The following is a 56,907-nucleotide window of genomic DNA, read 5'->3' on the forward strand; positions in this document are numbered from 1 at the left end:
GCGGTCAGCCGCAGGAAGACCGCGGTTCCCGCTTCGCCGATCAGGCGCAGGAAATGCTCGCCGTAGCGGAACGCCAGGTAGAGCAGCACCCCGATCAGGGCCAGCGCCAGCAGCGCCGCTCCCATGCGCGCCGCCGACATCACGAGCTCGACGTCATGCAGGGTGACCCCCACCGTGATGGCGACCGAGATCGACGCCGGGCCACAGCTGATCGGGAACGTCAGCGGATAAAAGGCCTGGCGGTGCGCGTGGTCGAGCGTGTAGGCCTCGGCCAGGGCCGCGCGGCTGTCCTGCGTTTGGGGTGTGGCGCCGAGCAGCCGCCATGCGACCGAAGCCAGTATCAGGCCGCCGCCGATACGCACGATCGGCAGCGAAATGCCGAAGAAGTCGAGCACGTAGGAACCGATGAGCATCGATCCCGTCATCAGCCAGAACATGTTGCGCGCGATGCGGCTGGCGAGCAGGATGCGTGTGGCGGGCGACGCGCCTTCGGTCATGCTCAGGAAGATCGGCGCGGTGGCGGCTGGATTAAGGATGGGCAGCATCGTCACCAGGACGAACAGGAAGCTCCTGGCAGCGGCGAGCATGAGATCGACTGTCATGGGATACGGATGACGTCTGCCGCGCGCGCGGCGCCGTCATGCACGCAAACGGCGCCACCCGGCAGAACGGATGGGAAAGACCTCAATCTACAGGAAGTGGCGCCATGGCGAACACACTGCTGCGCGGGATGGCATCCATGCGCGCAAGGACGGAGCGATGCGTCTTGCTTCCATGCCCCCATCCGGCTGGACGAAGGCACGTCCGGAGCCGCTCCGATCCTGCGTCAGGTCATCGACAGGGACGAGGAAGCCGGCGGCGTTCCTGTTGACGAAAATGATCCGGGGAGGCCAGCACCCTGAGTGCGACAGACCTCGGCACGCCGCCTTCTTCCAGGAACTGCAGGGCTGGGTGCAGCCCTTGCTCCGAGCATAATCGGATCCCCGCATCGACCTGGCGCGCGGTTTCCGTATCAGTACGAATGTCGTTTTTACTTTGCGATACCATGCGTCCCTCCGTTGCACAAAACTTACCAGATGCAACAGCCAACTTAAAGTAATTTATCAAGTATGTTGCGTAAATACTTGAACATCATAAAATACTTGAAAAAATGGAACTTGCATGGCAGGCGAGGGAATCGACTCTGTCAGCTGGAGCGCCCCGACGGCAACACGTGCCGGAACGTCGGTTCGATGTTCATCGCATGCAGGTGGCGCACGATGTCTTCCAGGCTGGCGTCCTTCAGCAGCAGACCGTCCGGCGTGGCGCTGGGCGACGCAGGGTGCGCCGGCGCCAGGCTGCCTTCGGATGCCGCCGCACCGGCCCCGCGCGACTGCAGGCGTTCCAGCGCCGCGCCGAAACGCGCCGCATCGATGCTCTCCAGGCCTTCCAGGAACGCAGCCTGGGCCGCTTGCGGCGGCGCGATCTCCAGCCCGGGTTCGCCGATAAAGGAGGCGCCCATGCCGGGATTGATGAAAGGGGTCCAGCGCCCGCTGTCGCGGTTCAGGCAAGGTGGCAGCTCGACCGGCGCGCCCAGGCTGGGCTCGACTTCCGGAAAATAAGCCTGGCGCAGCAGTTCGACGAACTGGCCAGCCTCCAGCGAAGGCAGCGGGGTGGCCAGCGACAGCCACAGACAGAAGCCTTCCTGGCTGGCGATGCTCACGGCCGGCGCCGGCAGGTCGAGTTCTTCCTGCAGGGCGTTCGCCACCTCGCACAGCAGGGCCCAGTGGCGGCCTTCGTCGGCCTTCGGAATCCGGTGGAAGGGAATCGCGATCGTGCGGGTCAGGCCGTCGACGGTGGTGATGTCGGGCGGCAGGGTCTGCTGGCCGAGGATATGGGCTTGCAGCGCCTCTTCGGTGACGACGCCTTGCGGCAGGTAGAGCCGCATCAGTTCCTGGATAAGCTTGAGCATGGGTTCCTTTCAGTCTGTAACTTTGCGGCGCAGCGCCTTGACCTGGCTGCTGCGCGTCTTGCCGTCGAGGCGGCGCAGTTGCGAGCCGCGCGTCGGCCGGGTCGGGCGGCGCACGGTCGGCACCTCGGCCGCGGCGTCGACCAGCGCCTGCAGGCGCCGCAGCGCGTCTTCCTTGTTCTGCTCCAGGCTGCGCGATTGCTGGGCTTTGAGCACCAGCACGCCGTCTTGCGAGAGGCGGCTGTCGTGCAGCGCCAGCAGGCGCAGTTTGACGGCTTCGGGCAGCGAAGAGGCCCGGATATCGAAGCGCGCATGGACGGCGCAGGACACCTTGTTGACGTTCTGGCCGCCTGGGCCCTGGGCACGGATGGCGCTGAATTCGACCTCGCCGGGATCGATCAAGGGGGTCATGTGGGGTGGCGGTTCGGGACGGTCATGGCTCGCATGATAACGGCTGGCCGGGTCCGGGCGCCACTATCCAGGGTGAATAGGCTGTCGAAGAAATAAGACGACCGTACTTTTTTGCGCTATAGTTGCCGGAGCAGTTCAAGCGCAGTGCGACCAACAAAGTGGGACTACTACAAAAGGAAGAGACATGAGTGCAGACTACGTCGTTCACGGCAGCGTTGCCGTCATTACCCTGAACAATCCGCCGGTCAATGGCCTGGGCTTCGAGACGCGCACGGCTGCCGTTGCCGCCCTGCGCCGCGCCGAAAGCGACGCCGCCGTGAAGGCGGTCGTGATCACCGGCGCCGGCAAGGTGTTTTCGGGCGGGGCGGACATCCGCGAATTCAATTCGCCGAAAGCGCTGGCCGAACCGAACCTGCACACCCTGATCGCCACCGCCGAGAACCTGGAAAAGCCCGTTGTCGCCGCGATCCACGGCGTCTGCATGGGCGGCGGCCTCGAACTGTCGCTCGGCTGTCATTACCGCGTGGCGCTGCCGGGCGCCCAGGTCGGCCTGCCGGAAGTGAAGATCGGCCTGGTGCCGGGCGCCGGCGGCACCCAGCGCCTGCCGCGCGTGGTCGGCCTGGAGCTGGGCCTGAACATGATCGTCTCGGGTAACCCGGTGCTGTCGGAAAAGCTGGCGGAAACGAAGCTGTTCGACCGCGTGTTCGATGCCGGCGCCGACCTGGTCGCGGCCAGCGTCGACTTCGCGAACAGCATCGCGGATGTGCGTCCGCTGCCGAAGGTGCGCGACCTGAAGATCGACTATCCGAATGCCGAGGCCTTCTTGCAGTTCTCGCGCAATACCGTGAAAGCCATGGCCGGCCCGTTCCCGGCGCCGCTCGAATGCGTGGAGTGCGTGGCGGCGGCGGTGACGAAGAAGATCGAGGACGGCCTGGCATTCGAGCGCGAGCGCTTCTTCGCCCTGGCCCAGACCGACGAATCGAAGGCGCTGCGCCATGCCTTCTTTGCCGAACGCGCCGCCAGCAAGGTGCCGGACGTGCCAGGCGATACGCCGACCCGCGAGATTGCGCGCGCCGCCGTGATCGGCGCCGGTACCATGGGCGGCGGCATCGCCATGAACTTCGCGAACGCCGGTATCCCGGTCACCATCCTGGAAACGAAGCAGGAAGCGCTGGACAAGGGCCTGGCGACCATCCGCAAGAACTACGAGAACACGGTCAAGAAGGGCAAGCTGGCGCCGGAGAAGGCCAAGCAGCGCGTCGGGTTGATCACCGGCACGCTGGCCTACGAGGACATCGCCGGGGCCGATATCGTGGTGGAGGCCGTGTTCGAGGACATGGAGGTCAAGGCCCAGGTCTTCCGCAAGCTCGACGAAGTCATGAAGCCGGGTGCGATCCTGGCCTCGAACACCTCGACGCTGGACCTCGACAAGATTGCCGCGTTCACGAAGCGTCCGCAGGACGTGATCGGCCTGCACTTCTTCAGCCCGGCCAACGTGATGAAGCTGCTGGAAATCGTGCGCGGCGCGCAGACCGGCAAGGACGTGCTGGCCACCGCGCTGGCGCTGTCGAAAAAGATCCGCAAGACCGGCGTGGTGTCGGGCGTGTGCGACGGCTTCATCGGCAACCGCATGGTCGAGCAGTACCTGCGCCAGGCCTTCTTCCTGCTGGAAGAAGGTGCGCTGCCGGAGCAGGTGGACAAGGCGATCGAGAAGTTCGGCTTCGCGATGGGGCCGTTCCGCATGAGCGACCTGGCCGGCAACGACATCGGCTGGTACATCCGCAAGCGCCGCTATGCCGAGTCGCCGGAACTGGTGTATTCGCCGATCCCGGACCGCCTGTGCGAGGCGGGACGCTTCGGCCAGAAGACCGGCGCCGGCTGGTACGACTACCAGGCGGGCGACCGCAAGCCGCATCCTTCGCCGCTGGTGAACGACATGATCACGAACTATGCGCAGGAAGCCGGTATCGAGCGGCGCGCGATTTCCGACGCCGAGATCGTGCAGCGCCTGGTGTTTGCGCTGGCGAACGAAGGCGCGCGCATCCTGGAAGAAGGCATTGCCCTGCGCGCCTCCGATATCGACATGGTCTACCTCACCGGCTACGGCTTCCCGCTGCACCGCGGCGGACCGATGCTGTATGCGGACACGGTGGGCCTGACCAACGTGCTGGACACGATCCGCAAGTTTGCACGCGGACGCCACGGCGAAGCGTGGCAGCCGGCGCCGCTGCTGGAGCGCCTGGCAAGCGAAGGCAAGGGTTTTAACGGCTGAGCCTGATTTAGTCGCTTGCACTGCCTGGTACGCAACTGAGCCGACAAACGCCGCTGGATTTCAGCGGCGTTTTTTTGTCGGGCGAATAAATAAACAAATCCGTTTACTTATAGCTGGCTCAGGCATACGATGTTGGTATTGCAACGTCTATTCAATTCCATGAAGACCGTGCTCCTGATCGCCAGCGCCTGTCTGCTGGGTTTACTGTCCACCACCGGCGCCTCGCTGCCTTACCCGATCCTGCCGCCGCTGTTTGCCGGCGGCAGCGCCAATGCGCTGACGAATTTCCTGGGCTTGCCGCCGAAACTGTTGTTCGGCATCGCGCTGATGATCAATCCGCTCGGCCTGCTGATCGGCAGCGCCATGCTGGGGCCGGTGTCGGACCGCTTCGGCCGGCGCCGCCTGCTGTTGATCACGGCGATCGGCGCCGCCATCGGCCACGGGCTCACCGCGATGGCGCTGCTGGCCCAATCCTACCCGCTGTTCCTGCTGGCGCGCTTCGTCACCGGCCTTCTGGAAGGAAATGGCTCGATTCTGCGCGCGATGCTGGCCGAACGCCTGAGCGGTGGGCTGCGCAACCATGCGCTGTCGTGGCTGAACGGTGCCTTCAACCTCGGCTGGTTGGTGGGGCCATTGCTGGCCGGGCTCACGGTCGGCGCCGGGATCACGCTGCCGTTCTACATCGCCGCCGCTGCGTTGTTGCTGGGCGCGGGCCTGGCGGCGCTGGCGCTGGAACGCGAACCGGTCGGCCAGGAACATGCGGCGCAGGCCGGGAGCTGGTGGACGGTGGCGCGCGAGCGGCATGCGCTGACCCTGCTGCGTCATGCCCCGCTGCGCACCCTGTTTACGGTGCACTTTGCCTATGCTTGCGGCGTGGCGGCCTTTTACGAGTTCTTTCCCTTGTGGCTGGTGGACGTCGGGCGCTACGACACGCGCCAGATCGCTTTCGTGAACATGGGCATGTGCGCGCTGATGACCTGTGCCGCCCTGTTCGCGGGGCGCGCCAGTGCGCTCGAGCCGCGCCGGCGCGCGAGCGGCCAGGCGGCGCTGGCGGCAGCGGCGATCCTGGCGGTGGGATTTGGCAGCCTGTGGGTCGGGCTGGCGGGCATTGTCCTGTTCGGCTTGCCGCATGCGTATTACAACGCCACGCTGCAGGGCTGGTCGGCCGACCAGTTTGCCGCGCACGGGCAAGGTGCCGTGATGGGCCTGCTATCCACCACATTCTGCCTGGCAAATATCGTGATGGCGCTGGCGGGTGGCGTGCTGGCCCTGGTCGACACACGGCTGGTGCTGATCGTCGGCGGTTTGCTGGCGGCGTGGGCCGCGCTGGCGCTGCGCCAATGGAGCGGGCGTCGCCTTGAATTGACCGTGGAGACGAAATGAATACCTTCGACCAGGTGTTGATGATGTTGAAGACGCGCGGCGCGCAGACGGCGCAGGCGCTGGCCGGACTGCTCGGGATGACGGCGATGGGCGTGCGGCGCCAGCTCGAGCTTGGCGTCGACAAGGGGCTGGTGACCTATCACGACAGTCCGGGCAAGGTCGGGCGGCCGGTGCGGCGCTGGCAGCTGAGCGATGCGGGGCATGCGCGTTTTCCCGACCGGCATGCCGAGGTGACGTTGGACTTGATCGACGGTGTGCGGACCCTGTTTGGGGAAAGCGGGCTGGAGAAGCTGATCGTGGCGCGGGAAGCGGCTAGCGAGCAGGTTTACCGGGCGCAGGTCGACCCGGGTGGGACCCTGGACCAGCAGGTGGCGGCGCTGGCGGCGGCGCGCTCGCTCGAGGGTTACATGGCGGAGGTCGAGCCGCGCGTGGATGGGAGTGTGCTGCTGCTGGAGAACCACTGCCCGATCTGCGCGGCGGCCCAGGCGTGCCAGCAGTTTTGCCGCTCGGAGCTGGAGGTGTTCCGGCGCGTGCTGGGGCCAAGCGTGTCGGTGGTGCGGATCGAGCATCAGTTGGAGGGGGCGAGGCGGTGTGCTTACCTGGTCAGCCAGGTGGGGTGATACGAAATCTCTGGCATTGATGTTGGCCGTGTCCTGAGCGGGAGCTGGCGGGCGACACGTTACGGCCGCGGGCCACTCGGTGGCGTGCGTACCGCGTGGGCACGGGGTGCCCACCGTACGGGCGACGTCGGAGACTGCCGGTGGGCAGGGTGGCCTGGACGCGGTTAGGCGAAAAAAATGCCGCTGTTTCCAGCGGCATTTTGCTTTTGACGGAGCGGATAGAACTCAGTCGGCGGCGTAGATGTTGTTGTCCTTGGTCTCGCGAACGAACAGGGCACCGATCACGACGGTGATTAGGGCGATGATGATCGGGTACCAGAGCCCGTAGTAGATGTTGCCGTTGGCGGCCACCAGGGCGAACGAGATCGTGGGCAGCAGGCCGCCGAACCAGCCGTTACCGATGTGGTAAGGCAGGGACATCGAGCTGTAGCGGATGCGGGTCGGGAACATTTCAACCAGCATGGCGGCGATCGGGCCGTAGACCATGGTCACGTACAGCACCAGGATGAACAGCAGCAGCACGACCATCGGCTTGTTGATCTGGTTCGGATCGGCCTTGTCCGGATAGCCGGCCGTTTTCAGGGCGCCGGTGATTTCCTTTTTAAAGGCGTCTTCGCGGGCCTTGCTGTCGGTATCGAAGTTCAGGCCGTCGGCGGTCATGTTGGCGTTAAAGGACTGGAAGACCTTGTCGCCGACCTTGATGGTGGCCACGGTGCCGGCCGGCGCGTCGACGGTCGTGTAGTTGACCGAGGCGTTGGTCAGCACGCGGGTGGCGATGTCGCAGGAAGCCGGGAATTTGCGGGTGCCGCTCGGGTCGACCTGGAAGTTGCACGATGCCGGGTCGGCGACGACGACGACCGGCGCCGAGTTGATGGCTTGTTCCAGGGCCGGGTTGCCGTAGTGGGTGATGGCCTTGAAGATCGGGAAGTAGGTGGCCGCGGCGATGACGCAGCCGCCGAGGATGATCCACTTGCGGCCGATCTTGTCCGACAGCGCGCCGAAGACCAGGAAGAACGGGGTGGCCAGCAGCAGCGCGATGGCGATCAGGATATTCGCGGTCGGGCCGTCGATCTTCAGGGTTTGCGTCAGGAAGAACAGGGCGTAGAACTGGCCGGTGTACCAGACCACGGCCTGGCCCATCGTCAGGCCGACCAGGGCCAGGATGACGATCTTCGCGTTTTTCCATTGCAGGAAGGCTTCCGACAGCGGACGCTTCGAGGTCTTGCCCTCGGCCTTCATCTTGGCGAATGCCGGCGACTCGTTCATCGACATACGGATCCAGACCGAGATGCCCAGCAGCAGGACGGAGAGCAGGAAGGGAATGCGCCAGCCCCAGGCCAGGAATTCTTCTTCGCCGACGGCGGTACGGGTGCCGAGGATGACCAGCAGCGACAGGAACAGGCCCATGGTCGCGGTGGTCTGGATCCAGGCGGTAAAGGCGCCGCGCTTGCCTTCAGGCGCGTGCTCGGCCACGTAGGTGGCCGCGCCGCCGTATTCGCCGCCGAGTGCCAGGCCTTGCAGGATGCGCAGGGTGACCAGGATGATTGGCGCCGCGATGCCGATCGAGGCGTGGCCCGGCAGCAGGCCGACGAGGAAGGTCGAGCCGCCCATGATGAGGATGGTGACCAGGAAGGTGTACTTGCGGCCGATCATGTCGCCGAGGCGGCCGAACACGAGCGCGCCGAAAGGACGCACGATGAAGCCGGCGGCAAAGGTGAGCAGGGCGAAGATGAAGGAGGTGGTCGGGTCGCCGAGGAAGAACTGCTTGCCGATGATGGCGGCAAGCGAACCGTAGAGGTAGAAGTCGTACCATTCGAAAACGGTGCCAAGCGAAGACGCAAAGATCACCTTGCGTTCTTCCTTGGTCATTCCCTGGGAGGAAGGCACTGCCTTGCCGCCAGCGGTCATGCCGGGTGTGATAGCCATGTTGTTGTCTCCGTGTAGTAATAAAGTCTGCGACTAGCCGATACTTGGTCAGCTGAACGGAGTGTGGACCGCCAAACTTACGTCATGCTTGCTCCAAACTTACTGCAAACTTACTAAGGTTTGACGGGGCCGCTTGACCTTGCCACGGCCATGCCGCCTCGGCCGGCGCGGCCCCGGCTTCCCACTATCCCGTACTGAACATTCGACCGCGTTTCGCCCCGCGAAATCCCGGCTGCATATGATGAGGCGCAAGCCTTGATATTTGCGAACGACCGTACTTATCTGTGCTATTCTGGTTTGATCGAATACCAACAACCAGGGAGACCAGAATGCAAGACGCCGTCATCGTTTCGACCGCCCGCACCGGCTTGGCCAAGTCGTGGAAAGGGGCTTTCAACATGACCCATGGGGCCAGCCTCGGCGGCCACGTGCTGGCCGCCGCCATCGCGCGCGCCGGCATCGAGGCCGGCGAGGTCGAGGACGTGATCATGGGCTGCGCCAATCCCGAAGGCGCCACCGGCGGCAACATCGCACGCCAGATCGCGCTGCGCGCCGGCTGCCCGGTGACGGTGCCGGGCATGACCGTCAACCGCTTCTGCTCCTCGGGCCTGCAGACGATTGCGCTGGCGGCCCAGCGCGTGCTGGCCGGCGAAGGCGAGATTTTCGCGGCCGGCGGCGTCGAGTCGATCTCCTGCGTGCAGCAGGAAATGAATACCCACATGCAGCGCGACCCCGCGCTGCGCGCGCAGAAACCGGAAATCTACTGGTCGATGCTGCAGACCGCCGAGATGGTGGCCAAGCGCTACGGCATTGCGAAGGAGCGCCAGGACGTCTATGGCGTGCAGAGCCAGCTGCGCGCGGCCGCCGCCCAGCGCGAAGGCCGCTTCGACGCGGAGATCGTGCCGATGACGACCGTGATGGGCGTGGCCGACAAGGCTTCGGGCCGCCTGCTCACGCGCGAAGTGACGATCGGCGCCGACGAAGGCATCCGCGCCGATACCACGCTCGAGGGCGTGGCGAAGATCCGCACCGCGCTGCCGGGTGGCGTGGTCACCGCGGGCAATGCCAGCCAGTTCTCCGACGGCGCCTCGGTCTCGATCGTGATGAGCCGGCGCATGGCCGAAGCGAAGGGGCTGGCGCCGCTCGGCGTGTTCCGCGGCTTTGCGGTGGCCGGCTGCGAGCCGGACGAGATGGGCATCGGCCCGGTGTATGCGGTGCCGAAGCTGCTGCAAAAGGCGGGCCTGACGGTGGACGACATCGGCCTGTGGGAACTGAACGAGGCCTTTGCCGTGCAGGTGCTGTATTGCGCCGATACGCTCGGCATTCCGATGGAGCGCCTGAACGTGAACGGCGGCGCGATTGCGGTCGGCCACCCGTACGGCGTGTCCGGCGCGCGCCTGGTCGGCCATGCGCTGATCGAGGGCAAGCGGCGCGGCGTGAAGTACGTCGTGGTGACGATGTGCATCGGCGGTGGCCAGGGCGCGGCGGGGCTGTTCGAGGTGCTGTGACACGTAAAACCTTGCAAACTCAACACAAAGATTCGAGAAAGATATGATTCGACACATCGTGATGTGGAAGCTCAAGGCGCAGGCCGAGGGCGCCGACCGGCTGAGCAATGCCCGGGAAATGAAACGCCGCCTGGACGAGTGCGCGGCCATCGTGCCGGGCATCCTGCAATTCGAGGTGGCGCTGGCCCAGCCGGGGCTGGAAGCCACCTATGACGTGATCCTGAACTCGGCCTTCGAGAGCCGCGACGCCCTCGACGCTTACGCCAACCACCCCACGCACAAGGCGCTGATGCCTTTCTTCAAGGCGGTGCGCGACGAGCGCCAGTGCATGGATTACGAAGTCTGAACGCAACAAACCGCAACAAACCGCAACAAACCAATAACAACGGAGACAGCATGCGCACTACCCAGGAACTCTTTTCACTGCAAGGCAAAACCGCCCTCGTGACCGGCGGCTCGCGCGGGCTCGGCCTGCAAATGGCCGAAGCGCTCGGCGAGCAGGGCGCGCGCCTGGTCATTTCCTCGCGCAAGCAGGAAGAACTCGACATCGCCGTGGCGCACCTGACGTCGAAAGGCATCGAGGTCTCGGCAATCGCGGCCGACCTCTCGCACGAGGCAAACGTGCAGCCCTTTGTCGAGGAAGCGCTGCGCCGCCTCGGCCAGATCGACATTTTGATCAACAACGCCGGCGCCAGCTGGGGCGCCCCGGCCGAAGAGCACCCGCTCGACGCCTGGGACAAGGTCATGAACCTGAACGTGCGCAGCATCTTCCTGGTGAGCCAGGCGGTGGGCAAGCTGTCGATGATCCCGCGTGGCTACGGCCGCATCGTGAACATTTCCTCGATTGCCGGGCTGGCCGGGAATCCGCCGGGCACCATGAGCACGATCGCCTACAACACCTCGAAAGGTGCGATCGTGAACTTCACGCGCGCGCTGGCCGGCGAATGGGGCCGCCACGGCATTACCGTGAACTCGATCGCGCCGGGCTTCTTCCCGTCTAAAATGACCAAGGGCGTGCTGGCGACCATCGGCGCCGACGTGCTGGCCAAGGATGCGCCGCTGGCGCGCCTGGGCGACGACGAGGACTTGAAGGGTGCGGTGGTGCTGTTCGCCTCCGACGCCGGCAAGCACATCACAGGCCAGATCCTGGCGGTCGACGGCGGCGTGTCCGCGGTCTGAAGGGGAATTACATGAAGAATTTCAGCGGAAAAGTCGCCGTCATCACCGGCGCGGGCAGTGGCCTGGGACGCGAGTTCGCCGACACGGCGGCCAGCCTCGGGATGAAGCTGGTGCTGGCCGACATCCAGGCCGACGCCCTGGAAAAGACGACCGACGCCTTGCTGGCCCAGGGTGTCGAGGTGCTGGCGATGGTGTGCGACGTCAGCAAGGCGGCCCACATCGAGGAGCTGGCGGATGCGGCAGTGGCGCGCTTCCACGGCATCCACCTGGTGTTCAACAACGCCGGCGTCGGTTCGGGCGGGCTGGTCTGGGAAAACAGCGCCGAGGACTGGGAATGGGTGCTGGGCGTGAACCTGTGGGGCGTGATCCATGGCGTGCGCGTGTTCACCCGTGCGATGCTGGAATGCGCGAAGAAGGACCCGTCGTTCGAGGGGCATATCGTGAACACGGCCTCGATGGCCGGGCTGCTGAATGCACCGGCGATGGGCGTCTATAACGTGTCGAAGCATGCCGTGGTGTCGCTGTCGGAGACGCTGTACCACGACCTGCAACTGGTGAACGCGCCGATCGGCGCCTCGGTGCTGTGCCCGTACTTCGTGCCGACCGGGATCAGCCATTCGCACCGCAACCGTCCGGAAGAGCTGAAAGCCGAGGGCGGGCCGACCAACAGCCAGATCGCGGCCCAGGCGCTGACGGTCAAGGCGGTGGAGTCGGGCAAGGTCTCGGCGCGGGATGTGTCGCGCATGACCTTCGATGCGATCCGCGACGGGCAGTTCTACATCTTCTCGCATCCGCACGCGCTCGGTGGAGTGACCGAGCGCATGGAGGCGATCGTGGGGGCGAAGAACCCGCCCGATCCGTACGCGGCCACGCCGCACGTGCGCGAGATCCTGCGCGGGAAGCTGTAGTAGGGTGGACGGGTTCCCCGTCCACGCGTTCAACTACACCGTGCATCGCAAACAGGCATTCGTTCAGCGCCACCAAGCGTCACGATACGCCTCCGTTCGTTGGACGCGTGGACGGCAAGCCGTCCACCCTACGGGCTGCCCAAGCACGAACCCGCATCCGTGTGTTTACGGCCGCACTATGCGCTCGTGCAGCTCCGCCGGCGCGCCGTCGTACAGCTTCACCACCGTCGAGGTGCGCGTGCCGTACCCGGCCGTCTCGATGCACACCGCCGACAGCACCCGCTCCAAATCGAGCGACACGCCGGTTTCCGGCAAACGCATGTCCGGCGCGCGCGTGGTGTCGGCCAGCATCTCGAAATAGGCATCTTCCGGCGCGCCCTGGCACAGCAGGCTGGCGAACTGCGCCTTGGTGCGCGTAACCTTCGGCCACGGCGCATCCAGCAGGCTGTTCGAGATGCCGTAGATGCGGCCCTCTTCGAGCGGCTGGCCGTTGCGCGCATCGTCGCCGGCGCGGTTCGAGTACCAGTACAGGGATTTCGCATCGCCCAGCACCAGGTTGTAGCCGTTATAGATGTCGCCGCGCTCGCGAATCACGTCCAGGTAGTCGGCCGCCGACAGCGAACCCTTCAGGAAGTCGGCCACCAGCGCCCCGCGCGAGGGCGCGTCCGGCCGCACCTCGTGCGGCGCGCGGATGTTGGTCAGGGCGGCGAACTTCGGGCCGTCCGGCCCTTCGCGCGTGATGCCCATCCAGCTGCCGCCGTGTTCCAGGTCGCGCCCGGCGATCACGTTCGGGTTCTCCGGCCAGGGCGCGGCCGGGGCGGCCGGACGGTCATAGAATTCGTCGCGGTTGGCGGCGGCGATGACGGGCACGCCCGGGATGACACGCCAGGCAAAGACGATCAGGCACATGTGAACTCCACGAAAACCTCGGCCCGGCGCGGACCGTCGATCAAACCGGCGATGCCGGCCTCGCGTGCATACGATTCCAGCAGGGCGGAGAAATTGGCGTCGACGCCGGGAAACACTTCCATCCAGGTCTGTACGCCGTCCTTGCTCTCCGGACGGCGCTTCAGTTGGCCGGAAATGCCGGTGTCGGCGGCCAGGCGCGCCAGCAGCGCGCGCACGGGCGGCTCGAGCCGGGCGGCGTTCGCCTGTGGCACCTTGTAATACACGTACAGGTCGACCATGCTAGACGTCGAGCGCATCGAGCGCGTACGGCAGCGACTGGAAGCGCAGGGCCGGGCCGGCGGCCGAGCCGTGGCGCACGTCTTCGTCCAGCGCGGCCAGCTTCATTTCCACCAGCAAGTCGGCGCCGCCGCGGCCGTTCGGCGCGGCGTTGACCACCATGCCGCAGGGCTGGTCCGGGTCGGCGGTCGCAAACACTTCGTCGCCGGCACGCGCGGCGGCGTTCTCGACCGTGGCAAGGGCCGTACGGCGCTTCAGCTTGCCGAGATACTGGCTGCGCGCGACGATTTCCTGGCCCGGGTAGCAGCCCTTCTTGAAGTTCACGCCGCCCAGCAATTCCAGGTTGATCATCTGCGGCACGAACTGTTCCTGGGTCGGCTGCGTCACCTGCGGCACGCCGGCATGGATGGCGGCCAGCTGCCAGGCTGCGTTGCCGCCGAGCGCGAGCTCACCCGCCAGCGCAGGGAAGGCCGCCTGGGCGCTGGCGGACGACGTCACCCACAGGTAGCGTGGCGCACCGAAGGCGTCGGCCAGGCGGATCACGGTGCCGTGCGCGCCAGTGACTTTGCCGTAGGGCGCGGCCGGCAGCTCGCTCACCTGGGCCCGCAGCGCCGTTTCGCCCTTCGCGCCGCCGATGCCGAGCACGGCCGCGAAGGGATCTTCGGCGGTCGCATCGCGCAGCTTGGCCTTGGCGCGCAGCACGAACATGCTCAGGCGCTTTTGCAGCGGCGCCTGGATGGCGCGCGGCAGCTGCAGGTAGACCGCCTCCGCATCACGCCAGTACAGGAAAGTCGCCTGCAAGCGGCCCTTCGGCGTGCAATACCCGGCCAGGCGCGCTTCGCCCGTGCCGAGGTGCTCGACGTCATTGGTGAGCTGGTTGTGCAGGAAGCCGGCCGCATCCTCGCCGGCCACGGCGATCAGGCCGAGGTCGGTCACGGGTGCGACGAAGCCAGCCGCTAGTTCGTCTGCGGTGAGGGTGCGGCCGAAGTCTTCGGCCTGGGTCGCTTCATCGATATGGAAGCGGGCGCCGTGCGACGCCAGATAGTCTGTCCAGTTGCTCATAAATGCAATATGCTGTGCGATTAGGCTATATCATTACGGCCTCATTATAGAGTTGTCGAGCAAATCGCGCCGGAGACGGCGAAAAACCGGAACCTCGCAAACCTGCTATGCGACGGTTTTCGAGGCGCCGTAACACCCAAAAACAGAATGGCACTGATAAAAAAACTCATCTTCACCGGCGCGATCGTGTCAGTCGCGGCGGCCGGCGGATTCGCCTGGTGGTCGGGCCACCCGCTGACCACGGCCGAGCCGCCGATCGAATTCACCATCACCCCAGGCAGCGGCGTGAACGCGGCTGCCCAGCAGATGGCCAAGGCCGGCGTGCCCGTGAACCCCTTCCTGTTCCAGCTGCTGGCGCGCTCTTCCGGCGACAGCGCGCGCATCAAGGCCGGCAGCTACGAGCTGAAACCGAACACCACGCCGCGCCGCCTGCTCACGCAGCTGGTGCGCGGCGAATTCGCCCAGGAAGCCGTGACCATCATCGAAGGCTGGACCTTCCGCCAGATGCGCGAGGCGATCGCCGCCACCAAGACCCTGCGCCACGAAACGGCGCAGATGTCGGATACCGAGCTGATGGCGAAGATCAGCCCGGAATTCAAGCAGCCCGAGGGCCTGTTCTTCCCCGACACCTATCTGTTCGCCAAGGGATCGAGCGATTTGCAGATCTACCGCCAGGCGCACCAGATGCTGGTGAACCGCCTGAACGCGGCCTGGGAAAAGCGCGACCCGAACCTGCCCTACAAGAATCCCTACGAGGCGCTGATCATGGCCTCGATCGTGGAAAAGGAAACCGGCCAGAAGAGCGAGCGCGCCATGATCGCCGGCGTGTTCGTGAACCGCCTGCGTACCGGCATGATGCTGCAGACCGACCCCAGCGTGATCTACGGCATGGGCTCGCGCTACGAGGGCAAGATCGCCAAGAAGGATCTGCTGACCGACACCCCGTTCAATACCTACACCCGCTACGGCCTGCCGCCGACGCCGATCTCGCTGCCGGGCGTGCAGTCGCTGGCCGCGGCCATGGCGCCGGCCAAGACCGACGCCCTGTATTTCGTCTCGCGCAACGACGGCACCAGCCAGTTCTCGGACAACCTGAACGACCATAACCGCGCCGTGAACCAGTACCAGCGGGGAGTGTCGCGGCCATGAGCAGCATCCAGAATCCCATGCGCGGCAAGTTCATCACCTTCGAGGGCATCGACGGCGCCGGCAAGTCCACCCACATCGGCTTCGTCACCGAACTGATCAAGTCGCGCGGCAAGCGGGTCGTTGCTTCGCGCGAACCGGGCGGCACGCCGCTCGGCGAAAAGCTGCGCGACCTGCTGCTGCACGACACCATGCACCTGGAAACCGAGGCGCTGCTGATGTTCGCCAGCCGCCGCGAGCATATCGCGCAGGTGATCGAACCCGGCCTGGCCTCGGGCGCCTGGGTGCTGTCGGACCGCTTCAGCGACGCCAGCTTCGCCTACCAGAGCGGCGGGCGCGGCCTCGACCGCGCCAAGATGGAAGCGCTGGAAGCCTGGGTCCATCCGCAGCTGCAGCCCGACCTGACCCTGCTGTTCGACGTGCCCCTGGAAGTGGCGCGCGAACGGCTGGACGCCACCCGCACCCTGGACAAGTTCGAGCAGGAGCAGGGCGCCTTCTTTGCCCGCTGCCGCGCCGAATACCTGCGCCGCGCGGCGCAGTTCCCGGACCGTTTCATCGTCGTCGATTCGACCCGCAGCATCGAGGCCACGCAGCAGACTCTCCGCGAGGCCCTGGAGAAATTCTTGTGATCTACCCCTGGCAGCAAACCGCCTGGACCCGCCTGCAGCAGATGCGCGAGCGCCTGCCGCACGCCATCCTGTTCCACGGCCCGGCCGGCATTGGCAAGGCCGACTTCATCGAGACCTTTGCGCAAGCCCTGTTGTGCGAAAACGTGCAGCCCGACGGCCACGCCTGCGGCGCCTGCGCGTCCTGCGGCTGGTTCGTGCAGCACAACCATCCCGACTACCGGCGCGTGCGGCCGGAAGCGCTGGAAGACGACCCCGCGCCGGAAGGCGAAGAAGGGGCCAGTACGGATGGCGAGAAGAAATCGAAGTCGACCAAGGCGCCCTCGAAAGAAATCAAGATCGAGCAGATCCGCAACCTGGCGGACTTCATGAACATCTCGACCCACAGGCAAGGCTTGCGGGTGGTGGTGCTGTATCCGGCCGAGGCGCTGAACATGCCGGCCTCGAACGCCTTGCTGAAGACACTGGAAGAGCCGCCGCCGGGCACCGTGTTCCTGCTGGCCTCGAACGGGCTTGACCGCCTGCTGCCGACGATCCTGTCGCGCTGCCGCAAGTTCGCGCTGCCGATGCCGGACCACGCCGCGGCCCTGGCCTGGCTGAAGGAGGGGGGCGTGCCGGATGCCGACAGCTGGCTGCGCGAGGAAGGCGGCGCCCCGCTGGCGGCGCGCAACCAGGCCGAGACCGGCAGCCGCGAGGAACTCGAGGCCCTGCTGCACTTCCTGGCGCGGCCGTCGGCCGAGAGCGCGCTGCGCAGTGCCGAGAAACTCAGCAAGACGCCGCTGGCGGCGCTGGTGGCCTGGCAGCAGCGCTGGCTGTACGATTTGCTGTCGATGAAATTGTCTGGCGTGGTGCGTTACTATCCGCGCTACCAGAAGGAACTTGCCGCCCTGGCCGGCAACGTGCACACTGGGAATGTATTGCGTGCGGTGAAGTCCGCAAACGAACGGCGCGCGGTGGCGGATCACCCGTTGTCGGCTAAACTATTCGTCGAAGACATGCTGCTCGATTACACATCCTGCTGCAGCCCCGTTTGAGAGGAACGCAATGAGCAGCAACCTTAGCGGAAACACGAGCGGCAACACCACCGACCCGAATGCTGCGCTGCTGCCGCGGCCGGCGGTGCTGTCGCTGTCGATCAAGGAAAAGGCGGCCCTGTATGCCGCCTACATGCCCTTCCTGAAGAACGGCGGCCTGTTCGTGCCGACCAACAAGCCCTACAAGATCGGCGACGAGATCTACCTCATCCTGTCGCTGATGGAAGATGCGGCCAAGTACCCGATCGCCGGGAAAGTGGCCTGGATTACCCCGGCCGGCGCCAACAACAGCAAGGCGCAGGGCGTCGGCGTGCATTTCCCGGCCGACGAAACCGGCCAGCGCGCCAAGGCCCGCATCGAAGACATCCTCGGCGCCGCCTTGCGCTCGTCGCGCGCCACCCATACCCTGTAACTTTCTTTTTTCCTTCATGCCGTCCTACGTTCACCGCCTCGCCCGCCGCGACGACTTGCCCGTCATCGTCGACATCTACAATTCCACCATCGCTTCGCGCGAAGTCACCGCCGACACCGAACCCGTGTCGGTCGAATCGCGCGTGGGCTGGTTCAACGACCACACGCCGGAACGCCGCCCGCTGTGGACCATCCACGCCGCCGACGATGGTGCGGAAAATGCTGCGGCAAACCCGGAAGTCATCGGCTGGATGTCTTACTCGAATTTCTATGGCCGCCCGGCCTATTCGGGTACGGCCGAGCTGTCGATCTACATTGCCGAAGCCTGGCGCGGCAAGGGGCTGGGCAAGTATTGCCTGGAGCAGGCGATCGCCTTTGCGCCGCAGATCAAGGTGCATACGCTGCTCGGCTTCATCTTCGGCCACAACGCGCCGAGCCTGGCGCTGTTCCGCAAGTTCGGCTTCGATACCTGGGCCAATTTCCCGCGGGTAGCCAACCTGGATGGTGTCGAGCGCGACCTGATCATCCTGGGCAAGCGCGTGGTCGAGTAAACCTCTGCCTGAAGGCTAGGCGCCCGGCTGCGTGGCACAGTCAGGCGCCTGCCTTTACAATGGCGACATGTACATCGATTCCCACTGCCACATCAATTTCCCCGAGCTGGCCGCCCGGATGCCCGAGATCCTGGCCAAGATGGCCGAGAACAAGGTCACGCACGCCATGTGCGTGTCGGTCAATTTGCCGGAATTCCCCTCGGTGCTCGCCCTGGCCGAGCAATATCCCCACATTTTCGCCTCGGTCGGCGTCCATCCCGACTACGAGGACACGCCCGAACCGAGCGTGCAGCAACTGGTCGAGCTGGCGGACCACCCGAAGATCATCGCCATCGGCGAGACCGGCCTCGACTATTACCGCCTGGAGGGCGACCTCGAATGGCAGCGCGAACGCTTCCGCACGCATATCCGGGCATCGCGCGAAACGCGTAAGCCGCTGATCATCCATACCCGCTCGGCCAGTGCCGATACCATCCGCATCCTGCAGGAAGAGGGCGCGGCGGTGGCGGCGGGTGGCGTGGCCGGGGTGATGCACTGCTTTACCGAGTCGCTGGAAGTGGCCGAGGCGGCCATCGAGATGGGCTTCTATATTTCCTTCTCCGGCATCGTGACCTTCAAGAGCGCGAAGGACCTGCAGGAAGTGGCGCGCACGATTCCGCTGGAACGCATCCTGATCGAAACCGATTCGCCCTACCTGGCGCCGGTGCCCTACCGCGGCAAGGTGAACGAGCCGGGCTACGTGCCGCACGTGGCCGAGTTCATCGCCAACCTGAAAGGCGTGCCGCTGCGCGAAGTGGCGGACCGCACCTCCGAGAACTTCTTCAACCTGTTCCAGCACGCCAGGGCCTGACATGACCCCAAAGCGCCGCACCATCCTTCGCAGTATCCTGTTCGCGATGTGTGCCGGCGCCGGCCTGGTCCACGCCGCGCCTGTGGCCACATCGCCGCCCGACGGGCGCCAGCTGACCGCCTTCTTCCGCGCCGTCCAGCTCGACGACGACCGGACCGTCAAGGCGATGATCGGTTCGGTCGTCAACGCCAACCAGCTCAATCCCCTCGGCGGCGAGCCGGGCCTGGTGCTGGCGGTGCGCGAAGATGCGATGCGCGTGCTGGAAGTGTTTCTCGCCCACCCCGGCACGCAGCTGGACGCGGCGGCCGTGAACGGCAACACGGCCCTGATGATGGCGGCCTTCAAGCGCAACCGCGCGGCCGTCGAAGCCTTGCTGGCCAAGGGCGCCAGGGTGAACCAGCCCGGCTGGACGGCGCTGCATTATGCGGCGGCCGCGGGGGACAACGAGATCGTCGGCATCCTGCTGCAACGCGGCGCCAGGATCGATGCGGTGTCGCCGCTGAAGACCGGCGCCTACACGCCGCTGATGATGGCGGCGCGCGAAGGCAAGGACGATACCGCCCTGCTGTTGATGAAGCATGGCGCCAACCCGGCGCTGAAGAACAGCGAAGGCCTGACACCCGAGCAACTGGCCGAACGCGCCGGCAAGCCGCGGGTGGCCAGGGCGATCCGCCAGGGTCCGCGCTGACCGGTGCTTGCCGGGCGCCCCGCGTGGCGCGACGTGCTTATCCGGAATTAAAGGGTGATTTCGCATCAGCTCCTGCCTTTGCCGCGCACCCGGCGCAGGCATACTGTTCGTATTCCATCGACCCATGCGGCAGCCTGCGCCGTCGCCGACAACAAGGATCCCATGCTGAACGAACGCGAAATCGAGAGCTGCTACCTCGGCCAATTTATTCCTGTCCACTACCATCACAACATGCTGATGGATGGGAACCGCATGGACGCGTTCCGTGATGCGATCGCGCATGCCGTCCGACCCGGCATGAAGGTACTGGAACTGGGCGGCGGCACCGGCGTGCTGTCGTTTTTCGCGGCCCAGCAGGCCGAGAAGGTGTATTGCGTCGAGTTCAACCCTGACCTGGTGCGCGAGGCGCGCCGCTTCCTGGCGCAGAACCCGAATGGCCACAAGGTCGAGGTGATCCACGCCGACGCCTTTGACTACCTGCCGCCGGAACCGGTAGACGTCGTGATCTGCGAAATGATCCACGTTGCCATGCTGCGCGAAAAGCAGGTCGACGTGATCGAAGCCTTCAAGGCGCGCTACCTCGAACGCTTCGGCGGCCCGCTGCCAATTTTCATGCCCGAAGCGGTGGTAATGGCAGTGCAGCCGCTGCAGCAGGAGTACAGCTTCCACGGCTATTACGCGCCGATCGTGCAGTTCCAGGAAACCACGGCCGTTTATCCGGGCACGGTCGGGCTGGCCCAGCCGGCCGTGTACAGCGTGCTCGACTTTGCCGGGCCGGTCGACAAGCTGATCGCCTGGCAAGGCAGCTTCATCGTCGAGCAGGACGGCAGCCTGAATGCGTTGCGCTTCGTCACCAAGAACGTCCTGTCGATTGTGCAGGAAAGCGGCAGCACCATCGACTGGCTGAACCATTACATGACGCTGCCGTTGGCGCGTGCGCTCGACGTGGTGGCCGGCGACGTGGTGCAGGTGTCCTTCCAGTACCGTGCCGGCGCCTCGATTCCGTCGCTGCAGGCTGCGCTGCGCGTCACGCTGGCAGTCGATGCCGATGCCGATGTCGGTGCGAACGAGGAGGCGCGGGCCGCCGCACCGCGGCTTGTCGCCGCGTTCGCCTGAGCGTCCGGCTCCTGCGCGCCTGATCTACCCACCCGTTCGTCGGCGCCGGCGGCAGTTCGACCCCGCCGCGGCGCCGTTCGTCCCGGGGCCGCTTGATGCGGCCGGGGCGCCTGCCTACACTGCGGTTTCCTCAACTGACCGGGTGCGCAATGATGGGCTTCCTGCTGTGGCTGCTTTTACTCTTCCTGTGCTGGCCGCTGGCCTTGCTGGCGCTGCTGGCCTATCCCCTGGTCTGGCTGCTGCTCCTGCCTTTCCGCCTGCTCGGGATCGGCGTCGAGGCCGTGTTCGCGTTGCTGCGCGCGATCGTCTTATTGCCGGCACGCATCTTGGGCTTGTCGCCAGGGCGCTGATTGCGCCCTGTCCGGCAGAGTGTGGGGCAATTAACAGACGCACGCGGCGTGCTTCGTTACTGTGGAGTCGTCCGCTTTCATCCGAAAGCGAGCTTTAACGTAAGGAAACGATTATGCGCCTGGACATCTACCGCAGAGCCGAAAGCGACGGCAAGTTCTCCTACTTGGCCGTGCCGGAAACCCGCAACATCCCTGAAGAAGCCACCAATACCGATTGGGAAGTGGAGGCCCGCGCCTTCGAAGTCGACGACAACGCCGAGCAACTGCCGGACTACGATATCGACAACCTGAATGGCCAGCTCTCCGAAAAGGGCTATGCCATGACGGCGCTGCATTGATGTAGCGCGCGGCGCGTGCCGCGGCTGTATCGGTTCGCTTCGGCGAACTGGCGGCGGCTTCAGCGCGTGCTTCGTCATGAACGCGACAGTCCGCTGTCGATTTCGCCGGGCGCCGGACGGCCGCCTGGCGGATATGCTATTCTTGCGCCCTGTTTAATTCGATGCTGACCGTGTGGTCAGTTCTGGGAGTGCATGATGAAGTGGGTGGTCGTCGGTTTCTATTTTCTTTCGATTCTCCACATTCATTTCCGCGGCAAGGTGCGCCTGCCGTTCGGACGCCAGCTGTTCGACCATTCGTCGTTCATGGCCCCGATTAACATCTTCATGCACCTGTTCTCGAAGGTGCCGAGCACGCCCTACATCCCGGTGCGCGAATTCCCCGATCTGGCGCCGCTGCAGCAGAACTGGCAGGTCATCCGCGCCGAAGCCGAGAACATGCTGGCGCTGAAGAAGATCAAGGCCGCCGAGCAGAACGACGACGCGGGTTTCAATTCCTTCTTCAAGACCGGCTGGAAGCGCTTCTACCTGAAGTGGTACGACGCCAGCCACCCATCGGCCGAGCGCCTGTGCCCGCAGACCTATGCGCTGCTGCAATCGATTCCTTCGGTGAAAGCCGCGATGTTCGCCGAGCTGCCGCCCGGCGCCAAGCTGAACCCGCACCGCGACCCCTTCGCCGGCTCGATGCGCTACCACCTGGGCCTGGCCACGCCGAACGACGACCGCTGCTTCATCGACGTCGACGGCCAGCGCCACAGCTGGCGCGACGGCGAAGGCGTGATCTTCGACGAAACCTTCATCCACTGGGCCATCAACGGCAGCGACAGCGACCGCGTGATCTTGTTCTGCGACGTCGAGCGCCCGATGCGCTACCGCTGGATGCAGGCCATCAACCGCTGGCTCGGCCGCACCATGATGACGGCCGCCAGCTCGCCGAACGAAACCGGCGACCAGACCGGCCTGGTCAGCAAATTGTTCCGCATCTCGCACGTGATGGGTCAGTACCGCCGCCGTTACAAAGCCTGGAACAAGACCGCGTACAAGATCACCAAGGTGGCGCTGATCGTCGGCGTGGCTGCGTTGATCTACTGGATCTGATCCGGGCTACTGGCTGCTCCCCGTGCTGAAGGCGCCGCATTCGTTGCGGCGCTTTTTTTCATCGCTTTCTTGCCGATTTCCTGGGGCGTCTGCGCGAGTGCGGCAGCGATATACCAGCACCGGTTTTTTAGCAGTAACCGGCAATTGATCGAAACATGTCCACACTTATCCGAGATGGATAAGTTTCTTCCCTCATTACCATCCATAACAGCACTTTTATTCTGGTCTACTGTACAGCTGAGTGACAGGCGCAGTCATCGGAACCAGAAACTGATCGACGGTGTCAAACGTGGGACAAAGGAGGCGTGATGATCCTTGCCCATCATATTCGGCTCGACCCCAACAAGGTTCAGGCAACGTATTTGGCGCGTGCAGCTGGGACCGCGCGGTTCGCCTACAACTGGGCACTGGCCGAATGGGGACGGCAATTCGAAGCGTGCAAATTCGACCCAGCCTTGCCCGAGCCAAACGAAGCAGCGCTGCGGCGCCAGCTCAATGCCATCAAGCGCACGCAGTTCCCATGGATGCTGGAAGTGACGAAGAATGCGCCACAGATGGCGATCATGCAGTTGGGCCGCGCTTTTCAGAATTTCTTCGAGAAACGCGCACGCTATCCGAGATTCCGGCACAAGGGCATCAACGACCGGTTCACATTGAGTAACGACCTGATCAAGGTTAATGGGTGTCGCATTCGTATTCCAAAACTCGGATGGCTGAAGATGCGCGAGGCCCCGCGCTACACCGGACGAATTGTCGCTGCGACCGTTTCACGCGCGGCCGACCACTGGTATGCAAGCATCAGCATTGACACTCCCGACGCACAGCTGCCGCCAGCCGAAAACCAAGGCGCGGTAGGCATCGATTTTGGAGTGACGCACCTGGCCACTTTGTCGACCGGAGAGAAAGTTGTTGGGGTAAGAGCGCTGCAAACACTACTGGATCGCCTACGTCGTCTGTCACGCGCTTTGTCACGCAAAGTAAAAGGCTCGTGCAACCGCAAGAAGGCAAGAGCCAAACTGGCTCGCCTGCATGCCAGGATCGCTAACGCGCGCGCGAACGGCTTGCACCAGCTTAGCGCAAGTATCACCCGGCGCTTTCACACCATTGGCATCGAGGATCTGCACGTCAAGGGCATGCTCGGCAACCGGTGCCTGTCGCGTGCGATTGCCGACATGGGCTTTGCCGAACTGCGCCGCCAGCTCTTGTACAAAGCGCAGCGGCGCGGTGGCCAGTTGATCGTCACCGATCGCTGGTACCCCAGCAGCAAGATCTGTTCGTGCTGTGGTTGCAAGCTAGATGCACTCAGCCTCGACGTACGCCAGTGGACCTGTCCTGGATGCGCAACACTGCATGACCGCGACGTCAATGCGGCAGTCAACCTAAGAAACATGGCGGTGAGTTCCACCGTGTCGGCCTGTGGAGGGGAAGGCGCTGGCCCTGTGCTGCATGCGCTGAGTGAAACCGGCCCCAGTGAAGCAGGAATCCAACAGAGAAGTTGATTACGGTTAGCTTTGCGTAAGTTTGGAAGAACGGATCGCACTGTGCACCAGCACCTTCTGCGTCTCGCTGCCGAGCAGCATGCCGGTGATGCCGTGGCGGCCGTGCGAGGCCATCACGATCAGGTCGCAGCCGCGCTCGCGCGCCGCCTGCAGGATCGCTTCGTAGGGCTGGTTCGAGCGCGCGATGAGGCTGGCGCAGGGCACGCCGGCGCTGCGCGCGGCGTTCTCGACCACGGCCAGGTTCTTCGCGCCGCGCGCCTCGCTCGTGGCCAGGTATTCGTCCTCGGTGGTGGCGAGCATCTCGGCGTCGGCGGTAAAGGTGCGGAAGTCGGGCAGGGCGGTGAAGCCCACCACCTGGGCCCCGACGTCTTTTGCGAAGCTGACGCCGGCCAGCACGGCGCGTTCCGACAGCGCGGAGCCATCGGTGGGCAACAGGATCTGCTTGAAAATGGTCGCTCCTCGGGTAGGCGCGCCGGGCGCGCGGACGGCCCCAGTCTGCCGTCCGGCCAAGCGCGGCGTTTGATGCCGCTCAATCGCGCGCCGGCGATGTCCGAGCCCCTCACTCCGACGGATCGGGCGTCACGCGCGTGAGCTTGTAGTCGGCGGCCGAGCGTTCCAGGGCCAGGCCCAGCACGTCCTTCAGTTCGTCGGGCTGGGTGCCGCTGTCGAGCTGGCGCCGGGCAAAGGTGTTGCGCAGGGTGCGCCCGCCGGCGCGCGACAGGTCCATGCCGGCGCGCTCGAAGGTGGCGCGCATCTGCACGTACACCGTCTTGCGCGTCAGCCTGGCGCCGCCCACGTTGGCCGGGAAGACGAACTCGCCGGGAATCTTCATCGCCGCGCGCTCCTGCAGCCAGGGCAGCAATTCCTCGACGCCTTCGCGCGGCAGGGTGACCGCATGTTCGTGGCTGGTGTCGTGCTTTTCGTCGGGCGTAATGGTCAGCACGATCGATCCGTCGAGGCCGGGCTGGCTGCCCAGCTCGCCCACCAGCAGGCCTACCGCTTCCGATACGCGCAGCCCGGCCAGTGCGATCACCACCTGCATGGCGCGGTCGCGCCGGCGCTTCCAGCCGTCGAAGGGCGTGTTGCGCCGCTTGCGCGGGGCATCGGCGGGGAGGGCGGCAAAGAAGCGCTGCAATTGGTCGTCGGACAGGGTGCGGCCGGCCTCGTCCTTCGTCATGTGGGCGCGGTCGATGCCGAGGATGGCCTGCTGGGCCGGGTTCGGGTCCACGGCCAGGTGCTCGTAGCAGCGCTCCAGCAGGCGCAGGTAGCGATAGGCGATCTTGCTGTTCAGGACACGCTTGCCCTTGACGCTACGGTCGATGAAGCGGTGCAGGTCGGCGTGGGTGAGGGTGGAGAAGACAAGACCCTGTTCCATGCACCAGCTCGCGAAGTTCTGGAACATGAAAATATAGATCCTGGCCGACTCGGCGGACAGCACCCGCAGCGTGCCGTCGGCGCGCTGGCGCCGGCCGGTCTCGGCAAAGGCGGTGCTGGCGATGAACGCCTTGAAGGCCTTGATGGGATCGGCATCCCAGGAAACGATGGTGTGCATCATGCGCTCACATCAAAAGAACATGCCACACCCTACCATAAAAACGTAACTAACCAACTAAGGCCAAACCAAAAAACAAAGAAATCGATGTAACGGACTACGGACACAACACATCCCGAAAACAAGCGACCAGGATGAAGGGCGCCCGGTAGCCGGCCCGGCCCACCCGGGAGCGGGGCGGCCGGCGGCGGATGGGCAATCAACGATAATAGGTGCAGATGCGCTGGCCGCCCACCTCGTGCACGGCGATATCGAGCTGGTACAAGGGACTCAAGACCTCGGGCCGGATAATCTCCTGCGGCGTGCCATAGTGGGCCAGGCGGCCGTCGCGCATGGCAATGATGCGGTCGGTGTAGCAGGACGCGAAATTAATGTCGTGCAGGACCAGCACCACGGTCTTGCCGAGGTCGTCCGCGGCGCGGCGCAGGATGCCCATCATGTCCACCGCATGGCGCATGTCGAGGTTGTTCAGCGGCTCGTCCAGCAGCACATAGTCGGTGTCCTGGCACAGCACCATTGCCACGAAGGCGCGCTGGCGTTGGCCGCCCGACAGTTCGTCGAGGAAGCGCTCGGCCAGTTCGCCCAGGTTCAGCCAGCCGATGGCGCGCTCGACGTGCTCCTTGTCGGCCAGCGTCAGGCGCCCGCCCGAGTGCGGGAAGCGTCCAAAGGCAACCAGGTCGCGCACCGTCAGTCGCAGCGGCAGGTGATTGTCCTGGCGCAGGATCGCCAGGCGCTTCGCCAAGGCCTTGGTGTCGCCGTGCATGACGTCGATGCCGTCGACCAGCACGCTACCGCTGCTGGGGGGCAGTAGCCGGCTCACCATTGACAGCACCGTCGACTTGCCGGCGCCGTTGGGGCCGATGATGGCGGTCAGGCCGCCGGCGGGAATCTCGAGCGACACGCCGTCGACCACGACCGTGTGGCCATAGCGTTTGCCGAGTCCGGATATCTTGATCATGTTTGCTTTCTGCGGGTAATGAGGAGCAGGAACAGGAGCCCGCCCGCGAATTCGATGACGATGCTGATGGTCGCGTTCAACTTCAGTATCCGTTCGAGCAGGGCCTGCCCGCCGACCAGGAAAATGACCGCCCAGAGCACGGCGGCCGGCACCAGCCAGCGGTGCCGGTCGCTGCCCATCGTTACATACGCCAGGTTGCTCACCAGCAGGCCAAAGAACAGCACCGGCCCGACCAGGGCGGTGGACACGGCCACCATCACGGAGACTGCGACCAGCGTCGCCATCACCGTGCGCCGGTAAGGCACGCCCAGGTTGACGGCGACGTCGCGCCCCAGCGCCAGCACGTCGTAGGAACGGCGCAGGCGCCAGGCAATCGCCGACGCCAGCCCGATCGCCAGCGCGCACGCCCACAGCAAACCGGTCTCAACTGCACTGAACGAGGCGAACATGCGGTCCTGCAGGTAGGCGAACTCGTTTGGATCGATGAGGCGCACCACGAGGCTGGAGAGGCTGCGGAATAGCAGCCCGAACACGATCCCCATCAGGAGCATCAGGTGCAGGCTGTGCGCCGCGCCGTTGAACACGCCCCAGAACAGCAGGCAGGCGAAGCCGGTCATGGCGGCCACCTCGACCAGGAACTGCACCGTCTGCCGCTCTTCGCCCTGGGCGGGGTTGATCCCCATGCCGAGCACCATCAAGGCCTGGATCAGGATGTAGAGGGCATCGAAACCCATCACCGAGGGCGTCAGGATGCGGTTGTGGGTAATGGCCTGGAACAGCACGGTCGAGACGGCGATCGCGAACGCCACCAGCAGCATGGCCGCGAGCTTGGCGCCGCGGAAAGGCAGCACGAAGCCCCAGTTGCCGTTCGCACCGGCCAGCATGTAGGTGGCGATCGCAGCGGCGGCCAGCGTCGCCAGGATGCCCATGCGCATGCGTGGAGAGACGTCATGCCGCACGGCGCCCCCGCAATAGCAAGACCAGGAACAGCACGCTGCCCACGATGCCGACCACGGTACCGATCGGAATCTCGTACGGATAAGCGACCAGCCGGCCGGCGATGTCGCAGGCCAGCACGAACACGCCGCCCAGCAGCGCCACCCAGGGCACCGAGCGCCGCATGTTGTCGCCGAACAGCAGGCTGACGACGTTCGGCACGATCAGCCCAAGGAAGGGGATGCTGCCGGCCGTGACCACGACCACCGAGGCGATTGCCGACACGATTAAGAGGCCCGCCAGGGTAAGTTTCCGGTAGTCCAGGCCCAGGTTGGTGGTGAACTGCTGCCCCATGCCGGCCACCGTGAAGCGGTCGGCGGCAAGGTACGCCGCCCCGGCCAGGCCGAAGCCGATCCACAGCAATTCATAGCGCCCGCGCAGCACGCCGGAAAAATCGCCGACGGTCCAGGCGTGCAGGGTTTGCAGCATGTCGTGACGGACGGCGAAGAAGGTGGTGACGGCCTGCACCACGCCGCCCAGGATCAGGCCGACGAGCGGCACCAGGTAGGGCGAGCGCAAGGGAATGCGGCGCAGCAGGCCGAGAAAAGCGAGCGTGCCCGCCATGGCGAAGGCGGTGGCAACCAGCATCTTGCCCAGCACCGGCGTGTCCGGCGCCAGCAGCATGACGACCAGGATGCCAAGCGTGGCCGATTCGATCGTGCCCGCGGTCGAGGGTTCGACGAAGCGGTTGCGCACCAGCATCTGCATGATCAGCCCGGCGACCGCCAGCGCCATCCCGGCCAGCAGCAGGGCGACGGTGCGCGGCAGGCGGCTGACGGCGAACAGTTGCCAGGCCTGGGTATCGGTGCCGGCCAACAGGCCGGCGAAGCTGAAGTCGCCTGCGCCGATGCTGATGCTGAGCAGGGAGAGGATCAGGGCGACGGCCAGCACCAGCGCCAGCCAGCCATGCGAGGCCGGGCGCCGGACCGCTGCCGTCGCGGCGCCGCCAGATGCCGGCGCCGGTTCGGCAAGATGGCTCATCGTTTGGCGTCGAGGGCCTGCGCCAGCTGGTCGATGTTCTGTTGGATCGCGGTCAAGCCCGCGCCGCCCAGGGTGTACCAGTTGCCGCCATCGAGGTAGACCACCCGCTTGTTCTGCCAGGCCTTGGTCTGGCGCACCAGTTCGTTGTCGAGCAGGCGCTGTGCGGAGGCGCCCTGGCGGCCAATGGCGCCGTCGCGGTCGATGACGAACAGCCAGTCCGGGTTGGTTTTCTGGATGAACTCGAACGAGACCGCCTGGCCGTGGTTCGAGGTCTGCAGCGTGGCCACCGCCGGCTTGAAGCCGAAGGCATCATGCAGGACACCGAAGCGCGAGCCCGGGCCATAGGCGCTCATCTTGCCGCCCGTCGTCAGCACGATCAGTGCGCTGCCGGCAGTGGAGGCCCTGGCTTTCAGACCGGCGATCGAGGCGTGCAGCTTGTCGAGCTGCACCTTGGCCTGCGCCTGCTTGCCGAATAGGCCAGCCAGCAGGTTGGTGTTGCGCTCGACGCTCTTGATCAGGTCGGTACGATCGACCGTCATGTCGATGGTCGGGGCGATCTTTGCCAGATCCTTGTACTTGGCCTGGGAACGGCCGCCGACCACGATCAGGTCCGGCGCGGCGGCATGGATCGCCTCGAAGTCGGGTTCGAACAGGGTGCCGACCCGGGCGTACTTCTTGTCGCTGAAGCGGGCCAGGTGCTTCGGCATTGGCGACTCCGGTACGCCGGTCACGTCGATGCCGAGGGCGGCCATGGTGTCGAGGCTGGTCAGGTCGAGGACGACGACCTTCTTTGGATTGGGAACGACGGCGGTGGTGCCGCTGGCGTGCTTGATGTCAACTTTGGATTGGGCCAGGGCCGGGAGTGCGGACAGGACGAGCAGGGCGCCGGCGGCGGCGAGGGCGCAGCGGCGGCGTGCGGTGTTGACTGGGTTCGAGAGCAGGTACATGTGGTGGCGTAAGCGAGAGTGGTAAATCAGAATCATTATCATCTGCAGGCCGCGGAAAAGTTTGTCAACTTGTGGCAGAGCTTGTGCCGGGTGAAAGCGTAACTAACTAACTCGATACCGAAACAATGATAAAACTGAACCGTCTCGGGCCAGAAACGAAATACGAATCAAGAGACAAGTCTCCAACAACGAGGGTCCGGGCGAGTTCACCTGTACAGCCACACTTGGTGTACGCTGAGGCTGTCCCGATACACTGTTTTGGCATGGCTGGTGGCCCTTCCTAGGGCGCCTGCAGCTCATGATATGCGTCAAACTCGGGTGGTTGCTCGTCAGTAGACTGCATGTTTTAACTCAAGCCGTGCCGACCACTCATGCGCGTCGATCCATCTTCCGATCCACCAGACGCGTCCGTATCGGTCGCCGAAGTCGTCGCAGAGGCCTGGCATGCCAACTTCACCCTGGATCTCGACAGGGAAGAGGCGGCTTTCCTGGCGGGTCTGCACGCGTATTTGCTCGATGCCGTGGAGCCGAGCCTCGACGGTGAAACCTTGCGCCGTATCTTCGCGCCGGTATATGAACTTGCCCAGGTCGACAGCGAAACCGAAGCCCAGCGCGCAACGAACATGATCGCGCGCTTGAAAGCGCAGGGCATCTTGTTGCGCACCGATGGCGCCGGCTTGGCCAGCGAAGGCGAATTTTCGCTTTCTCCGCTGGGATTGGCACTGGCCAGGTCCATGGAAAAAGATCGGGAACTGACGAAACGAAACCTGTCCTTCATGCTGATGAACATCAGGACGGTCTTGGGCGAGATCTTGCGCGGTGCTGCCAGTGCGGATGCCGAAGAGGACTGGGAAAGCAGGGTCATCTGGCCACTACGCGACATCGTTGCCGAAATGATCCGCCTGGTCGATCAACGGCAGCGTGGGCTCGACCTTGCGCACAAAGCCTTGCGCAAGGAGATCACCGAACTGGTGGACAGCGAATGGGCGGAAGCCATCGACCGCTGCGTTGCCATGATCGACCGTGTGCACCGGACGCTGCGCGAGCTGAACGAAATACTGAGCGAACATGTCCAGCACCTTGAAACCCAGCTTTTCGAGCTCGCGGCATATAGCGGCAAGCACGCTGATCTACCCAGGCTGCTCGACCGCACGCGCAACCAGCTCGGACGGCTCGCACTCTGGGGACACCAGCGCTACGAGGACTGGAGTGGTTACTACCGGAATGCGCAGATCTACATCCGTGACGTTGTCCGCACCGACCCGGACAACCTGCTGCGGAGCCGATTGAGCGAGCAGATCCGCCGATTCCAGAACCGGCCCTTCGGATTGTTGGCCGTGGCGCCGGAACCGTTCCTGCACTTGCGCGATGTGACACGGCCTTCCGCTTCCGTGGTGATCACGGTGCCGGACGAGGTGCTCGCGAACCGGACACTTACCGAGCGCGTGCAGCCGTGCCCCGACGAGATCGAACTCGCGGTTGCGGCCCTCGTGGAGCGCCTCCGGCACGACGGCCGAATCGACATCGTGGCCGCGGTACGCGATATCGCCCCTGACTTCACCGAAAACGCGTATTTCCAGCTGCTGATGCGCGTCACGCCCGAACTGCTCAGGTTCGGAATGACGACCCGTGACATGCTCGAGCAGGCATGGGTCAAGCTGTCGGAGCATCTCCATGCCCAGACCTTGGACCTGCACCTTCGCCTGGTTGCAGCCCAGGCCGATAACGATGCGCTGGAATTGCCGTTCACGCCATCCTTGCCGGTCCATGATGAAGGACACCAACCATGATCTATCAGTCCCTGGAACAAGTCATTTCCGATCCGCTATTTCCACGTGCCGACTTGCAGCTGCGCGCCGGCAAGCACATCGGGGCGGATTACGATGCCGCCCTGTTCGATTTCCTGACGGCCGCCAAGCCGCACCTCGACAGCTTCTACGGGCGCTACGAAGTGTCGCTGCTGACCCGCGAGGAAGCGTACTTCTATCTCGTGCCGGACCGGTTGGCGATACCGCCGCCGCTTGGGCAACGCAGGCTCTCGGCCATGGACATGCTGGTCGGCCAGGCACTCGCACTGATGCGCCTCGATCCGAAGTGGCTCGAGAATAATCTGTGCATACCCGAGAAGGCCGTGCTCACGCTGCTCGAGCAGCTGTTGGGCGAGGAGGGTTTGCTGCGTTTTATCCCCCGTCCACGGCGGCGCGGCAAGGACGTCGATCAGGATGCGCGCAAACTGCGCGAGACTTTCGCCACGTCGCTGCGATCGCTGGAGCGCCAGGGCTTCATCAGGCGCGAGGGGCGCGCCGACGCAACCGTGATCAGGCCGCTACGCGCCGTGATGCGCTTTGCCGACCCGGTCCGCACGTCGGCGGATCTCGAGGCAGCCCTGCAAAGCCTGATCGCACAAGGACAGATCGCGGATGGCACGGATGATCCGGATGCCGACGGCCGGGAGGAACCCAGATGAATCTGCGTCGTGCGTTTGCCAAGCGCCTGGTCCTGGCAAACTGGAAGGGTATCGTTTTCCATTCGTTCGATCTGGACCGGCACGTTACCGGGCTCGAGGGGCAGAATGGGGCCGGCAAGACCACGGTCATGGCGGCCTACGTCACCGCGATCCTGCCGAATCAGCGGCTGCTCTCCTTCAAGAACATCAATGGCGGTCCGTCCACGCGCGGCGATGGCGGCCTGTGGGGACGCATCGGCGAATTCGGTACCTGCTATACCCTGATCGAATGGGTTACGCCGCGCGGAAAAAACCTGTGGGCCGGTGTTGCGATGACGCGCGCAGGCATGCCCTCGGTCGACAGCAAACCTTTCATCATCCACGATCTGCCGCCGGATGCCAGTCCCCATGATGTTCTGCTGCTGCGTGAGCCATCCGGCGTGATCGTGCCGCCCCTGGCGCGCCTGCGCGAGCAGCTTGCGATGCATGGCGCGAGGATGGTCGTGCACAAGTCGCTTGCCGATTACATGCGGGTCTTGTTCGATCACGGTATCACACCGATGCCGATGACAACTCACGAGGAACAGGAACGCTTCTACCGGGTGCTTGCCACGTCGATGGAGGGCTCCGCACTGGCCACACTCATCAAGACCGGCTTGCGCGACTATCTGCTGTCGCCCGACACCTCGCTGGAGCGGCGTATCACGCTCATGCGTGAAAGCCTGGATCAGTGCCGGCAGACGCGGCGCGAGCTGGAGCACGCAAGGGAGGCTCACCATGAGATCGGCGAACTATTCGATGCGGCATGGAAAATGGCGTCGTATGCGTACTTCGGCGCGCGCGGCCGCTATGAACAGGAGACACGAAACTGGAAGGAACAGGTCGACCGCAGCAGGGAGAGCCAGCGCCAATATGTCAGTCTGCAGGCGAGCACCGCCCACTTGCAGCGGCGCGTGGACGAGTTGAAGCAGGAGCTGGCAGTGTCCCGGGAGGCGATGGAAGCGAGACGTGCCGACGTTCAGAAGGCATTGCACGCGCGCTCGCTGAGCCAGGATCTCGGTCGCGCCCGCGAGGAGCAAGCAAGCCGTCAGGCGCAAGTCGACCGGGCCGTGTCGCGCCGCGATCGGGCCGAGGCGGAAGAAAAGGAGGCCGCGCAGGCGCTGCGGCATGCCCAGGATGAATATGCACGCATTGCCGGAGAACTGGCCGATGTACAGGCGGCCGTGGAAGGATTGATTCGACGCGTAACCGAGTTGCGTATCGCCCGTGCTCACCTGGCCGACGCGCGCAAGGCGATGCGTCCGGCCAAGCTCGATCCGGCAAATGCATCGTCGACGAAACGGGACATCGACTGGCAGTATGCAGAGGAAACCCAGCGCCAGACACGATTGCAGGCAGAGCTCGACGCGCTGGACGATCACGCGACGCGCTTCGCCTCGTTGCTTGCCAAGTTGCAGACCATTGCAGTTGTCGAAGAGGGCCAGGACGGGAAGCAGGCCGGCGCCTACGACAGGGCACTGGCACTTGAAGCGAAACTGCGCGATGACACGCGCCTTGCTGGTCAGGTCGCCGCTTTCCAGACTGCACTGGTGCACGCGCGTGACCTGGCGGCGCAACAATGGGAAATACGGAAAACCGGGGCGGACCTGGGGATTGCCAGCAGTGCGGCGCTGGCCGAACAGCTGGTGGCCGTGTCCGGGCAAATCGAAAGGATCGAGAGCGACCGGGCAAACCTGGCAGCACAACTCTCCGAACGGCAAAACGCGCTCGTCGCATCCAGGAGCCGGATTGCGCAGCTCGAAGAGGAGGCGCGCCGTTACGTCGATGCACGCAACTGGCACGAGCAGTTGGCCGCCCTATGTGCCAACTGGGCCAAGTCGGCAACGGCCGAGAGCCTGGCAAACGCAATCGACGCGGGACGACGTGAATTGTCGAATACCGACGCGTGCCGGCGTCTTCTCGAAACCAGACTGCATGAGGCGGCGGAGCGTATCCAGAACTTGGCGCATTGCGCTGGCCTGTTCGATGCGCGGCTCGGTACCGTCGCCGAACATGTCGATGGACTCCTGTTGGCTGCCCGGTTCGATTCGCTGGCGGTGGAAGACGCTCCTGCAGTACAGGCACGCCTGGGAATGTGGACCGAAGCGATCGTGGTGGCGGCACCCCGGCACGCGGCACGCGAAGCCGCCGAGCTGAGTGACCGTCCGGATAACCTGCTGTTCGTATCGGAGGCGGCAGTTCACGGAGAACGGGATGAGGAAAGCCTGGAGGACAGCGAGCTCGTTGCCGAGCGCTTCCGCGACGAAGAAGCGGTTCGCCTGACCCGGCGGCCGCGCCACCCCGTGTTGGGGCGCCACGCGCGTGAGCGCGAGATGGGGCGTCTCGAAGACGAGCGCAATGCCATGGAAAGCGAACTCAGCGAATTGCGGGAGACATCGCGGCGCCTGAAAGAAGGCGTTCGGCTGGCGGAGAAGGTGCTGTCCTATGGCAGCGCCGCCTGGGCAAGCGATCCTCGCCCGGCCCTGCATGCCGAGCATGCTGCCGTGCGGGCGCTGAACCAGACGATCGAGAGCGCACAAACCCAACTGGTCGAACTGCGCGAGACAGGCGCTACGATCACCCGGCGGCAGCAAGTCCTGATGCGCTTGCAGTCGCGGCATGCCTTGCTCGATGCTCCCGACCATGCCGAAGAAGCAGGGCGGATCGAGGCGCAGCTTGGGGCAGCACGCGCTGCGCAAGCCTGGATCGGCCGGCATGGGGACACGGTACACGAAATCCTCGCTGGGCTGCCGATTCTCGCGCATCCCGTGCAGCCTGGGCAGCGCGATCAGCTGGAAGCGTCGCTCGAGCGTCACCGGGGGTTGCGCGAGCGGCTCGCACATCAGCGTGAGGCGCTCGAACGCCTGCTGGGCGTGCTCACGCATCTGGACCGGGAAGAGGACGAACGGCACTATAACGAAAAAACCAGTGTGATCGAGGCGCTCCAGCGAAAAATCGAGCCCGTACGACAAGGCGTCACGGATGCCGACGAAAAGCTGCAGGTCCGGCGTGCCGAATTCGATGGCGCGCGGCGGGCGGAGTCGGATGCGTCGGCCGTCCTGCTGCAAGTCGTCGAGAAATGCCGGGAGCTCATCAGCAGGCTCGACCTCACTGGCCTGCAAGGAACGGACGAGGAGGTCGCTGCCGCCGTGCAAGCACATGACCTCGCCAGCGCCAACTCGCAGCGCCTGGATGTCGAGCATGAAAGGTCGAACAATCTGCTCATCGAACAGCGCAACAGGCTGGAAGACCGGGCCGGGCAGATCAAGGTCGAACAACAGCGCGCATCGGAGCGGCTGGCATCCGTCCGCTACGAGCGTCGGGCGCAGCGCGAACTCGACCGGGTCGTGATCCAGCTGGGATTACGCGGCCGCATCGAATCCGATCTCAACCGGCAGCAACATTTCCCGACAGGTAGCCAGATCAACGCTTTCCAGTCGTCTCAGAACCAGCAAGCCTTGTTGTTCGAGCGCCTGAAACCCTGGCCGAATGTGCTTCTGGACCTGAAGCGCATCGAGGGCTTCGATGATATGCCCGGTGAACGGCGCGCCGTCCAGACCTTGCGGGCGTGGGAACGTGTGCGCCGGCATATCGAGCAGCGTATTCCACGCCATCTGGCCAGCGCCGACGATCCGCAAGTGGCGTTGGCCCAGATGCTGGAGAAGATGAGCGAGCTGGAGCGCACCCTGGCCTCGCAAGAGGACGAGATGCGGACACGTTCGTCCGGGCTTACCGACGGCATTGCCGCTCGCCAGCGCTCCGCCCGGTCGTTGATCATTCGTTTGAACCGGGAGCTGGAGAAGGTCAGTTTCGGCTCCATCAGGGGGCTGCAGATTGCGATCAGCTATCCGGAAGACATGGTTGACATGCTGGCTTGCCTGAAGCGCGATAACAGCATTTCGCTTTTCGATTCGGGCCTGCCGCTCGAGGACACGCTGGCAGCGTTGTATAAACGTGAGACTGGCGGATCGATCCAGGGAGCACGCCTGTTTGACTACCGCAATTATCTGCAGCTGAGGCTGGAAGTCAGGCGCATCAACGGCAAGTGGGAAGCCACCAGCGAGGTGTCGACAGGCGAAGCGATTGGTACCGGAGCCGCGGTGCTTGTCATGATCCTACGTACATGGAACGAGGAGGCCAGCCGGATTTCGGGATCGGGCGGCTTTGCCATGCAGCAGATCCTTCTCGATGAAGCCAATCGCCTGGATGAGCAAGCACTCGATACGTTGACGGAATTTTGCCAACGGATGGATGTCCAGGCCCTGGTGGCGGCCCCCGGACTGGACAAACCGCGCCGCTCGACCGTCTTCCAGTTGAGCCGGAGCCTGCGCGGTAGCGACGAGTTTGTCACCATCCGCGGGACAAGGATCAGTGCGTGAACTGGGACAGCGACGAACTGCGGGCGGCGGCGTTACGGCTCCTGCTGCTGGGAACGATAAGATCGACCAGGGTTGCCGAGCCACTGCTTGTGGAGGCCGAAGAACTTGGCTTGGTCGTACCTGCCAGGCGCCTGAACGAGTTTCGCCTGCCACCTCACTGCAAGGAGAAGTTCCGTCGGTACTTGAAGGTGCGTTGGCCAGAACTGGACGATGCCGAGTCGGCGTTTTGCTCCTCTCCGGATACGATTTCGGCCACCGCGCTAAGAACGATGCGGCGCATGTCGCTCGAACTCCCTGTCGGCATCGAACGTCTCAATCGCAAAACCTGGTCCGCCTGGGCCGGCGCCCACTCCAAGTCGGGCTATCGCACGCCGCCGGAAGGCGTACTGCTGACAACAGACGAAGCGCTGAGACTGCGGGCGAACGCAGGACTCGAATTTTCAGGGGAGGGCGGAGAACGGTTTGCAGCCAATGCATGCCAAGCCTTGTTTGGGGAAACAATCCTGCCTGAACGCGGTCTGGCGCGTAACTGGCGCCTTGGCGGGGAGCTGCCAAAGCTGATCCTGACAGTGGAAAACATCGGCGCATACGTCGATCTTTCCGTGCCGTCCTGGTTACTCCTGATCCATGCGCCGGGCCGGAACACCTTGTTGGCAACGCGCTTCATCGATCGCTTGCCGAGCAATATTCCCTGGTTTCATTTCGGGGACGTCGACCCGGCTGGACTCGACATTGGGCTTTCGATCCGCGGGCAAGAGCCGGGGCGCAGGCCAACGCCCTGGATCCCGCGTGCCACGAGTGTACTCCTGGCTACGCATTCATTGCCTCTCGACTTGCCATGGCCGACACGGCGTTTTCCACCCGATCTGTTGAACAATCCTGTGCTGAAATGGTTAATCGATCACCAGCGCTGGTTGGAACACGAGGCAGCTGTGCTGTTGCCCGGCTTCAGAGATGAGTTGTACCTGCTCGGAGAATCCTTCATGTGATGTCACAGAGCAAATCAATCGCGGCCGCGAATCCAGATCATGTCGGAAGGTCGCATGATGGTGCGAACGTGGCCAAAGAGAGCACGATGCCAGTGACGGCTTGCTCTACTGGATTCCAAACGATTCATCAAGCGCGCAAGCAAATTCTTGTCTAAGTCTTTTCAAGAAAATGCAGAGGACGGCCAAGCGAGTATCAGCAAGCTCGTGTTCGCCTTAAGTGCGCATAATCTATATTATGTTAAATGCTCTATCTGAGGCGCAGCATCGAAGCGCAAGAATTACCTCCCTGCCGACGTTCGGCGAAGTAAAAGTGGTCACTTAAGCGAAGTAAATTTGAAACTCGCCGAATGAGAGACAGTAAATTTGAGACACCGGGTCCAATTCTCCCTATGAGAAACGACATGGGGGTCCCGAAAAATCGTGCAAAACCCAGTGTTAAATCCCCAGGTTCGAAAAGATACACTAAAACGTGGCGGTCAGTCGCCGACGTCACCCGCACTGCTGGCTTGAGGATCGCTGCCAGCGCGCCAAGGTATTAGCCAGGCGCGCTGGCAACGTGGACACGAGGACGATCGAGGCTGACGGCGCTCCGCAAGCGACGTTGGGCCCGGACGCTGCAATGTCCAGTGGTTGGCGGCTAAAGGTGTGGATCGTGCGGCTCAGCGTTTTGTCGCTCGAGCATGGGATGTTGGCGCATGAGGTTTCCGCCTCGCAGCGCCGGCAATTTGGATACTAGGAGGAGCGAAACCGACATCGGGTCGTAAACGACGTCAGATTCAGACATGGCGCAATAGTAAGTCGTTAGCGTCTAGGACAGTTCAGGCCGTCCTGCACTCGATGTGAGGGACACTCGGGATACGCAAACTTGCGTCTTCTAAGCTGCGGCCATGAGTTAGCAGTGAATTGCGGCGGCAGTTCTCCGTAAAATCGCGGGTCGCGGTGGGGCCTTCCACGCGTGAAAACGTAGTGGCTCACTTGGCCAGTTGCTCTCGCTTGTACAGGACGAGTGCCTCTATTGGATCTTCCGACTTCGGGATTTCCAGGGCTCGAGCGGCAAGTATCGAATTCATTGCCCTTCGTACCGTCCGGGAGTGGCAATGCCCCGACCACGCCTTGCTCGCTGTAAGGATCCCAACATCTTCGCCAGATTCGAGGTGTCCGCGCACCGTTCGCATGTCACGCGCGTCGATCTGGACAATCAGTTTTTGACCGATCGCTTCAGGCTTGCGCCCAAGCGACTCATTAGTATATTTGACCCGATCGATGCATACGTAAGGTCGCATGCCTTTCGCAGCATCGCCTCGAACTATCTTCTGCTCGACAACGACTTCAAGCTCCGAATTTGACTCAGCGGGCACACCTAACGGTCTCTCTAGCATGATTTCCTCCGGACCAAAGGAGTGTGATTGGGTCGGCTGCGATGCTATCGGTTGTATGGTCAAGGCGAGCGCTATACGCGATGCGCAATGTTTTGCGAGTGATTCTGATGACCTGCTTGGTGAGTGAGTAAATCCAAAAGCAGTCAAGTGGCCAAAATATCATTACCCAGCAGGGGCTACTGCTCCGACGCCGAATAAAGTTTGGAAAATGCCGAACTCGACAATATAAAACCTAATGTCGAGTTCGCAGGGCGTCGATTTTTGAGCCCCGACTTAAAAATTGCCGCCTCTAGCAAAGTGCCTCTGCGCGACAGGAGGCGCGTGTCAAATTTCGCAGCCCCTGTCCTTCAACCCAACCGGACTGCAGCACAGCCCTTTCCCAAAATTCTCGATCCATGGACATGTTTTCGCCATCCCGAGTAGAGCCTTCTATCAGGGCATATTCGATTGTCCGGGCAAAATACAACATTGGTACCTCTGTCGTCGTGTCCATACCAGTCGCGCGGTCAGCGTCGACGAACACCTGCCAGAGGTCACCTGCGTGTGCCGCCAGGCGCAAGCCGTTCAGATAAGCTCTGGGTAGGGAAAACCGGGTATAAGACCAGCCGCTATCACTCGGAAAGCAGTCGTTATCGAAAGTCTTGAGGCAGTGTTCGAGTTCGGTTGCCGACCGTATGCCGTGTAGCTCGAACTCTTCCTTTGGTACGCTTGGAACGAACGCGGGGGAGTCGCTGGCGTATGGAACCCACTTTTGGTTCAGGATTCGTACTCGCGGGTGACCAAGCAGTACCGTGAGTAGCCGAATCCCCGATCCCTTGAGCTGGTCTTGCAGCCGGCGCAAACTGTTTTCCGCAGGCGGATCCAGCAACTGTGAGTCATCTATCCAGAGAACCACGGAGCGCTGCCCCGTCCTCAGCACAAGCTCCATGACGTGTTTTTCAAGGAAGGAGCGGTCTCGTCCATGTGCGCCGAGGACAGAGCCAGCCGGCATTTCAACAAATCCGACTTCTGGGAATTGCGTTGAGAGATGTATGTTCAGGAACCGGATGCCCTGGGTCTTGCCAGTGCCTGCTGGTGCGAATATGACCGCTTGTTGTACGCCTGCGTTAATCCACGAGGCGACACGGCGAGCTAATTCCTCCAACTGTATCGTAGAACAGTTGTAAGTGCGACGAACGACAGGATGACTATCAAAATCGACCGGACGAATTGTCGAGCCCGCTCCAGGTTCTGACGAGTATGGCTGGGCAGCGCCGCAGCCGTTGTTACCCTTCGAAATAGCCATAGCCTTCCCTCTCAGAAGATTAAATGAAGCGGATTCCTGTGCTGCTTGACCTTAACCATATAATAACGCTGACTCAGAGCTAAATGGCCAGTTTTGTGACGCAAAATCCGTCGATTTTAGGACGGCCCACAGGCCTGGCCTTCTGAAAAGCAGGCGAACAAGGCGGCTTGCAGTTCCATACCTTCTGTCGTCCTCCCCCGTGATCACTCAGCGGGCTTTGTCTTAGAGCGGCGTGCGGTGAGAGTCTTGCCGCGTTGACCTTGTTTCGCCACGCGCGTCTGCATGGGTGCGCGACGGTGGAGCTGTTCTCGAAGCACCTCCACGCGGGCCCGCTCGGCTACGATCTGGCCTGTTAAGTCTGACGTCATGGCTTGCAACTGCGCTGCCTTGTCTCGGGCGATGCCTCTCTCTTCGAAGGCGTTTTTCAACTCTTCTTCGAGGGCAGCAAAGTCTCTTGCCTGTTTTGCCGCCTCGATCTGCATATGCGTCAACTCCGACTGAAGTCTTTGCAGCGATGCTGCGGATACGGTCCGCTCTGACTCGAGAGCCTTTTCTAGTTTGGACACGGCGGTACGTTCTCGATCGATTTCGACCAGGGCACGTTGTTCTGACGCCCTGTAGCGCTCCTCGGCCTGGGTAATCCGTGCCGTGACTCTCTCGATCTCGGCGGCATGTTCGGTTCGGATGACCTCGAGCCGCCGGTCCGCCTCTGAGGCGGCTTGGCGAGCATCAGTAAGCTTGGCGTTCATCTCGGCAGCTGTCGCTGCGCTAACGGCCGCTTGTTCACGCAAAGTCGCGTTTTCGCGAGAGGCAGCCTCTAGCTTGTCGACTAGTACCTGCAGATCTCGATTCGCATTCTCGAGCAGGTCCTGAACCGTTCGTTTTTCCTGGAGTGCCGCATCACGTTCTTGGCCTGCAGTTAGCCGAAACTCTTCGAGAGACCTGTTCGCCGCGGCCTGAGCCGAGTTCCAGAGCTTCGATACGAGATCGCCGGCAGCCTGTGCCAGATTGTCAGGCAGGTCGGGTTGGCCGACCTTCACCTTGCCAGACCGGCGTAGGTCGGCCCAGAAAGCGCGCAACGCCTCGGTCGGGGCCGACATGCTGCCTTTACGGACTAGCTGATACAGCTTATTTGCGGTTGGCGTGATGCCATACCGAAAAAACATGACGACGCACACCTCTCTATAGAGGTCGAGTGTCCGGGGATACTCTGCCCGCAGCTTTTCGACATCCACTTGTAATGCAGCATCCAGATCGTTGTGCTCAAGCATGGCAGCCTCCTTCGTAGTGAATATTACTACGTAATACGTACGGAATATGACGCCCCACTCCGGAAATATGACATTATTCTTATAATGTCAAATAGCGTCGTGTTGCCATACCTTTCACTTCGTCTTTGGATGGAGTAAAGTGATTGCTTCTTGTCAACCGACGTCGCCATGCACATCGTCACCCTCAAGATCAAGAATTTCCGCGGGATTCGCGAGGGCTTCATCTTTTTCCGCAAGCACTCGATGCTCGTCGGTGGAAGCAACTTCGGCAAGAGCACGATCATCGAGGCCTTGACCTTGCTGTTCGGACGGGACCGGCTAGTGCGCGAGCTGACCGAACATGACTTCTACGGGTCGGACCCTCAGCCACAAGACCGCATCGAGCTCGTCGCGACCATCACGGGATATCCTGGCGATGATCCCGAGCAAAATATCGATTGGTTCAGGGATGGCCGCGCGATACCGAAGTGGTTCGACGAAAACACCGGGCTCGTACACCCGGTACGAACCGATCCCGCGTGGCGGCTGTGCTGCCAAATTGGGTGCCAGGCATACTTCGACCGCGATACGCTTTCGGTTGACATCGCTCGATATTTCCACGATCACGATCATCAAATCGATCCATTCGCCGAGGATGCGCCTGTCACCGTGCCCAACAGGCTTATTCAGCAGCTGGGACTGTTCGTGGTGCGGTCGAACCGAGCATGGGACAAGACATTGTCCTGGGGCAGCGAGTTATTTAGGCGCGCGGTCGATGTTGCCGCCGCCCAGCCTGCGGATGCGATCCTGGCCGAGCGCGACCGGCTGCGCGTACCTGGCCACCCTATCGAATCCGATGCGCGTATCGCTCCCCTGCTCCAGCGCGTCAATGCCGAGCTCGCACGTTGCATTCCAGGTGCGCCAGAGGTTCAGCTGCGCATTACCGGCACCGACAGCCGTTCCGTACTCGATGCCGTTTCCGCGCATTTCACGACAAGAGGCGTTGCCATACCAGCAGGCCGCCATGGCGCGGGGCTTGTGTCACTGCAGGGTATTCTTCTGTTGCTTGAGCTTGGGCGGACTCGAGCCGAACAGGGCGAGGGATTTGCTATGGCGCTCGAGCATCCTGAACTGCACTTGTCACCGGCAACCCAACTGCAGCTGGTGCACCGAATACAGGGACTCTCCACGCAGACGTTCATCACTACCCATTCGCCTACGGTCGCCGCGTTGGCCGATCCGACCGAGGTGCTGGTGCTGCAGAATCAGGACGGCCTCTTGAGCGTCAGCCCATTCCTGGCAGCCCCCCTCGCCGGCGACGCCCCTAACTGGAAGCGCAAGTTTTACCAGCAAAATCGCGCCGAGGTACTGTCGGCGATGATGCACCCCGCCCTCTTGATTCCGGAGGGGAAAGCAGACTACCACCTATTGCGTACGATCCTGCGCCCGCTTCTGCTCACAGAGGGATGGGTTGCGGACATGGACCGACCGTTCGGCCTTGAGGTCGGTATCTTGCCAACCGAGGATGCAAAGGTGGTGGAAACCTATCAGATCCTGTACCCGGTGCATCCGCGCGCATGTTGCCTGGTCGACGGTGACCAGGACGGATTGCGTTATATCGCCGGGCTGCAGGCGCTACCCTCGCCTCCGCCGTCGGTCATTCGTTGGAACGACGGCGCAATGGTCGAAGATGCAGTCGGATGGATTCTTTCTGCCGACGAGGCGGGATGTGTTCCGCTGCTGGCCGACATCGGCGGAAACGTGCCGGCCAGCGTAGCCGATGTCGTGGCGCGGCTCAAGGTGCGCAAGATGGATATCGTCGCTTATGAGATGGTCGCTGACGCCATCGTCAATATTCCGGCCTGCCGGAACCGCGCGGTCGAATTGTTCAACGCTATAGCCTGCGCTTGCGCCGATATCGAGACAGGCCGCTTCGTACGCGACGCCGGCGGCACCTGGGTGTTCCGGCCATGAGCATTCACGCTTTTACCGGCGCTGCTGGCTGCGGGAAAACCCATCAGCTGATGGCCCGGTTGAAGGAGCACCTTCACGAGCACCCGCTAAGCGATGGGCAGAAGGTTCTGGCCCTGACCTTCATGCACGGATCGCGGCGCCGCCTTGACGAGCGGCTGGCGTCCGCTGCGATACCGGGTCGCGCATACGAATCCGCGACGATCGACAGCTTCGCCTGGCGTATCGCGCACCGTTGGCAGTCACTGCTGGGCGCACTCGGCATCCGCGCTCCCGCCGTCGGCGACTACGCCGGCATCTGCGCCGCTGCAGCAGTCCTGTTGGGGCAAGACGGCGTTGCCGGCTGGGTCGCCAGGTCCTTTCCGGTCATTCTTCTCGACGAGGCCCAGGACCTGAACCAGGATCGGCTCGCTATCCTGGGCGCACTCGCTCCCCACGTCTGCATGTTCGTCGCCGCCGACGAGTTCCAGTGCCTCGACGAGGCTTTGCGACCGAGCCCCGCCGCTGCCTGGCTTGCGCAGGCAGACCAGAAAATCGAGCTTAAGCTGCCTCGACGCACGACCGTTCCGGCCCTGCTTGCAGCAGCGGCGGCGCTGCGCGCGGGAGCGGCTCCGCTCTCGGCAGGCGTGTTTGCGATCAAATCCGCATTCAATACGGCGCTGGCCGGGACCTTTCTCGCCAACGAGCTCGGCTGGTATGCACGCCACAAGAGCGTCGCTGTGATCACGCCTTCGGGCGGGCAGTTCGCTACCGCGGTCGTCGATTGGGTCGCCGAACGCACTACGAAGCAGAACAATGGCCCCTATACGATTCCCTGGGAACGTTCGGAAGACAAAATGCAGACCGAGTACCTGGAGCAGCTTAAGCTCGACCGGGACCTGTCGGCGATCGAGGCGAAGGCCATGATCGGCAATGCCGGCGACGGCCGCATCCTCAGCGACGTGGCCGACTACCTGGACCGGCAGCGCCGCGCAAAGGGACGCCACCTGTTCGCGGCGCAGGAACTGGAATTCGTGATCCGCCAGTCGTTCGCCAACCGGCGCCGGTTCGCCTTTGACAACGCACGGGGCTTTCGGGCAATGACTGTTCACGGCGCGAAAAACAGGGAGTTCGACAATGTCATTGTACTGTGGCCCGCCGCAGTCAAGGGGGATGCGGAACACAAACGACGGCTCCTCTACAACGCGACGACCCGCGCAAAGTCGCGCTGCCTAGTCCTCGTGCAGTCAAAGGACTCGCTCGCCAAGCCGCCGTTCGTCGCCGTGCAATAGAAGGATTTCTAAAGATGTTGGAAAGTTACACCTGGAGGCTCACGCAGGCGACACTCTTGCTGCACACGATTTACGAGGACAAGGAGCGCCTCGACTTGGTCCTCGAGCTGCAGCGGTTCCTGATCCGCCGCATTACTGCGGCGGAAGGCAGGGTACGGCGGCTGAAGGCACTGGGTGCCGCTCGAAAGAAGCGGCTGTCTGCAGTTCCACGCCCGACGAGAGACCAGGCGAAGTCGATCAAGGACGATATCGCGCGGGGCGAGCGGGCCGTCGCCGAGCAGCGTCACTTGATGTTCCTCTGGCGTTGCTTCGGCGATGGCATCGCGTTCACGTACCAAGACAAATACAGCCTGAAGCACCTGTACTACGACGCGCAATATCAGGTCAAGGAAGATGCCGGCTTCCTCACCGTAAATGGGCGCCTGAAGCCGGGCTTTCGGCAGGAGTACAAGTATCTGAAAATGGGGATCCGCATGAACGTCCCCGTCGTAATGGCTGACTTGACGAATATCGTGCGTCACGGCGACCTGTGCGCACTCGCCGGCCCAGATCCCCTACCCCTCGAAATCAAGTCTTCGACCAACCAGAATGCCCGTACCATTCGACAGGCCGAGAACCTTCGTGCGATCACCGACTTCTACGCCAACGACGGCGCGGCAGTATTCAGGGGCATACCAAGCGTCGAGCGGGTTGCTCTGCTGAACTCTGAAGTCAGGTTCCAGGAGGTGGCCAATGCCTGCATTGCCGAGGCCTTACAAACCGGGCTTGCCATCGCGTCTCCCGAACCAGGTCTTCACTACATCGCAAGCCGAAAGACGGAGCGATTCGCCGAACTGTCGCACGTGTTCACGCCAACGACGCTGGCCGTCCGGCTCGTACCCGACGAAACCTGGCTGCATTACTATCCCTTCACGCTTTCGCTGACTTCTTTGCATTTACTTCGCTTTTTGCGGGAGGAGATTTTTATTCTGGTGCTGATCGATCTCGCTCAGCTCAAGACGCTGTTCGCACAACAAGGCATTCACGCAACCATGCTGCTTGACGGGATGTCCGCGATCCAGATTTGCCACGACCCAGCTGGCCTCATGAAAGGAGTGTTTCGGATTTCCGAAAGCCTGTTCGGTCGCATTGCGCTCGAGTTCCAGTCCCTGGCATGGTTTGCCGTCGAGTTCAGCTCCCCTCTGAAGCAAACACCTAGGTCCGTCTCAGCAGAAGAACTAGCTGCGATGACCGTTACCTTCTCCGACATTCCTCAAGAATGGTACAACGTGCGTGACTGCTACGACAGCGCGCCACCGAGCTAAGCTCCAGCAATCTTGGTAACACCCCACTGGTTAATCCAAGTAGGCGCACCGATGCGAGCGCTTCAATCCCTCCCCCCCGGCCGCCCTGCCATCAAGTCCGAACCGTGTCGACCCGCGTGAATAGGTGCCACCTCACCCATCGGCGCACGCGCCACGTATTGGCCTCGAACGGCAGATGGACGTAGTAGCCGCCGACCACGAGCACCAGGAACATCCCCACGAAGATGAGGTAATGGGACAGGATGTGGGGCGAGAGCTGGCTGGTACCGAGCAGCGACGGCATCAGGTACACCATCACGAAAATCAGCGGCACGTGCAGCACATACAAGGTAAAGGAGAAACTGGAAAAGAATCGCCCGGTGCGGTCCAGCCGATCCAGCATGGGCGAAGGTAGGCGCTTGAATTGCGTGCTGGACAGGAACAGCGCGAAGAGCAAGCTAAACACCAGAAACTGGGGATAGCTTTCCGTAGATATCTCGTTCTTGCCCTTGAGGCGGATGAGGACGGCGGTGCCGACGATGATGATTAGCAATGCCCAGCGCAGGACTGGCCCCACCTCGATCTTCACACGCGAAAAGGCGGTGCCGATCAGCCAGATCGAGAAGTACAGGACGATGGCAGGCGTGATTAGCTGGATGATGGCACCGATGGCCAGCAGCGCCCCGATCCGCCACGCGATCGACCTGCCGCGCAACACTAGCACGAGCAACGGGAACAGTATGTAGTACCAGGTCTCGTTGGCCAGGCTCCACAAGGGGAAGTTCCCGCCGAACGAGGGGACGAGGATGGTCTGCAGCCCGAACATGTTGCCGATGAAGGCGGTCACCGAATACGGATCGTCTGCCGAAAATGAGACACGGGCCGGATCGATCGCTCCGATCACGGCGCCGGCAAGCAGCGCGACCAGGAAGGTCGGCACAAGCACCAACCACAGGCGCGAGAGCCGATCGACCGTGTAATGCTGCAACGCGCGATCCAAGTTCATCTTGTTGAGGAAACTTCCGCCGACGAGCCAGCCACTGAGGACGAAGAACACCATCACGGCTAGGTAGGCGAAACCCGAGCTGAACGCCAGCCCCTGGAACAGCAAGGACGGATTCGTCACGTCGCCGAAGGCAGGAAACGTCGCGGCACGCAGGTGCGCCCAGGCCACCACCAGCGCCGCCAATCCCCTGAACAGTGAGATCAACACCGAGTGCCAGTTGTCTTCCTGCAGATTTGTCTTCTTCAAGATCGTGATTTTCGGCATGGTCGCCGCTCCTTAGTAAACAGGTTCGGAGTGACGATATAACCCAACCGATGTTGATATTCTGCGCCGTCCCAAGCTGCAGGCCTTTGGCAGAGCCAAGCACCCAAAAACGCGATGCCGCGATGCATGTCCTTGTACTGCGGCACTAAACGCCTATCTTCCCTCCTCCTCCGCGATTCCTGTTACTTCGCTGTTCCACGCAGACGAAGCGCGTTGGTGATAACGGAAACCGAACTCAGGCTCATCGCCAGCGCCGCAATCATCGGCGACAGTAGGCGGCCGGTAAACGGATACAGCAATCCAGCAGCCAGGGGAATCCCGAGCGCGTTATAGACAAATGCGAAGGCCAGGTTCTGCCGCATGTTGCGTACCGTCTGTAGCGACAGCAGGCGCGCCCGCGCGATGCCGCGCAGGTCGCCCTTCACCAGCGTGACGTGCGCGGAGTTGATGGCGACGTCGGTGCCCGTCCCCATCGCGATGCCGACATTGGCCTTGGCCAGCGCCGGGGCGTCGTTGATGCCGTCGCCGGCCATCGCGACCGTCTTGCCCTGCCGCTGCAGGCGTTCCACCAATGCCAGCTTGTCCTGCGGCTTGACCTCGCCATAGACTTCCGCGATGCCGAGCCTTGTGCCCACCGATTTCGCGGTAGTAAGGCCGTCGCCGGTCGCCATCACGACCGTGATCCCGGCCTCCTTCAATGTAGCCAGCGCTTCCGGGGTAGTCTGCTTGACCGGATCGGATACGGCGACAAGTCCAAGGAGCTGGCGGTCCGCCGCCAGGTACATGACGCTTGCGCCTTCGAGACGCAAGCTTTCCGCCTGGTCTGCGAGCGGTTGCCATGCGACCTTTTCGATATCCATGAGCGCGGTGTTGCCCAAGGCGATATGCTTACCTTCGACCACTCCGCGCACGCCGATGCCGCTGGAGGACTCGAAGGTCTCCGGCTTTGCCAGAGCCAGTCCGCGGTTGCGCGCCTCGGTGACGATCGCGTGGGCCAGCGGGTGTTCGCTGCCCTGGTCGATGCTGGCGGCAATCCGCAGAACTTCCTGCTCGTTCACGCCCGGGGCTGCGGCAGCGGAGTGAAACGCGGGCTTGCCTTCGGTGAGCGTGCCGGTCTTGTCGACGATCAGCGTATCGACTTTGCGCAGGCCCTCGATGGCGGCCGCATCACGGAACAGGATGCCCTGCGTGGCCCCACGGCCAGTCGCTGCCATGATCGACATTGGCGTCGCCAACCCGAGTGCGCATGGACAGGCGATGATCAGCACGGAGACCGCGTTGACGAAGCCGTATACCCAGCTCGGTTCCGGCCCGAAAAAACCCCAGCCAAGCAGCGTCAGCACGGCGATGGCCACCACGATCGTCACGAAGTAGCCGGCAACCACGTCCGCCAGGCGCTGCATTGGCGCACGTGAGCGCTGTGCCTGCGCCACCATCTGGACGATTTGCGACAGCATCGTCTGCGCCCCCACCTTTTCCGAGCGGATGACCAGGCTACCGCTGGTATTGATGGTGGCGCCGATCGCCTTGTCGCCTGGTCGCTTGGTAACGGGCAGCGGCTCGCCGGTCAGCATGGATTCATCGACTGCGCTTTCGCCTTCAAGGACGACGCCGTCGACAGGGACCTTTTCCCCGGGACGCACGCGCAGCGCGTCCCCGACGTGGACATGGGTCAGTGGAATGTCTTCTTCGCTGCCGTCGGCATTAATGCGGCGCGCCGTCTTCGGCGCCAGGCCAAGCAGAGATTTGATCGCCGCAGATGTCTGGGAGCGCGCACGCAGCTCCAGAATCTGGCCCAGCAGGGTCAGTGAAATGATGACCGCGGCCGCCTCGTAGTAGACCCCGATTCGCCCGTGCATGAGAAAAGTACGCGGAAAGAGCCCCGGCGCCACGGTCGCGACCACGCTGTAGCCGTAGGCTGCGGCGACACCGAGCCCGATCAGCGTCCACATGTTGGGGCTGCGATTGCGCAGCGACTGCACGCCCCGAGCGAAGAACGGCCACCCGGCCCACAGCACGACCGGCGTACTCAGGACGAGCTCGATCCAGCTCTGTCCCGGCAGGCCAGCCTGGAAGATTCGGTGTCCGGCCATCGCAAGCACCGTCACGATAACTGTCAACGGCAGGGTCCACCAGAAACGGCGCCTGAAATCCACCAGCTCCGGGTTTTCTTCTTCATCCAGCGACGGCAGCATAGGCTCGAGCGCCATGCCGCAGATCGGACAGTTGCCGGGCTGCGGCTGCTGGACTTCGGGGTGCATCGGGCAGGTATAGATCGTACCTTCCGGTGCGGCAGGCGCCGGCTCGGGCTTGGCGCCGCCGATGTACTGCTGGGGCGCCGCCCGGAACTTGTCCATGCACTTCGTGCTGCAGAAGTGATAGGTCGCCTCTTCGTACCGGATTTCTTTGGCTGGATCGGCTCCGACTTTCATGCCGCAGACCGGGTCGGTGAATGGCTTCTCGCCGCCCCCGTCCCCATGGTGGGCGCCGTGCCCTGAGCCATGGTCGTGATGATGTTCGTGCCCCTCGTGATCGTGATGCGACAGGTCGTTCATATTGGAATCTTTCCTGGTCTCGTACATCGAAACTTGCTTCTACCGCGAAGTCTGTGTGTGCCGGGATTTCTTCGGCACACATTCTTGCTCAGGACCGCGGGGCTTGACTCGCCGGATATCCGGCAGCGGTGACGGCTTCTGCGATTGCATCCGCCGATTCCCCACTTTCCACCTGAACCAGGCGGTCTTTGAGCAATACCTCGACTTTTGCCTCGGGGTCCAGTGCCTGCACGGCACGGGTAACCCGGGCGGCGCAACCACCGCATGACATCTTTTCCACCTTCAGCGTATGCATAGCGTACCTCCTGTTTGATAAGTCTGTAGGTACTGTAAACCTTCCCATCATCGGAAGGTCAAGCGCCATGAGCGGCGATCGTCGGCCGTTTTCGCCAGACCTTCATTTCCGCCGCACGGCTTGGCGATGCGGCGGCGCTGGAAAGTCATCAACGAAAGGACGGTCGCTTAGAACTCGTAGTCCTTCCGCTTGTCACCCGTCATCGGAATGAAGCCGCAATCCGAATATTTCTTGCACAACATCTCGCGCATATCGTTGATGCCGTTCTTCTGGACAATCACGATGTTTTCGCAGTAGCGCTGCAAGCCGTCATGGTTGAGATCGCTCTTGACCGTGCAATGCAGGCTGGGCGCAAGGGCGCTCAGATGGTGATTGCTGAACGTGCGCAGGAATACCTGATTGAATTGAGCTCCTGCCGGGGTAGCCTCGAGCATGGCGATCATGCGCCGCCCGTCCGGCGTAAGCTGGGGCTGGTATTGGATACCGTACCACTCCCTGAGCATGCGCAGCGCGCGGCCGATTTCTTCGCGCTGCTCTCGGTTGCCCATCCGGGCCATCGACCTGATCTCGTCGTCGCTCGCCTTCGCCGGCGTTGCCCCAAAGCCCGGTGTGGCCGATGTCCCTTCCTGCGGCGCGACGACCTGCGGATCGCGCATCGGATCCGTGCCTGCAGCGAGCTCTGTTATGCGAAGCGCCGAGTAATGGTGGTTGACGATGAAGACGAGGTAGTTCTTCTCGAACTGGGCGGTGTTGCCCCTGCCAGGGCCATCCGCATGTGCCGCGCCGGCCGAGGCGGCAAGGATTCCCAGGCCGAGCGCGGCGCGGCGAGCCAGTGCACGCGATTGTGCCGTAAAGGAAAGACGGTTCAGTTTCAGGGTCTGTGCTTTCATGTCATGCTCCTTGATAGTGGTGAAGTGGTCTATCGGGTCTTGCTCATGCGCGGTACCGCCGCGCCCGGCGCGCAAACGCTGCTGCAGCCAAACCTGTCAGCAGGATCGCGTGGGAGGATGGTTCGGGGACTGGCACGACACTGTCACGGGTCGCCAGGACGACATTGTTTGCCGTCGCCCAGTAGACGTTGCCTTGCTCGCTGATCGTACGCAGTGTGATTTCGGTGAGCGCCGTGGTCGAAATGAATCCGAAGAACGCGCTCAGGGCCGAGCCGTCGAGGGTGTAAGCGATCCTATCGGCGCCGCTGGCGGCTGTAAGCTCGATGGTGCGGCCGGGCACGAACGCACCGTAGGCGTCGGTTGCAAAGAAGCTGCCCCCAAAGGCGAAGACATTCGGCGCAAATCCGCGAAAAGTGAGCGCATCGCTTGCCACCGTCGACGTCAGGAAGGTGTCGCCGTTAAATGTCGCCGGATAGAAGCCGGCATCGCTCGGGCCTGCAGTGACGCGGTAACTGTAGGAGCCTGCCGTGCGCTGCAGCTCGCCTTCGATCTGGCTCGCCTCGAGGTCCTCAAAGTCGTCGGTGCCGGACGTGGTCGTCGCGGCACCGAACGCCGCCCGGTCGTAGACGAGAATAATGTCGGCATACGCCGGCGTGGCTATCGGTAGAACAAGCGCGGCAATGACTGCCGCACCAGGAAGAAAATGGTTGCGCTTCATGTAACCCCCCATTGATTGTGAGTTTTCTTGGACGAACACGTTCGCGCCGGCGTACCAAAGCACGTCAGCCGTGTGTTGTCGAGGTCATGGCGTGGTGGCGCGCCGCCGGGTTATGCATGGTCCATTTCAGGCAGGCGACGGCGCTGTCGCTCAGGGCCGCGGAGGGGGATCGGGAACAGCAGGGGTATGCGAGGAGAAACTTGTAATCGGCTTGGTCCAGTCCTGAAGCTCAGGGGCCGGTGATGCCAAGTCCGTCACGGCCGGCAGCGGGGCGAACGGAACCATGAACTTTGCGCAGCATTGAGCAGTCGACGCACAGCAGCATTCGTCACCATCGGACGCCTGGGCATCGCCCATCTCGGCGCATGCTTCTGTCTGGGAGTGGTGTCCGACGTCAAGCATGGAGCAGGTGACTGCTGCGTTGGCGTACCCGTGGTACCCAACCATCAGACAAAGCAAATACATCACCAGTGTGCGTAGCGCAGCCATGCAAAAACTCTAACAGTACTGGGGAAGATGGCGTGCACGATACCGGCTGGAAATCGGTGCTCGTACGTTTCGGGAGCTGGGAATGCAGCGCAGCTGACCTGCCGCGCTGCCGGGACGAATTGCTTATTTTCCAGATGCCTGATGCTTGGCCAGCCAATCGTCGAGCTTCTTGATTTCCTTGGTCTGATCGGAAACGATCTTCTTGGCCATCTGCTTGAGTTTCGCGTCCTTGCCCTTCTCGAGCTCAGCGCGGGCCATGTCGATACCGGCCTGGTGGTGCGAGCGCATCATCATCGCAAAATCATGATCGTGGTCGCCAGTCATGGGCATGGACGACATTTTCTGGTGCATCTCGTCCATGGTCTTCATCATGTCGTGGCCGCCACCGGCATGTTGTTGCGCCCCGGCGGCAGGAGCACTACCGTGCTGCGCGTGGCTATTTTGCGCGAGCGTATTTCCCGCAACGCCGAATACGAGCATGAGGCTGCCGGGCTGCACAGACGATTCGTGACTGGATCTTTTTCATTTTCAACTCCTCTTCGTTGTCAAGATTCCGCGCAGCAGTTGCGCCACGCGTCCTGGCCCGATCATCGTCCCAGTCGGCCCGTCCCTGCTGTGCGGTACCACACGTTGAGACGACATGCAGGCCGACATACCGGTCCGCTGCCTCACTTTGGCCAGGCTTAAAGCTGTTCGAAACAGAAAAAGGGATGCTATACTCATCCAATCTATGAACCGTACGCTCACGACATTTCTGGTTTGGCTCCTGATGGCCGTGCTTCCGCTCCACGCGGTCGCCGCTGCCGCCAGCATGTCGTGCGTGCCAGCCAATCAGCCAGCGAAAGTAGTTGCCATGGCCGACCATGCGTCACACCTGACGCTGGATGACGCGCATGCCCACCACGGCGGGCACGCGGCAGCAAAAGCGACTGCGGTTTCCGGCGACGATGGACATCATGCTGAGGCGAAAAAGTCCGGCCACTCATCGTGCAGCGCATGCTCGGCATTGTGTGCAGGAGCGGCTGCGCCTCCCTCATTTTCCCTTCCCCTTCCCGCTTTTGACGGGTCCGAGCCGGTGATCGTGCCTCGCGCCGATTTCGTAGCCGGTTTCATTCCCGACGGCCTCCAACGCCCTCCCCGGCAATAAATCCGCCTGATCGACCAGGACACCCGCTGGCGCCAGATTGCCGCGACGGTCTGTCCTGAGCTCCGGTGCGCGCCTGCGCACCCTGTTACCGATTTTGAGGATTGACAATGAAACTCAAGCTGTGGGTTGCCTTTGGCACCCTGCTCGCTGCTGCGCTTGGAGCACAGGCCCAGCAGAACTCCCGTACGCCCGACCCGGCCGATCCATCCGTCCCCGTGCCGGCCACCGCTTACGCTTCGGCCATGAGCGGCTATACGCCGGCCATGAAAGACGGCGCGCCGTCACCCGACAAGTCCTGGCGCGCCGCCAACGATGCCGTGGGCGGCCAGAGTGCGCATACGGGTCACCAATCGCCTGCTCCCGCCGCCGCTGAGGCGCCGCGCCGTACCGAGCCCGCGGCGGCGTCCACCGAACACCACAAGCATCACTGAGGCGAGATCGAATAATGACAACGAAACAAATTGCGCCGGCCCTGCGCACGGTCGCGATCGCCGCCATCGCCCTTACGCTGAGCGGCTGCGCGACCTTCTCCAAGGACGGTGGCCTGGACGCCGTTTCATCGATGACCACCGAGCGCATCGGCCAGGATATTCGCCTGCAGCGCCCGGCGAGTAGCGATGCCACCGCGCAGCCTGAACTGGCTGAACTGTTGAAACAGCCGTTGTCCGCCGACGGCGCCGTGCGCGTGGCCTTACTCAACAACCAGGGTTTGCGCGCATCCTTGCTGGAGCTGGGCGTAGCCGAAGCGGACCTCGTGCAGGCAGGCCGCATGGCCAACCCGTCCTTCAGCTTCGGCCGGATGTCCGGCGGCGGGGAGACCGAGATCGAACGCAGCGTCATGTTCGATCTCGTAGGCTTGCTCACCATCCCACTACGCCGCGATATCGAGTCGCGCCGTTTCGAAGGCGCCAAGCTGGTTGCGGCGACCGACGCTGTACGCCTGGCCGCTGATACGCGCAAGGCCTGGTTCAATGCAGTGGCGGCTGCGCAGTCGGCGAAGTATGCGGAGCAGGTGCGCGAGGCCGCGCAGGCGAGCGCCGAGCTCGCGACGCGCATGGCCAAGGTAGGTAACCTGAGTGCGCTGGACCAGGCGCGCGAGCAGGCCTTCTCCGCCGAGGCGACCGCCCAGCTCGCCCGTGCACGCCACAACGCCACCGCGGCACGCGAGCAGCTGACCCGGCTGTTGGGCGTATGGGGCACGAACGCCGCCTTCCAGCTCCCCGACCGGCTGCCCGAACTGCCGGGTGCGCCGCGCGAACCGGCGAACATCGAGGCGCTTGCGATGCAGCAGCGCCTGGATGTTCAGCTGGCCAAACTGAACGCCCACGCGACGGCGCGCGCCCTTGGCCTGACGAAGGCGACGCGCTTCGTCAACGTGCTCGACGCCGGCTACGTCAACTCGAGCAAATCCGGCTCTCCGCGCGAGAACGGCTACGAGATCGAGCTTGCGTTGCCGCTCTTTGACTGGGGCGGCGCGCGCACGGCAAAGGCTGAGGCGCTCTACATGCAAGCCGTCCAGCGCACGGCCGATACCGCCATTACGGCCCGCTCCCAGGTGCGCGAAGCCTATTCGGCCTACCGCACGAGCTACGACGTGGCCCGGCACTACCGGGACGAGATCGTGCCGCTCCGGAAAAAGATCTCGGAAGAGACCCTGCTGCGTTACAACGGCATGCTCATGAGCGTATTCGAGCTGCTCGCCGACGCCCGGGCACAAATCAACGGGGTGAATGCAGCCATCGAAGCGCAGCGCGACTACTGGATGGCCGACACCGACCTGCAGGCCGCCATCAATGGTTCCGGCGGCTCGACGCTCAGCCTGGCTGGCGCCGCCGCTCCCGAGGCGGCCGCCGAACATTAATCAAGGATTGAATAAATAATGAGTTCTCGTCGAAATTTTTTCACCGGTGCCGCAGCGCTGGTCGGCGCCGGTCTGGTGAGCCGAGCCGGCGCCGCCACGCTGCCCGAAGCGCCCGTCATGACCAGCGCGGCCACCCAGCCGCCGCCTCCGCCACCAAATGGTCGACCCTACAATCCGGTCGTCACCCTGAACGGCTGGTCGCTTCCCTGGCGCATGAACAACGGGGTCAAGGAGTTCCACCTGATCGCCGAGCCGGTCGTGCGCGAGATCGCACCGGGCATGAAGGCGAACTTGTGGGGCTACAACGGCCAGAGCCCGGGGCCGACAATTGAGGTGGTCGAGGGCGACCGCGTGCGCATTTTCGTCACCAACCGCCTGCCCGAGCAAACCAGCATCCACTGGCACGGCCAGCGCCTGCCGAACGGCATGGACGGCGTCACCGGCCTGAACCAGCCGGGCATCCAGCCCGGCAAGACCTTTGTGTACGAGTTCGTCGCCCGCCGCCCCGGCACCTTCATGTACCACCCGCATGCGGACGAGATGGTGCAGATGGCGATGGGCATGATGGGCTTCTGGGTCACGCACCCGAAGAACCCGGCGCAGCATGCGGTGGACCGCGACTTCGTGTTCCTGTTGAACGCCTATGACATCGAGCCGGGCAGCTACACGCCGCGGGTCAACGAGATGACCGACTTCAATCTCTGGACGATCAACAGCCGCGCCTTCCCGGGCGTCGACTCGATGAACGTGCGCCAGGGCGACCGCGTGCGCATCCGCGCCGGCAACCTGACGATGACGAACCACCCGATCCACCTGCACGGCCACGAGTTCGAGGTCACCGGCACCGACGGCGGCTGGACCCGGCCGGAGTCGCGCTGGCCCGAGGTGACGACCGACGTCGCGGTCGGCCAGATGCGCGCGATCGAGTTCATCGCCGACGAGCCGGGCGACTGGGCCTTCCACTGCCACAAGTCGCACCACACGATGAACGCGATGGGACACGACGTGCCGAACATGATCGGTGTCGACCACCGCGGTGTGGCCGAGAAGATCACCAAGCTCGTCCCCGACTACATGGTGATGGGCGAGAAAGGCGGCTCGATGGGCGAAATGGAAATGCCGATTCCGGACAACACGCTGCCGATGATGACCGGACAGGGCCCCTTCGGCGGCGTCGAGATGGGCGGCATGTTCACCGTGCTGAAAGTACGCAAGGACCAGAAGCGCGGCGACTACAGCAACCCGGGTTGGTACAAGCACCCGGTCGGCACTGTTGCCTACGAATGGAAGGGCGAGGCCCCCACCGCCGTTCGCAGCCAACAGGCAGGCGGCCAGGCGATGCCTGCAGCGAAGCGGCCGGAGGTCGAAGTGACAGTCCGTAAACCCCAGGGCCACCAGGGCCACCACTGACACCAGAGAAGGAGAAGCACACGATGATCAATAGACTCGTTTCGGGCGCAGCCCTCGCCGCCGCCCTGTCCGTGCCAGTACTGGCAATCGCAGCCGCCCCGGTGATCGACGTCTACAAAAACGAATCCTGCGGCTGCTGCGCGGCCTGGGTCGACCACCTGAAGGCCAATGGCTTCACGCCCCGCGTGGCGAACGTTGCCAATCCGTCGGACTACCGCGAACGTGGCGGCATTCCCAACGCGCTCGGGTCCTGCCACACCGCGATGATCCAGGGCTACGCGATCGAAGGCCATGTGCCCGCGGCCGACATCAAGCGGCTGCTCGCACAAAAACCCAAGGCTAAGGGATTGGCCGTGCCCGCCATGCCGCTCGGCTCGCCCGGCATGGAAGGCCCGCGCAAGGATCCGTACGACGTCCTGCTGGTGCAGGCCAATGGCAAG

General features: G+C 63.3%; 51 protein-coding genes (2 of these 51 running past the window's edge). 30 read left to right on the plus strand and 21 right to left on the minus strand.

All coding sequences use genetic code 11. From position 1 onward, the window contains the following. From ACWYRN_RS21185 to arfB, 3 genes are all read right to left on the minus strand, one after another. A protein-coding gene (locus ACWYRN_RS21185) for a MarC family protein (protein ID WP_488689700.1) crosses the window boundary here: on the minus strand, positions 1-602 show its 5' portion. 121 nt of this gene lie to the left of the window's left edge; the window shows 602 of its 723 coding nt (coding positions 1-602); it begins with the start codon at positions 600-602; its stop codon lies off the left edge, out of view. A 584-nt stretch (positions 603-1,186) separates the two neighbouring features. Further along, positions 1,187-1,951, minus strand: coding sequence for a hypothetical protein (locus tag ACWYRN_RS21190; protein ID WP_488689701.1), 765 nt, complete (start codon positions 1,949-1,951; stop codon positions 1,187-1,189). A gap of 9 nt (positions 1,952-1,960) precedes the next feature. Next, positions 1,961-2,359, minus strand: a complete 399-nt coding sequence (gene arfB / locus ACWYRN_RS21195) for an alternative ribosome rescue aminoacyl-tRNA hydrolase ArfB (RefSeq protein ID WP_488689702.1) — start codon at positions 2,357-2,359, stop codon at positions 1,961-1,963. Between the two features lie 184 nt (positions 2,360-2,543). On the opposite strand from arfB, the gene ACWYRN_RS21200 reads away from it, so the two are divergent. The 3 genes from ACWYRN_RS21200 to ACWYRN_RS21210 all read left to right on the plus strand — a co-directional run bounded on the left by ACWYRN_RS21200 (position 2,544) and on the right by ACWYRN_RS21210 (position 6,634). Next, entirely contained in the window at positions 2,544-4,631 is a 2,088-nt protein-coding gene (locus tag ACWYRN_RS21200) for a 3-hydroxyacyl-CoA dehydrogenase NAD-binding domain-containing protein (protein ID WP_488689704.1), read from the plus strand. Positions 4,632-4,790: 159 nt separating this feature from the next. Continuing rightward, on the plus strand, positions 4,791-6,014 hold the full coding sequence (locus ACWYRN_RS21205; protein WP_488689705.1) for an MFS transporter: 1,224 nt from the start codon (positions 4,791-4,793) through the stop codon (positions 6,012-6,014). After that, on the plus strand, positions 6,011-6,634 hold the full coding sequence (locus ACWYRN_RS21210; RefSeq protein ID WP_488689706.1) for a helix-turn-helix transcriptional regulator: 624 nt from the start codon (positions 6,011-6,013) through the stop codon (positions 6,632-6,634). The genes ACWYRN_RS21205 and ACWYRN_RS21210 overlap by 4 nt, the downstream gene beginning before the upstream one ends. A 225-nt stretch (positions 6,635-6,859) precedes the next feature. Here ACWYRN_RS21210 and ACWYRN_RS21215 read toward each other — a convergent pair whose 3' ends face one another. Then, on the minus strand, positions 6,860-8,560 hold the full coding sequence (locus tag ACWYRN_RS21215) for an MFS transporter (protein WP_488689707.1): 1,701 nt from the start codon (positions 8,558-8,560) through the stop codon (positions 6,860-6,862). Positions 8,561-8,889: 329 nt separating this feature from the next. Between ACWYRN_RS21215 and ACWYRN_RS21220 the strand changes: the two genes are divergently transcribed. From ACWYRN_RS21220 to ACWYRN_RS21235, 4 genes are read left to right on the plus strand one after another with little or no spacing between them, the layout of a single operon-like run. Further along, positions 8,890-10,068: an acetyl-CoA C-acyltransferase gene (locus ACWYRN_RS21220; RefSeq protein WP_488689709.1), complete on the plus strand. Its 1,179-nt coding sequence runs from the start codon at positions 8,890-8,892 to the stop codon at positions 10,066-10,068. A gap of 43 nt (positions 10,069-10,111) precedes the next feature. Continuing rightward, on the plus strand, positions 10,112-10,414 hold the full coding sequence (locus ACWYRN_RS21225) for a Dabb family protein (RefSeq protein ID WP_488689710.1): 303 nt from the start codon (positions 10,112-10,114) through the stop codon (positions 10,412-10,414). Positions 10,415-10,464: 50 nt separating this feature from the next. Next, positions 10,465-11,247: an SDR family oxidoreductase gene (locus ACWYRN_RS21230; protein ID WP_488689712.1), complete on the plus strand. Its 783-nt coding sequence runs from the start codon at positions 10,465-10,467 to the stop codon at positions 11,245-11,247. Between the two features lie 11 nt (positions 11,248-11,258). Further along, on the plus strand, positions 11,259-12,155 hold the full coding sequence (locus ACWYRN_RS21235) for an SDR family oxidoreductase (RefSeq protein WP_488689714.1): 897 nt from the start codon (positions 11,259-11,261) through the stop codon (positions 12,153-12,155). A gap of 165 nt (positions 12,156-12,320) precedes the next feature. On the opposite strand, the gene ACWYRN_RS21240 is transcribed toward ACWYRN_RS21235, so the two are convergent. From ACWYRN_RS21240 to ygfZ, 3 genes are read right to left on the minus strand one after another with little or no spacing between them, the layout of a single operon-like run. Then, positions 12,321-13,064, minus strand: coding sequence for an NRDE family protein (locus tag ACWYRN_RS21240; protein WP_488689715.1), 744 nt, complete (start codon positions 13,062-13,064; stop codon positions 12,321-12,323). Continuing rightward, positions 13,055-13,360 carry a DUF4936 family protein gene (locus tag ACWYRN_RS21245; RefSeq protein ID WP_488689716.1) on the minus strand — a complete coding sequence of 102 codons (306 nt, stop codon included), beginning with the start codon at positions 13,358-13,360 and terminating at the stop codon, positions 13,055-13,057. Before ACWYRN_RS21245 ends, ACWYRN_RS21240 begins: the two co-directional genes overlap by 10 nt. After that, positions 13,344-14,402, minus strand: a complete 1,059-nt coding sequence (ygfZ, locus tag ACWYRN_RS21250) for a CAF17-like 4Fe-4S cluster assembly/insertion protein YgfZ (protein WP_488689717.1) — start codon at positions 14,400-14,402, stop codon at positions 13,344-13,346. Before ygfZ ends, ACWYRN_RS21245 begins: the two co-directional genes overlap by 17 nt. A gap of 147 nt (positions 14,403-14,549) precedes the next feature. Here ygfZ and mltG point away from each other — a divergent pair, with 147 nt between their 5' ends. The 12 genes from mltG to ACWYRN_RS21310 all read left to right on the plus strand — a co-directional run bounded on the left by mltG (position 14,550) and on the right by ACWYRN_RS21310 (position 24,106). Further along, positions 14,550-15,551, plus strand: coding sequence for an endolytic transglycosylase MltG (gene mltG, locus ACWYRN_RS21255; RefSeq protein WP_488689718.1), 1,002 nt, complete (start codon positions 14,550-14,552; stop codon positions 15,549-15,551). Then, entirely contained in the window at positions 15,548-16,177 is a 630-nt protein-coding gene (gene tmk / locus ACWYRN_RS21260; RefSeq protein WP_488689719.1) for a dTMP kinase, read from the plus strand. The genes mltG and tmk overlap by 4 nt, the downstream gene beginning before the upstream one ends. A 41-nt stretch (positions 16,178-16,218) precedes the next feature. Further along, complete coding sequence (holB, locus tag ACWYRN_RS21265) at positions 16,219-17,208, plus strand: DNA polymerase III subunit delta' (RefSeq protein WP_488692859.1); 990 nt, start codon at positions 16,219-16,221, stop codon at positions 17,206-17,208. 10 nt (positions 17,209-17,218) lie between these two features. Further along, positions 17,219-17,620 (plus strand): PilZ domain-containing protein, encoded by a 402-nt coding sequence (locus tag ACWYRN_RS21270; protein ID WP_488689721.1) that lies wholly within the window; start codon positions 17,219-17,221, stop codon positions 17,618-17,620. Between the two features lie 16 nt (positions 17,621-17,636). Continuing rightward, complete coding sequence (locus ACWYRN_RS21275; protein WP_488689723.1) at positions 17,637-18,170, plus strand: GNAT family N-acetyltransferase; 534 nt, start codon at positions 17,637-17,639, stop codon at positions 18,168-18,170. A 67-nt stretch (positions 18,171-18,237) separates the two neighbouring features. Further along, positions 18,238-19,020: a TatD family hydrolase gene (locus ACWYRN_RS21280; protein ID WP_488689725.1), complete on the plus strand. Its 783-nt coding sequence runs from the start codon at positions 18,238-18,240 to the stop codon at positions 19,018-19,020. A gap of 1 nt (position 19,021) precedes the next feature. Next, positions 19,022-19,708 (plus strand): ankyrin repeat domain-containing protein, encoded by a 687-nt coding sequence (locus ACWYRN_RS21285; protein WP_488689726.1) that lies wholly within the window; start codon positions 19,022-19,024, stop codon positions 19,706-19,708. 162 nt (positions 19,709-19,870) lie between these two features. Then, positions 19,871-20,824 carry a class I SAM-dependent methyltransferase gene (locus tag ACWYRN_RS21290; protein WP_488689727.1) on the plus strand — a complete coding sequence of 318 codons (954 nt, stop codon included), beginning with the start codon at positions 19,871-19,873 and terminating at the stop codon, positions 20,822-20,824. A gap of 149 nt (positions 20,825-20,973) precedes the next feature. Further along, positions 20,974-21,174, plus strand: coding sequence for a hypothetical protein (locus ACWYRN_RS21295; RefSeq protein ID WP_488689728.1), 201 nt, complete (start codon positions 20,974-20,976; stop codon positions 21,172-21,174). 113 nt (positions 21,175-21,287) lie between these two features. Then, positions 21,288-21,512 (plus strand): DUF6139 family protein, encoded by a 225-nt coding sequence (locus tag ACWYRN_RS21300; RefSeq protein ID WP_229435606.1) that lies wholly within the window; start codon positions 21,288-21,290, stop codon positions 21,510-21,512. A 192-nt stretch (positions 21,513-21,704) separates the two neighbouring features. Beyond that, on the plus strand, positions 21,705-22,607 hold the full coding sequence (lpxO, locus tag ACWYRN_RS21305) for a lipid A hydroxylase LpxO (protein ID WP_488689729.1): 903 nt from the start codon (positions 21,705-21,707) through the stop codon (positions 22,605-22,607). 308 nt (positions 22,608-22,915) lie between these two features. Further along, complete coding sequence (locus tag ACWYRN_RS21310) at positions 22,916-24,106, plus strand: RNA-guided endonuclease InsQ/TnpB family protein (RefSeq protein WP_488689730.1); 1,191 nt, start codon at positions 22,916-22,918, stop codon at positions 24,104-24,106. Positions 24,107-24,112: 6 nt separating this feature from the next. Here ACWYRN_RS21310 and ACWYRN_RS21315 read toward each other — a convergent pair whose 3' ends face one another. The 6 genes from ACWYRN_RS21315 to ACWYRN_RS21340 form a co-directional block, all read right to left on the minus strand. Beyond that, the gene (locus tag ACWYRN_RS21315; protein ID WP_488689731.1) at positions 24,113-24,538 is read right to left on the minus strand and encodes a universal stress protein; all 426 of its coding nucleotides are present in this window, start codon (positions 24,536-24,538) and stop codon (positions 24,113-24,115) included. Positions 24,539-24,665: 127 nt separating this feature from the next. Further along, on the minus strand, positions 24,666-25,661 hold the full coding sequence (locus ACWYRN_RS21320) for a tyrosine-type recombinase/integrase (RefSeq protein ID WP_488689733.1): 996 nt from the start codon (positions 25,659-25,661) through the stop codon (positions 24,666-24,668). A 196-nt stretch (positions 25,662-25,857) separates the two neighbouring features. Further along, the gene (locus tag ACWYRN_RS21325) at positions 25,858-26,616 is read right to left on the minus strand and encodes an iron ABC transporter ATP-binding protein (RefSeq protein WP_488689734.1); all 759 of its coding nucleotides are present in this window, start codon (positions 26,614-26,616) and stop codon (positions 25,858-25,860) included. After that, on the minus strand, positions 26,613-27,551 hold the full coding sequence (locus tag ACWYRN_RS21330) for an iron chelate uptake ABC transporter family permease subunit (protein ID WP_488689735.1): 939 nt from the start codon (positions 27,549-27,551) through the stop codon (positions 26,613-26,615). The genes ACWYRN_RS21325 and ACWYRN_RS21330 overlap by 4 nt, the downstream gene beginning before the upstream one ends. Positions 27,552-27,564: 13 nt before the next feature. Then, complete coding sequence (locus ACWYRN_RS21335) at positions 27,565-28,593, minus strand: ABC transporter permease (RefSeq protein WP_488689736.1); 1,029 nt, start codon at positions 28,591-28,593, stop codon at positions 27,565-27,567. Beyond that, complete coding sequence (locus ACWYRN_RS21340) at positions 28,590-29,540, minus strand: siderophore ABC transporter substrate-binding protein (RefSeq protein ID WP_488692861.1); 951 nt, start codon at positions 29,538-29,540, stop codon at positions 28,590-28,592. Before ACWYRN_RS21340 ends, ACWYRN_RS21335 begins: the two co-directional genes overlap by 4 nt. A gap of 371 nt (positions 29,541-29,911) precedes the next feature. On the opposite strand from ACWYRN_RS21340, the gene ACWYRN_RS21345 reads away from it, so the two are divergent. Genes ACWYRN_RS21345 through ACWYRN_RS21360 form a run of 4 tightly spaced genes read left to right on the plus strand, consistent with a single transcriptional unit; the run spans position 29,912 to position 37,393 of the window. Further along, a complete protein-coding gene (locus tag ACWYRN_RS21345; protein WP_488689737.1) occupies positions 29,912-31,330 on the plus strand; it encodes a hypothetical protein in 1,419 nt (472 codons plus the stop codon). Then, a complete protein-coding gene (locus tag ACWYRN_RS21350; RefSeq protein ID WP_488689739.1) occupies positions 31,327-32,007 on the plus strand; it encodes a chromosome partition protein MukE in 681 nt (226 codons plus the stop codon). The genes ACWYRN_RS21345 and ACWYRN_RS21350 overlap by 4 nt, the downstream gene beginning before the upstream one ends. After that, positions 32,004-36,404: an ATP-binding protein gene (locus ACWYRN_RS21355; RefSeq protein ID WP_488689740.1), complete on the plus strand. Its 4,401-nt coding sequence runs from the start codon at positions 32,004-32,006 to the stop codon at positions 36,402-36,404. Before ACWYRN_RS21350 ends, ACWYRN_RS21355 begins: the two co-directional genes overlap by 4 nt. Beyond that, a complete protein-coding gene (locus ACWYRN_RS21360) occupies positions 36,401-37,393 on the plus strand; it encodes a hypothetical protein (RefSeq protein ID WP_488689741.1) in 993 nt (330 codons plus the stop codon). Before ACWYRN_RS21355 ends, ACWYRN_RS21360 begins: the two co-directional genes overlap by 4 nt. A gap of 1,668 nt (positions 37,394-39,061) precedes the next feature. Here ACWYRN_RS21360 and ACWYRN_RS21365 read toward each other — a convergent pair. Both ACWYRN_RS21365 and ACWYRN_RS21370 read right to left on the minus strand, forming a co-directional pair. Further along, complete coding sequence (locus tag ACWYRN_RS21365) at positions 39,062-40,057, minus strand: ATP-binding protein (RefSeq protein WP_290423369.1); 996 nt, start codon at positions 40,055-40,057, stop codon at positions 39,062-39,064. A gap of 203 nt (positions 40,058-40,260) precedes the next feature. Beyond that, positions 40,261-41,328: a DNA-binding protein gene (locus ACWYRN_RS21370; RefSeq protein WP_290423370.1), complete on the minus strand. Its 1,068-nt coding sequence runs from the start codon at positions 41,326-41,328 to the stop codon at positions 40,261-40,263. A 168-nt stretch (positions 41,329-41,496) separates the two neighbouring features. Between ACWYRN_RS21370 and ACWYRN_RS21375 the strand changes: the two genes are divergently transcribed. From ACWYRN_RS21375 to ACWYRN_RS21385, 3 genes are read left to right on the plus strand one after another with little or no spacing between them, the layout of a single operon-like run. Beyond that, positions 41,497-43,281: an ATP-dependent nuclease gene (locus tag ACWYRN_RS21375; protein WP_488689743.1), complete on the plus strand. Its 1,785-nt coding sequence runs from the start codon at positions 41,497-41,499 to the stop codon at positions 43,279-43,281. Further along, a complete protein-coding gene (locus tag ACWYRN_RS21380) occupies positions 43,278-44,549 on the plus strand; it encodes an ATP-binding domain-containing protein (RefSeq protein ID WP_313176839.1) in 1,272 nt (423 codons plus the stop codon). The genes ACWYRN_RS21375 and ACWYRN_RS21380 overlap by 4 nt, the downstream gene beginning before the upstream one ends. Before the next feature lie 56 nt (positions 44,550-44,605). Beyond that, positions 44,606-45,853, plus strand: a complete 1,248-nt coding sequence (locus tag ACWYRN_RS21385; protein ID WP_488689744.1) for a hypothetical protein — start codon at positions 44,606-44,608, stop codon at positions 45,851-45,853. A 91-nt stretch (positions 45,854-45,944) separates the two neighbouring features. On the opposite strand, the gene ACWYRN_RS21390 is transcribed toward ACWYRN_RS21385, so the two are convergent. The 6 genes from ACWYRN_RS21390 to ACWYRN_RS21415 all read right to left on the minus strand — a co-directional run bounded on the left by ACWYRN_RS21390 (position 45,945) and on the right by ACWYRN_RS21415 (position 52,529). Next, complete coding sequence (locus tag ACWYRN_RS21390) at positions 45,945-47,102, minus strand: acyltransferase family protein (RefSeq protein ID WP_290423374.1); 1,158 nt, start codon at positions 47,100-47,102, stop codon at positions 45,945-45,947. A 182-nt stretch (positions 47,103-47,284) separates the two neighbouring features. Then, positions 47,285-49,657, minus strand: a complete 2,373-nt coding sequence (locus ACWYRN_RS21395; protein ID WP_488689745.1) for a heavy metal translocating P-type ATPase — start codon at positions 49,655-49,657, stop codon at positions 47,285-47,287. Positions 49,658-49,745: 88 nt separating this feature from the next. Beyond that, positions 49,746-49,952, minus strand: a complete 207-nt coding sequence (locus ACWYRN_RS21400; RefSeq protein WP_290423376.1) for a heavy-metal-associated domain-containing protein — start codon at positions 49,950-49,952, stop codon at positions 49,746-49,748. A gap of 167 nt (positions 49,953-50,119) precedes the next feature. After that, complete coding sequence (locus ACWYRN_RS21405; protein ID WP_488689747.1) at positions 50,120-50,842, minus strand: DUF305 domain-containing protein; 723 nt, start codon at positions 50,840-50,842, stop codon at positions 50,120-50,122. Positions 50,843-50,885: 43 nt separating this feature from the next. Further along, positions 50,886-51,560: a PEP-CTERM sorting domain-containing protein gene (locus tag ACWYRN_RS21410; RefSeq protein WP_488689748.1), complete on the minus strand. Its 675-nt coding sequence runs from the start codon at positions 51,558-51,560 to the stop codon at positions 50,886-50,888. A gap of 612 nt (positions 51,561-52,172) precedes the next feature. Beyond that, positions 52,173-52,529 (minus strand): DUF305 domain-containing protein, encoded by a 357-nt coding sequence (locus tag ACWYRN_RS21415; protein ID WP_488689749.1) that lies wholly within the window; start codon positions 52,527-52,529, stop codon positions 52,173-52,175. A gap of 774 nt (positions 52,530-53,303) precedes the next feature. Here ACWYRN_RS21415 and ACWYRN_RS21420 point away from each other — a divergent pair. The 4 genes in view from ACWYRN_RS21420 to ACWYRN_RS21435 are tightly spaced (at most 23 nt apart) and all read left to right on the plus strand, a layout consistent with a single transcriptional unit that may run on beyond the window. Further along, positions 53,304-53,627: a hypothetical protein gene (locus ACWYRN_RS21420; protein ID WP_290423381.1), complete on the plus strand. Its 324-nt coding sequence runs from the start codon at positions 53,304-53,306 to the stop codon at positions 53,625-53,627. Positions 53,628-53,641: 14 nt separating this feature from the next. After that, positions 53,642-55,057, plus strand: coding sequence for a TolC family protein (locus tag ACWYRN_RS21425; protein WP_488689750.1), 1,416 nt, complete (start codon positions 53,642-53,644; stop codon positions 55,055-55,057). An 18-nt stretch (positions 55,058-55,075) separates the two neighbouring features. Beyond that, positions 55,076-56,467 (plus strand): multicopper oxidase family protein, encoded by a 1,392-nt coding sequence (locus tag ACWYRN_RS21430; protein ID WP_488689751.1) that lies wholly within the window; start codon positions 55,076-55,078, stop codon positions 56,465-56,467. Between the two features lie 23 nt (positions 56,468-56,490). Next, positions 56,491-56,907, plus strand: the 5' portion of a protein-coding gene (locus ACWYRN_RS21435; RefSeq protein WP_488689752.1) for a DUF411 domain-containing protein. It continues 27 nt past the right edge of the window; the window shows 417 of its 444 coding nt (coding positions 1-417); the start codon lies at positions 56,491-56,493; the stop codon falls past the right edge of the window.

The organism is Massilia sp. BAP21, from assembly GCF_057801335.1.

Bases quoted from the DNA above. Each gene is read 5' to 3' on its own strand.
- lpxO (WP_488689729.1), top strand. From the start codon at position 21,705: ATGATGAAGTGGGTGGTCGTCGGTTTCTATTTTCTTTCGATTCTCCAC.
- ACWYRN_RS21270 (WP_488689721.1), top strand. From the start codon at position 17,219: ATGAGCAGCAACCTTAGCGGAAACACGAGCGGCAACACCACCGACCCG.
- arfB (WP_488689702.1), bottom strand. From the start codon at position 2,359: ATGACCCCCTTGATCGATCCCGGCGAGGTCGAATTCAGCGCCATCCGT.
- ACWYRN_RS21275 (WP_488689723.1), top strand. From the start codon at position 17,637: ATGCCGTCCTACGTTCACCGCCTCGCCCGCCGCGACGACTTGCCCGTC.
- ACWYRN_RS21235 (WP_488689714.1), top strand. From the start codon at position 11,259: ATGAAGAATTTCAGCGGAAAAGTCGCCGTCATCACCGGCGCGGGCAGT.
- ACWYRN_RS21190 (WP_488689701.1), bottom strand. From the start codon at position 1,951: ATGCTCAAGCTTATCCAGGAACTGATGCGGCTCTACCTGCCGCAAGGC.
- ACWYRN_RS21280 (WP_488689725.1), top strand. From the start codon at position 18,238: ATGTACATCGATTCCCACTGCCACATCAATTTCCCCGAGCTGGCCGCC.
- ACWYRN_RS21390 (WP_290423374.1), bottom strand. From the start codon at position 47,102: ATGCCGAAAATCACGATCTTGAAGAAGACAAATCTGCAGGAAGACAAC.
- ACWYRN_RS21395 (WP_488689745.1), bottom strand. From the start codon at position 49,657: ATGAACGACCTGTCGCATCACGATCACGAGGGGCACGAACATCATCAC.
- ACWYRN_RS21425 (WP_488689750.1), top strand. From the start codon at position 53,642: ATGACAACGAAACAAATTGCGCCGGCCCTGCGCACGGTCGCGATCGCC.
- ACWYRN_RS21405 (WP_488689747.1), bottom strand. From the start codon at position 50,842: ATGAAAGCACAGACCCTGAAACTGAACCGTCTTTCCTTTACGGCACAA.
- mltG (WP_488689718.1), top strand. From the start codon at position 14,550: ATGGCACTGATAAAAAAACTCATCTTCACCGGCGCGATCGTGTCAGTC.
- ACWYRN_RS21230 (WP_488689712.1), top strand. From the start codon at position 10,465: ATGCGCACTACCCAGGAACTCTTTTCACTGCAAGGCAAAACCGCCCTC.
- ACWYRN_RS21370 (WP_290423370.1), bottom strand. From the start codon at position 41,328: ATGCTTGAGCACAACGATCTGGATGCTGCATTACAAGTGGATGTCGAA.
- ACWYRN_RS21380 (WP_313176839.1), top strand. From the start codon at position 43,278: ATGAGCATTCACGCTTTTACCGGCGCTGCTGGCTGCGGGAAAACCCAT.
- ACWYRN_RS21290 (WP_488689727.1), top strand. From the start codon at position 19,871: ATGCTGAACGAACGCGAAATCGAGAGCTGCTACCTCGGCCAATTTATT.
- holB (WP_488692859.1), top strand. From the start codon at position 16,219: ATGCGCGAGCGCCTGCCGCACGCCATCCTGTTCCACGGCCCGGCCGGC.
- ACWYRN_RS21410 (WP_488689748.1), bottom strand. From the start codon at position 51,560: ATGAAGCGCAACCATTTTCTTCCTGGTGCGGCAGTCATTGCCGCGCTT.
- ACWYRN_RS21285 (WP_488689726.1), top strand. From the start codon at position 19,022: ATGACCCCAAAGCGCCGCACCATCCTTCGCAGTATCCTGTTCGCGATG.
- ACWYRN_RS21295 (WP_488689728.1), top strand. From the start codon at position 20,974: ATGATGGGCTTCCTGCTGTGGCTGCTTTTACTCTTCCTGTGCTGGCCG.
- ACWYRN_RS21220 (WP_488689709.1), top strand. From the start codon at position 8,890: ATGCAAGACGCCGTCATCGTTTCGACCGCCCGCACCGGCTTGGCCAAG.
- ACWYRN_RS21355 (WP_488689740.1), top strand. From the start codon at position 32,004: ATGAATCTGCGTCGTGCGTTTGCCAAGCGCCTGGTCCTGGCAAACTGG.
- ACWYRN_RS21225 (WP_488689710.1), top strand. From the start codon at position 10,112: ATGATTCGACACATCGTGATGTGGAAGCTCAAGGCGCAGGCCGAGGGC.
- ACWYRN_RS21200 (WP_488689704.1), top strand. From the start codon at position 2,544: ATGAGTGCAGACTACGTCGTTCACGGCAGCGTTGCCGTCATTACCCTG.
- ACWYRN_RS21345 (WP_488689737.1), top strand. From the start codon at position 29,912: ATGCGCGTCGATCCATCTTCCGATCCACCAGACGCGTCCGTATCGGTC.
- ACWYRN_RS21245 (WP_488689716.1), bottom strand. From the start codon at position 13,360: ATGCGCTCGACGTCTAGCATGGTCGACCTGTACGTGTATTACAAGGTG.
- ACWYRN_RS21350 (WP_488689739.1), top strand. From the start codon at position 31,327: ATGATCTATCAGTCCCTGGAACAAGTCATTTCCGATCCGCTATTTCCA.
- ACWYRN_RS21330 (WP_488689735.1), bottom strand. From the start codon at position 27,551: ATGCGCATGGGCATCCTGGCGACGCTGGCCGCCGCTGCGATCGCCACC.
- ACWYRN_RS21365 (WP_290423369.1), bottom strand. From the start codon at position 40,057: ATGGCTATTTCGAAGGGTAACAACGGCTGCGGCGCTGCCCAGCCATAC.
- ACWYRN_RS21430 (WP_488689751.1), top strand. From the start codon at position 55,076: ATGAGTTCTCGTCGAAATTTTTTCACCGGTGCCGCAGCGCTGGTCGGC.
- ACWYRN_RS21310 (WP_488689730.1), top strand. From the start codon at position 22,916: ATGATCCTTGCCCATCATATTCGGCTCGACCCCAACAAGGTTCAGGCA.
- ACWYRN_RS21325 (WP_488689734.1), bottom strand. From the start codon at position 26,616: ATGATCAAGATATCCGGACTCGGCAAACGCTATGGCCACACGGTCGTG.
- ACWYRN_RS21300 (WP_229435606.1), top strand. From the start codon at position 21,288: ATGCGCCTGGACATCTACCGCAGAGCCGAAAGCGACGGCAAGTTCTCC.
- ACWYRN_RS21415 (WP_488689749.1), bottom strand. From the start codon at position 52,529: ATGCTCGTATTCGGCGTTGCGGGAAATACGCTCGCGCAAAATAGCCAC.
- ACWYRN_RS21340 (WP_488692861.1), bottom strand. From the start codon at position 29,540: ATGTACCTGCTCTCGAACCCAGTCAACACCGCACGCCGCCGCTGCGCC.
- ACWYRN_RS21320 (WP_488689733.1), bottom strand. From the start codon at position 25,661: ATGATGCACACCATCGTTTCCTGGGATGCCGATCCCATCAAGGCCTTC.
- ACWYRN_RS21400 (WP_290423376.1), bottom strand. From the start codon at position 49,952: ATGCATACGCTGAAGGTGGAAAAGATGTCATGCGGTGGTTGCGCCGCC.
- ACWYRN_RS21420 (WP_290423381.1), top strand. From the start codon at position 53,304: ATGAAACTCAAGCTGTGGGTTGCCTTTGGCACCCTGCTCGCTGCTGCG.
- ACWYRN_RS21375 (WP_488689743.1), top strand. From the start codon at position 41,497: ATGCACATCGTCACCCTCAAGATCAAGAATTTCCGCGGGATTCGCGAG.
- tmk (WP_488689719.1), top strand. From the start codon at position 15,548: ATGAGCAGCATCCAGAATCCCATGCGCGGCAAGTTCATCACCTTCGAG.
- ACWYRN_RS21205 (WP_488689705.1), top strand. From the start codon at position 4,791: ATGAAGACCGTGCTCCTGATCGCCAGCGCCTGTCTGCTGGGTTTACTG.
- ACWYRN_RS21335 (WP_488689736.1), bottom strand. From the start codon at position 28,593: ATGAGCCATCTTGCCGAACCGGCGCCGGCATCTGGCGGCGCCGCGACG.
- ACWYRN_RS21240 (WP_488689715.1), bottom strand. From the start codon at position 13,064: ATGTGCCTGATCGTCTTTGCCTGGCGTGTCATCCCGGGCGTGCCCGTC.
- ACWYRN_RS21215 (WP_488689707.1), bottom strand. From the start codon at position 8,560: ATGGCTATCACACCCGGCATGACCGCTGGCGGCAAGGCAGTGCCTTCC.
- ACWYRN_RS21210 (WP_488689706.1), top strand. From the start codon at position 6,011: ATGAATACCTTCGACCAGGTGTTGATGATGTTGAAGACGCGCGGCGCG.
- ygfZ (WP_488689717.1), bottom strand. From the start codon at position 14,402: ATGAGCAACTGGACAGACTATCTGGCGTCGCACGGCGCCCGCTTCCAT.